Origin of the sequence: Buttiauxella warmboldiae (assembly GCF_003818135.1) — a bacterium.
Taxonomy (GTDB): Bacteria; Pseudomonadota; Gammaproteobacteria; order Enterobacterales; family Enterobacteriaceae; genus Buttiauxella; species Buttiauxella warmboldiae.
On the sequence record NZ_RPOH01000062.1, the window covers coordinates 1 to 57671 of the forward strand.

Below are 57671 nucleotides of genomic sequence, written 5' to 3' on the forward strand. Positions count from 1 at the left end.
AGGCGCAATTGCGCCTTTTTAAGCGGTTGTTGACTTACCAGACGTAAGTCAGCAGATTTTGCGAATCTGGCACCATAAAATCGATGGACATCATCACGCTTAAAGAGGTGATGGCGACGATAGAAAAGACGAACAGCTTGCGCGCCCAGACTTTATCGTCTTCCACCTTATAACCGCGTAATGCCATGCCTAACCACCAGACGCTGACTGCGGCGGCAACCACCAGATATTTGTATCCGGCGTAGCCACCGAGCGTCAGCATTAGCGTCGCCACGGCAAACGCAATGATATACAGCGTGATGTGGTTCTTGGCGACTGAAATCCCTTTCACTACCGGCAACACCGGAATGTTAGCCGCCTGGTAATCTTTAAAGCGGAAGATGGCAATCGCATAGGAGTGCGGCATCTGCCACAGGCTAAAGATAGCCAGCAGGATGAGCGCGCCGGTGTCGAACTCACCGGTCACCGCACAGTAGCCAATCACCGGCGGTGCGGCACCCGACAGGCTGCCAATCAGCGTGCCGTAAACGGATTTGCGCTTCATGTACAGGCTATAAACGCCGACATAAACCACAAAGCCCATCACGCCTAACCACATAGCCAGCGGGTTAGCACCAAACCACAGCAGCATAAAGCCAGCAATACCCAACAAGGTGGCGTATACCAGCGAGGTTTTCGGCGCAATCAGGCCTTTGACCAGAACCCTGTTTTTGGTTCGCTCCATCTTGCGGTCGATATCGCGGTCGATGTAGTTGTTATAAACACAACCCGACGCCACGACCAGCGACACCCCCACCAGCGTGGAGATAAACAGGGAATAATCAATACTGCCCTTTGAGGCCAGTAAAAATCCGCCAATGACAGAAATTAAATTGCCGAAAATAATTCCTGGTTTCGTTACTTGCAGGTATTGCTTAATCATACACGCCGCTCTTAGTGAACCATCATGTTCTGGTTGAGGTTCCACATAATCCAGATAGAGCCGACCACCAGAATGGCTATTATCAGCGCGGTAAAGGCAAAGGCCACCAGGTTCCAGCGCTCCTCAGAAGAGGTGTTCATGTGCAGGAAGCACACCAGGTGAACCAGAATCTGTACCACAGCACTTACCAGCACCACGCCAAGAATCACGGCGTGGGATGCCGTTCCCGACATCACCATCCAGAACGGGATTGCCGTCAGGATTATCGACAGGATAAAGCCGGTCAGGTAGGTTTTCACGCTACCGTGGTGGGCGCCTGCGTGTTCAGTTGAATGACTCATTACATCGCCCCCATCAGATAGACTACCGAGAATACGCAGATCCATACCACGTCGAGGAAGTGCCAGAACAGGCTAAGGCACATCAGACGAGTACGGTTAGCGCTGGTCAAACCGCGGCGAGAGACGTGAACCATCATCAGCGCCATCCATACCAGGCCTGAAGTGACGTGCAGACCGTGGGTGCCGACCAGGGCAAAGAAGCCTGACAGGAAGCCGCTACGATCCGGGCCGAAACCTTCAGCAATCAGGTGATGGAATTCATAGATTTCCATGCCGACGAAGCCCGCACCAAACAGGAAGGTCAGCGCCAGCCAGGACATAACCTGGCTTTTGTTGCCCTTGTTCATAGCGATAATCGCCATGCCGTAGGTGATGGAGCTGAACAGCAGCAGGGCAGTTTCAACCAGCACAAACGGCAGTTCGAAAATATCTTTCCCGGTCGGTCCACCGGCAGTGCCGTTCACCAGAACGGCATAGGTAGCAAACAAGCAACAGAACAGAATGCAGTCGCTCATCAGGTAGATCCAGAAACCAAAGACCTTATTGGTTCCCGCATCGTGATGCCCATGTTCTGCCACAGGCGCGGTTGCGTGCGTGAGAGTTTCAGTTGACATTTTTCAGCCCTGCTTTGGTAATTTCATCGAAGTGCTGGTTTTCCAGTTTTTCGACTGCCGCAACCGGAACGTAGTAATCCACATCTTCGTCGAAGCTTTTCACAATCCAGGTGATGATGATGCCGGCAAAGCCAACAATCGCCAGCCACCAGATGTGCCAGATCATCGCGAAACCAAACACGGTGGAGAAAGCGGCAATCACGATGCCTGCAGCGCTGTTACGCGGCATATGAATTTCTTCATAATGCCCAGGTTGCTTATACGCTTCGCCTTTCTCTTTCATTTCCCAGAATGCATCACGTTCATGAACGTGCGGCAGGTGAGCAAAGTTATAAAACGGAGGTGGGGAAGAGGTTGCCCACTCCAGCGTACGGCCGCCCCACGGGTCGCCGGTCAGGTCGCGGTTCTGCTCACGGTCACGAATAGAGACGTAGAACTGAATCAGCTGAGACAGGATACCCAGCGCAATCAGGCCGGCGCCGCATGCGGCGATAACCAGCAGGGTGTGGAACTGCGGATCGATCTGCTGGCTCAGGCGACGGGTCATCCCCATGAAGCCCAGCACGTACAGCGGCATAAAGGCTACGAAGAAGCCGATGATCCAGAACCAGAAGGCGCGTTTACCCCAGGTTTCGTTCAGCGTGAAGCCGAAGGCTTTTGGCCACCAGTAAGTCAGGCCAGCGAAGCAGCCGAATACCACACCACCGATAATCACGTTATGGAAGTGAGCAATCAGGAACAGACTGTTGTGCAGTACGAAGTCAGCCCCCGGCACCGCCAGCAGCACACCGGTCATGCCACCGATAGAGAAGGTGACAATAAAGCCAATGGTCCACAGCATCGCGGAGTTGAACTCGATGCGGCCCTGATACATGGTGAACAGCCAGTTGAAGATCTTCACCCCGGTCGGGATGGCGATAATCATGGTGGCGATGCCAAAGAAGGCGTTAACGTTCGCGCCGCTGCCCATGGTGAAGAAGTGGTGCAGCCAGACGATAAACGACAGCACGGTAATCGCGATGGTCGCCCACACCAGCGAGGTGTAACCGAACAGGCGTTTTTTTGAGAATGTCGCCACCACTTCGGAGAACACCCCAAACACCGGCAGCACCAGGATATAAACTTCCGGGTGGCCCCATGCCCAGATGAGGTTGATATACATCATCATGTTGCCACCCATATCATTGGTAAAGAAATGGGTGCCAAGGTAGCGGTCAAGGGTTAACAGCGCGACGGTCACGGTAAAGATTGGGAATGCCGCAATAATCAGGACGTTGGTGCACAGCGAAGCCCAGGTAAATACCGGCATTTTGAACATCGTCATGCCAGGCGTACGCATATTCAGGATAGTAACGAAGAAGTTAATACCCGTTAATGTCGTACCGATACCCGAGAGCTGTAGACTCCATATCCAGTAGTCGACGCCGACCCCCGGACTGTACTCAATGCCCGATAGCGGCGGATAAGCCACCCAGCCGGTCTGTGCGAACTCGCCAACCCCAAGAGACAGGTTAACCAGCACCACGCCGACCACCGTGAACCAGAAGCTCAGGTTGTTGAGGAAGGGGAAGGCAACGTCACGCGCGCCAATCTGCAACGGCACGACGATGTTCATCAGGCCGATAACAAAAGGCATCGCTACGAAGAAGATCATAATTACGCCGTGGGCGGTAAAGATCTGATCGTAGTGATGCGGCGGCAGGAAGCCTGCTTCCCCGGCGGAGGCCAGAACCTGCTGGCTACGCATCATGATGGCGTCAGCAAAGCCGCGCAGCAGCATGACGATGGCGACAATGATATACATTATGCCGAGGCGTTTGTGGTCAACCGAGGTGAACCACTCTTTCCATAAATATTCCCACTTACCGAAGTAAGTGAGAGCTGCAACTAGCGCCAGTCCCCCGACGATAATTGCGGCCACCGTAACCATGATAATCGGTTCATGGTATGGGACTGCATCCAGTGTAAGTTTTCCGAACATTTTATTCCTCGGCCCCTTAGTGAGAGGTTTCCGCGTGACTCATGTCCATGTTTTCCATCCCTTCATGCGCTGCATGCTCGCCTTCAGGTTGGGTCATGTTCATGCTCGAACCGTGTCCCATGAATTTGTTAATAACGTCTTTAAACAAATCGGGCTTAACGGCGGAGAAGTATTCGACTTTGTTGTATTCGCTAGGCGCGGCCAGCTTCTCGTAAGTCGCCATATCATTCATGACGTTCGGAGATTGTTTGGCTTTAGCAACCCATTGGTTAAAGGTGTCCATATCCGGGGTGGCGATAGCCTTAAACTTCATCCCGGAGAAACCTTTACCGCTGTAGTTAGACGAAATACCGTCGTAGGTGCCTGCAACATCGGCAATCAGGTGCAATTTAGTTTGCATACCTGCCATTGCGTAGATTTGGCTACCCAGCTGTGGAATAAAGAAGGAGTTCATCACCGAGTTCGAGGTGATTTTGAATTCCACCGGAGTGTTGGCCGGGAAGGCGATTTCATTAACCGTAGCAATGCCCTGCTCCGGATAAATGAAGAACCATTTCCAGTCCATGGCGATCACTTCGATAGTTACCGGCTTCGCATCGTGAACCAGCGGTTTGCTTGGCTCAAGAGAGTGCGTGGTTTTCCAGGTCAGCACCGCGAGGAAGATGATGATAAGGATGGGGATCGTCCAGACAACAGCTTCAACTTTGTTGGAGTGGGACCAGTTGGGGCTGTATTTGGCGTCTTTGTTTGAAGCCCGATACTTCCAGGCAAAACCGATAGCCATGACGATTGCTGGGATAACGACAATCAACATCAGCCCGAGAGCGGTCAGTATCAATGAACGTTGTTCCAGCCCAATTTGTCCTTTGGGATCCAGAAGTGCTGAATCACAGCCACTGAGTAAAAACGTGCCTGCAATTAATGACAACCATCCCAAACTTTTATTGTATTTCCTGAGTCTCATTTAACGACCTCAATTCCAGGGAGCTCTATTGTCGTTTAAAGTGTGAAGGCATTTTACGGGAAGGTTACATTACTGTAAACATGAATGGCATGGTGTCAGTGTGGTGTTACCGGGTTCTGCCGTCAATGTCACACGGAATGCAACAATCTGTAAAATATCGGGATAGGTTGCCGGTGCGCTGGGTTATAACGAAAAGCAGGATTGAGATAAATAGCACGGGGTAATTGGTATAACCACTGCGTTGCCAGAACATAAATTTAACAATTTGGCATCAACTGATGAACGAAGCGTGGTACCCATTTAATAATTAACAAGCTGAATCGGTTAAAGGCAGGATAAAAAGAATTTCCCGGCTAATAATTTAAAAAAAGAGCGTTGATTACGGGAAATAATTGGTTCAATCACTATCTGCGTATTAATTGAACAATGTAATCACGCTCCGCAACTTATTATTGCTATTTATCCTGCGGTTTTAGGCTAACGCCGTTTTCCGCAACGCCAGATAATCCAGTATGGCACCGAACACGATTCCCCCAATGGCAAACAGCGCGCCCCATTCGAGGAATTGAATGTTGAAGGCCCAGTTTGTCAGGCCGATGGCGTTGGCGATCAGCACCACCAGCCACACGCCGAGAAGTGCACAACCCACCATTAATGCCCGCAGAGCAAGCCGATAGGCGGATGCAAACTGGCTGCGTGGAATAAAACTGTCGGTATCCTGGGTATATTCCAGCGTGCTTTTACACACCAGCAGCAGCAGTATTCCCGGCACCGCCGCAACAACGGAGAATAAGTAAAACGTAGACCAGCCCTGCGCTTCAACAAACCAACCGGCAATAGGCCCAACGTAAACCCGGCCTACCGCTGAGAGCGCAGAAAGCAAAGCAAACTGCGTGGCGGAAAATGATTTATTACACAGCGTCATCAACAGCGCGACGAATGCGGCCGTTCCCATTCCTCCGCAAAGATTTTCGAAGAAAACCGCAGTCGCCATGCTCATCATATTTTTATCGCTAACCGCGAGTATCCAGTAACCCGCGTTGGATACCGCCTGCAAAATGCCAAAGATAAGCAGCGCGCGGAACAGTGACAGGCGCTGCATCAGGATGCCGCCGTAGAGCGCGCCGGCAATGGTGGCAACCAACCCCAGCGTTTTATTCACTACGCCGACTTCACCGGCATCAAAACCGACGCCGCGAATTAAAAAGGTGGTCGTCAGGCTCATGGCAAACGCATCGCCAAGCTTGTACAACACAATCAGCAGCAGAATAAGCCACGCATTGTTACGGCCAAAGAAATCACGCAGCGGTGCGACAACCGCTTGTTCGAGGCTTTTTGGCACCGGAATGGCATCTGTTGGCTCAGGGGCAAGTATTGTGGCGATAATACAGGGCAGCATTAATGCGGCCATCAGCCAGTACATTCCTTGCCAACCGAGATATCTATCTGCCAGCCACAGCGCTAAACCGCCGGAAACCAGCATGGCCAGGCGATAGCCCAGCACGCTAATCGCCGCGCCGGTGCCGCGTTCTTCTGCCGGGAGAATATCGGTTTTCCAGGCGTCAAAAACGATATCTTGCGAAGCCGAGCAGAATGCAATCACAACCGCCAGCGCGGCCATCCAGCGCAGCTGTGAGCCGGGTTCAAGAAACCCCATACCCGCAATAGCTAACAGCAGCAGGACCTGAGTCATCAGCAGCCAACCGCGACGACGCCCGAGCAGCGGTGGCGTATACCTGTCCATTATCGGCGACCACAGAAACTTAAACACGTAGGCCTGCCCGACGAGCGAGAAGAAACCAATGGTTTTAAGATCGATATTCTCAACCGTCATCCATGCCTGGAGCGTGCCGGAGGTAAGGGCGAGAGGGAGACCGGAGGCAAAGCCTAAAATCAAAAGGATGGCTGATTTAGGCTGCTGGAAGAGACGCAGATAGTGATTGGGCATACTTTGCTCTACAGCCAGCCCGCATGACGCGGGCTGGTGGGGTATTGATTAACGAGCGTTCTGCTTAATAAAGTCGTGAACGCTGGTGTCCTGAGCCATATCCGCAATGGTATCGGTCAATACGGAGTTCACCGCATTGGCAATATTCTTGTTGGTGGCCTGGAACGCCCCTTCTACGTTGTAGCTGGAACGGTAGTTTTTGGTCATCTTGCTGCCATTTTTTGCCGTCGCAATAATCACGATGTCAGCTTTAGTGGCAATGTTGTAACGCACGCTGCCCTGGGACACGTCGGCATACAGCTGATTGACGATGATTTGCAGATCGACCGGGCTGTTCGGCCCAATCATATAACCACGTGCGGTCATCTGTTTTTCCAGCACTTCTTGCAGCAAGAAGCGCAGGTCACGGGATGGCGTCAGCGTCACCAGCTGGTTATCACGAGAGACTTTGGCCAGCGCCTGGTCTTTACGTTGGTCCGCACCGTTGATACTAACCGTCACTCCCATCAGGCTTGGATCCTGCTGAGGCAAGCTGATAGTGGGGGAGACATCAATGGTGGTCGGTGGTGTTGCACAGCTGGCCAGCATAAATACGGCGACCAACGGGAATAATAATTTTTTTAACATGTTTGCTATCTCAATGTACTCAAGGGGCAGGCAGAGAAAAAATCACGTCATCATAACACCGCGCCTGCCCAGGGGAAGTAGTTAACGCACGCAATTTCATCGCGTTGCGCTTTTTCTGAGCAGTTGCAAAGCTTTCTGACCATTTTGCCCGCGATTAGTGCCGTAACGCGATTAAACTAGCGGGAGTTGATGAACAAAATAAAACGAAAGCTAAATAATTGTTGTAATTCCGTTATTAAAACGGCTAAAAGCGGCTAACATTTAAAGGGATGAGTGGCATCTCTACGTAGTCTGAGGAGAAAGTTCATGATGATGCGCGAGCAAATAGAATCAAAATTAAGGGCTGCGTTTGAACCCGTGTTCCTGGAAGTCGTGGATGAAAGCTATCGTCACAATGTCCCGGCGGGTTCAGAGAGCCATTTTAAAGTTGTGCTGGTCAGCGACCGTTTTGCCGGGGAGCGTTTCTTAAATCGTCACCGTATGATTTATGGGACGTTAAGTGCTGAGCTCTCTACCAGCGTACATGCGCTGGCCCTGCACACCTACACCATTAAGGAATGGGAAGGGTTGCAGGATACGATTTTCGCCTCTCCACCCTGTCGTGGAGCCGGCTCAATCGCCTGAAGTTAATCTTCAGGCTTGCAACTGAGGGAACTTTTCCTTTATGTTGCGGTATATGAATCGTGTTTTACACAACGGCCTGCGGGCCGTTTTGTTTTGTCTGAAATCGCCCTCATTGTTGCGGGGCCAGGCAATAAATCCAAAAAAACTGTGAAAAGGGCCGCAGCAACACCGTGTTGCCGTTCTCGACTCACCTTGGTGATGCCGCTATAATGCTGCGTCTTATTTTTCGGAATGCCTTCGGGACGATTCTGACGACAGGGAATGTGATTCTGATTCAGAAGGCATCCCGGTTCTGCGGAGCGCAAATGCGCGCTTCCAGAGTTGACCGAGCACTGTGATTTTTTGAGGTAACAAGATGCAAGTTTCAGTTGAAACCACTCAGGGCCTTGGCCGCCGTCTCACGATTACTATCGCTGCAGACAGCATCGAAACCGCTGTAAAAAGCGAGCTGGTCAACGTGGCAAAGAAAGCCCGTATCGACGGTTTCCGTAAAGGAAAAGTACCGATGACTGTTATCGCACAACGCTATGGCGCATCCGTTCGCCAGGACGTGTTGGGCGAGCTGATGAGCCGCAACTTCGTTGATGCGATCATCAAAGAAAAAATCAACCCGGCCGGCGCACCAAACTACGTTCCAGGGGAATACAAACTGGGCGAAGACTTCACCTACGCGGTGGAATTTGAAGTGTACCCGGAAGTTGAGCTGCAAGGTCTGGAAGCAATCGAAGTTGAAAAACCGGTTGTTGACGTGACTGACGAAGACGTTGATGCCATGCTGGACACCCTGCGTAAGCAGCAGGCGACCTGGAAAGAGACTGACGCGGCTGCTGCGGCTGAAGATCGCGTCACTATCGACTTCACCGGCTCTGTAGACGGCGAAGTGTTCGAAGGCGGCAAAGCGTCTGACTTCGTACTGGCGATGGGCCAGGGTCGTATGATCCCGGGCTTCGAAGACGGCCTGGTGGGTCACAAAGCTGGCGAAGAGTTCACTATCGAAGTGACCTTCCCGGAAGATTACCACGCTGAAAACCTGAAAGATAAAGCGGCTAAGTTCGAGATCGTTCTGAAGAAAGTTGAAGAGCGTGAGCTGCCAGAATTTACTGAAGAATTCATCAAACGTTTCGGCGTGGAAGATGGTTCTGTTGCGGGTCTGCGCACCGAAGTTCGTAAAAACATGGATCGCGAGCTGAAAGGCGCGGTGCGTAACCGCATCAAATCTCAGGCAATCGACGGTCTGGTTAACGCGAATAACATCGACGTTCCAGCAGCGCTTATCGACAGCGAAATCGACGTTCTGCGTCGCCAGGCTGCACAGCGTTTTGGTGGCAACGAGAAACAAGCGCTGGAACTGCCGCGTGAACTGTTCGAAGAACAGGCTAAACGCCGCGTTGTTGTTGGCCTGCTGCTGGGTGAAGTGATTCGCACCCACGAGCTGAAAGCGGACGAAGAGCGCGTAAAAGGTCTGATCGAAGAAATGGCTTCTGCCTACGAAGATCCGGCTGAAGTTGTTGAGTTCTATGGCAAAAACAAAGAACTGATGGACAACATGCGTAATGTTGCGCTGGAAGAACAAGCCGTTGAAGCCGTACTGTCTAAAGCGAAAGTGTCTGAAAAAGCCACTACCTTTAGCGAACTGATGAACCAGCAAGCGTAAGCATCATTTTGGTATCATCGCCAGAAGAGTGCTGCATCAAGCCCGTCACCTCATAGTGGCGGGTTTTTTTTATCAGCAACGCCCCGAAAAACCATCAATAAAACGCAGTTTCAGGGTTAGCGTAACAACAAAAGGTTGTTATGCTTGAAACAGGGCAAGCTCACCCCCATACCTACGGGTAGGACACGACACAGAAACCCTGGTTGATAATCCGTCCAGATAAGGTTGCGAGACGCAAGGAGCATAGTCTTCTTATATCGTCTCAAGTAGAATCAGTGCAGTAGGTATCGAAGGCTTAATTATTCCAGGAGACGGAAATGTCATACAGTGGCGAAAGAGATCAATTTGCACCCCATATGGCCCTGGTGCCGATGGTTGTTGAACAGACATCGCGTGGCGAGCGTTCATACGATATCTATTCCCGTCTGCTCAAGGAACGTGTCATCTTCCTGACGGGCCAGGTTGAAGACCACATGGCTAACCTGATCGTAGCGCAGATGCTGTTCCTGGAAGCAGAAAACCCAGAAAAAGACATCTATCTCTACATCAACTCACCGGGTGGCGTGATTACCGCCGGGATGTCTATTTACGATACGATGCAATTTATTAAACCTGACGTCAGCACCATCTGTATGGGCCAGGCCTGTTCTATGGGCGCTTTCCTGCTGACTGCTGGCGCTAAAGGCAAGCGTTTCTGCTTGCCAAACTCACGAGTGATGATTCACCAGCCGCTGGGTGGCTATCAGGGACAGGCAACGGATATTGAAATCCATGCGCGTGAAATCCTGAAAGTGAAAGCTCGCATGAATGAACTCATGGCGCAACATACGGGCAAATCTCTTGAAGAAATAGAGAGAGACACCGAACGCGATCGTTTCCTCGCTGCAGGTGAAGCGGTAGAGTACGGCTTAGTTGATTCAATCCTGACTCACCGTAGCTAACGCCCAAAAATAGTGGACCGTATACTATAGTTGCAGTAGCGGCTCATAGCGCGCTTACGATTGGCTGCGCCGTAGAATGGCACTTGCGCCGTCCCTGATGGCGCAAAGAAACAGAAAAGAGGTTTTACTGATGACAGATAAGCGCAAAGACGGTTCAGGCAAACTGCTGTACTGCTCTTTTTGCGGCAAAAGCCAGCATGAAGTGCGTAAACTGATTGCCGGGCCGTCAGTGTATATCTGCGATGAGTGTGTCGACTTATGTAACGACATTATTCGCGAAGAGATCAAAGAAGTCGCCCCGCATCGCGAGCGTAGTGCGCTGCCAACGCCGCATGAAATCCGCCACCATCTCGATGACTATGTCATCGGCCAGGAACAGGCTAAAAAAGTCCTGGCGGTTGCGGTTTACAACCACTACAAGCGTCTGCGTAATGGCGACAGCACCAACGGTATCGAACTGGGCAAAAGTAACATTCTGCTTATCGGGCCGACGGGAAGCGGGAAAACCCTGCTGGCTGAAACCCTGGCGCGTTTGCTGGATGTTCCCTTCACCATGGCTGATGCCACAACGTTGACCGAAGCGGGTTACGTGGGTGAAGACGTTGAAAACATCATCCAGAAACTGCTGCAGAAGTGCGATTACGATGTGCAAAAAGCACAGCGCGGTATCGTGTATATCGATGAGATTGACAAAATCTCCCGCAAATCTGATAACCCGTCCATCACCCGTGATGTGTCTGGTGAAGGCGTGCAGCAGGCGTTGCTGAAACTTATCGAAGGTACCGTTGCCGCGGTTCCACCGCAGGGTGGCCGTAAGCATCCGCAGCAGGAATTCTTGCAGGTTGATACCTCCAAGATTCTGTTTATCTGTGGTGGTGCATTCGCAGGCCTCGACAAAGTTATCGCTAACCGCGTCGAAACAGGTTCAGGCATTGGCTTTGGCGCCACGGTAAAAGGCAAATCTCAGAAAGCGACCGAAGGGCAGCTGTTGGGCCAGGTCGAGCCAGAGGATTTGATCAAGTTTGGTCTGATCCCTGAGTTCATCGGCCGTCTGCCGGTGGTGGCGACGCTGACCGAACTGAGTGAAGAAGCGCTGATTCAAATCCTGAAAGAGCCGAAAAATGCCCTGACTAAGCAGTACCAGGCGCTGTTCAATCTGGAAGGTGTGGATCTGGAATTCCGCGACGAAGCGCTGGATGCCATTGCGAAGAAAGCCATGGCGCGTAAAACCGGCGCTCGTGGTCTGCGTTCCATCGTTGAAGGCGCGCTGCTCGATACCATGTATGACCTTCCTTCGATGGAAGACGTCGAGAAAGTGGTGATTGACGAGTCCGTCATCGACGGTCAAAGCAAACCATTGTTAATTTATGGTAAGCCGGAAGCGCAGCAGGCATCCGGTGAATAATTCGCCAAAATAACCAGTCAGTTAGTATAAAAAGGGGGATTTATATCCCCCTTTTGCTTTTCCTTCATTCCTGCCATTGAATGTGCGTGAAACATCCCAATATACTGACTTACTTGTTGGTGGTGCCACGAGAGCGGAGGCATCGCCCCATCACCAGGCGGACCTTAACTAAGAGAGAGCTCTATGAATCCTGAGCGTTCTGAACGCATTGAAATCCCCGTATTGCCGTTGCGCGATGTGGTGGTTTATCCGCACATGGTAATTCCACTGTTTGTCGGGCGAGAAAAATCTATTCGTTGCCTGGAAGCGGCCATGGATCATGATAAAAAAATCATGCTGGTGGCGCAGAAAGAAGCCTCGACAGATGAGCCAGGCGTTAATGACCTGTTCTCAGTGGGAACCGTCGCATCAATCCTGCAAATGCTGAAACTGCCAGACGGCACGGTAAAAGTACTGGTTGAAGGATTGCAGCGTGCGCGTATTACCACGCTTTCTGACAACGGTGACCATTTCTCAGCCCAGGCTGAGTACCTGAATTCGCCAGCTATCGAAGAGCGCGAACAGGAAGTGCTGGTACGCACCGCGATTGGTCAGTTTGAAGGCTATATCAAACTGAACAAAAAAATCCCGCCAGAAGTGCTGACTTCACTGAACAGCATTGACGATCCTGCTCGTCTGGCCGATACCATCGCAGCGCACATGCCGTTGAAACTGGCTGATAAACAGTCAGTGCTTGAGATGTCTGATATTAATGAACGTCTCGAATATCTGATGGCGATGATGGAGTCGGAAATCGATCTGCTGCAGGTTGAGAAACGCATTCGCAACCGCGTTAAAAAGCAGATGGAAAAAAGCCAGCGCGAGTACTATCTGAATGAGCAAATGAAAGCGATTCAGAAAGAGCTCGGCGAAATGGACGACACGCCAGATGAAAACGAAGCGCTGAAACGCAAAATCGACGCGGCTAAAATGCCGAAAGAGGCGCGTGAGAAAACCGAAGCGGAACTGCAAAAACTGAAAATGATGTCGCCGATGTCTGCGGAAGCAACCGTAGTGCGCGGCTACATCGACTGGATGGTGCAGGTGCCGTGGAATGCGCGCAGCAAAGTGAAAAAAGATCTGCGTCAGGCGCAGGAAGTTCTGGATACCGATCACTACGGCCTTGAGCGCGTCAAAGATCGTATCCTGGAATACCTCGCAGTCCAGAGCCGCGTTAACAAGCTCAAGGGGCCGATTCTGTGCCTGGTTGGGCCTCCAGGTGTGGGTAAAACCTCTCTGGGTCAGTCCATCGCGCGGGCGACCGGGCGTAAATATGTGCGTATGGCGCTGGGCGGCGTGCGTGATGAAGCGGAAATTCGCGGTCACCGTCGTACTTACATCGGTTCCATGCCGGGCAAACTGATTCAGAAAATGGCCAAAGTGGGGGTTAAAAACCCACTATTCCTGCTGGATGAAATCGACAAAATGTCTTCGGATATGCGTGGCGACCCGGCATCGGCTTTACTGGAAGTGCTTGATCCAGAACAGAACGTGGCATTCAACGACCACTATCTGGAAGTGGATTACGATCTCAGCGACGTGATGTTTGTAGCTACCTCTAACTCGATGAATATTCCGGCACCGCTGCTGGATCGTATGGAGGTTATCCGTCTTTCCGGTTACACCGAAGACGAGAAGCTGAACATTGCCAAACAGCATCTGCTGACCAAGCAAATTGAACGTAACGCACTGAAGAAAGGCGAAATCACGGTACAGGATAGCGCGATTATCGGCATCATTCGTTACTACACCCGTGAAGCGGGCGTGCGTAGTCTGGAACGTGAAATTTCCAAACTGTGCCGTAAAGCGGTGAAACAGCTGCTGCTGGATAAGTCGCTTAAACACATCGAAATCGACGGTGACAACCTGAAAGATTTCCTTGGCGTGCAGCGCTTTGACTATGGCCGTGCGGACAGCGAAAACCGCGTAGGCCAGGTAACCGGTCTGGCGTGGACCGAAGTGGGCGGCGACCTGCTGACTATCGAAACCGCCTGCGTTCCGGGTAAAGGCAAGCTGACCTACACCGGCTCGTTGGGTGAAGTGATGCAGGAATCTATCCAGGCTGCGTTAACCGTGGTGCGCGCGCGCGCCGAGAAATTGGGCATCAACGCTGATTTCTATGAAAAACGCGACATCCACGTTCACGTGCCGGAAGGCGCGACGCCGAAGGATGGCCCAAGTGCCGGTATTGCGATGTGTACTGCGCTGGTTTCTTGTCTGACCGGTAACCCTGTGCGTGCCGATGTGGCGATGACCGGTGAAATCACCCTGCGTGGTCAGGTTCTGCCAATCGGCGGTTTGAAAGAGAAACTGCTGGCGGCACACCGTGGCGGCATTAAAACGGTTCTGATTCCGGACGAAAATAAACGCGACCTGGAAGAGATCCCGGACAACGTTATCGCCGATTTGGTTATCCATCCGGTGAAGCGCATCGAGGAAGTTTTGGTACTGGCATTGCAGAATGAGCCTTACGGCATGCAGGTTGTTAACGCAAAATAGTGACCTGACGCATATACGGTAAATAAAATCAGAGCTGGCGGGTGAATTGTCACTTGCCAGCTTTTTTTTGTCTCGCTACTTTAGAACGCCGGTTAGGTATTTCATTAACAACGGGTGTTGTAAGGGCATGACAGGCCTGATATAACTGCTGCGCGGTCGCCCTGTGAAGGATGCTGGTGCGATATAAATTATAAAGAGAGGAAGAGAAGAGTGAATAAATCTCAACTGATAGACAAAATTGCCGCAGGTGCTGATATTTCTAAAGCCGCGGCTGGACGTGCATTAGATGCTGTGATCGCTTCTGTTACCGAATCTCTGCAATCCGGGGAAGAGGTGGCGCTGGTTGGCTTTGGAACTTTTGCCGTTAAAGAGCGTGCTGCCCGTACAGGCCGTAACCCTCAGACCGGTAAAGAAATCACCATTGCTGCTGCAAAAGTACCTGGTTTCCGTGCGGGTAAAGCGCTGAAAGAAGCGGTTAACTAATTTATCGTCCGGTTTTCAGGGCAAGGCAAGTAAAGTTAGGTCAGGGCGCATCAATAGATGTGCCTTTTTTATGCCTGATGGCTAATTTTGCGCATCTTTGATGATTTGAGCCGCTTTTCTTGTCACAATACCGGCCTGCACGCAGCGGCACAGCAGTACGCATATTCAGGGATGCCCATTTAGCGACTGCGCTGGGTTTACCATTCACACTACAGTGGAGTGTTGTTACACCATGATGGACAATTTACGTACGGCGGCCAACAGCCTCGTAATCAAGATAATTTTCGGGATCATTATCGTGTCATTCATTTTGACTGGCGTGAGTGGCTACCTGATTGGCGGAAGTGCTAACTACGCCGCAAAAGTGAATGGCCAGGAAATTAGCCGTGGTCAGTTTGAAAACGCCGTTGCCAGCGAGCGTAATCGCCAACAGCAGCAGCTTGGCGAGCAGTTCTCGGTGCTGGCCGGTAACGAAGGCTACATCAAGCAGATGCGCCAGCAGGTGCTGTCGCGCATGATTGATGAAGCGTTAATGGATCAATACGCCAGAAACCTCGGCCTTGGCATTAGCGACGAACAGATCAAACAGGCGATCTTCAAAGAACCGGCATTCCAGAACAACGGTAAATTTGATAACGCCCGTTATACCGCCATCATTAACAACATGGGGATGACGGCTGACCAATACGCACAGGCGCTGCGTAACCAGCTGACGACTCAACAACTGATTAATGCCGTTGTGGGTACGGATTTCATGCTGGCGGGTGAAACTGACGAACTGGCCGCCCTGGTGTCTCAACAGCGTGTGGTGCGCGAAGCCACGATTGACGTCAATGCCCGGGCCGCGAAGCAGGAAGTTTCCGAGCAGGAAATCAACGCCAGCTATGAGCAGAATAAGAACAGCTACCTTGCCCCTGAACAGTTTAAAGTCAGCTACATCCTGCTTGATGCGGCTTCTCAGCAGGTTGAAGTGGCAGATGCCGATATCCAGTCCTGGTACGATCGGCATCAGGATGAGTTCACCCAGCCCCAGCGTAACCGCTATAGCGTCATTCAGACGAAAACCGAAGCCGAAGCGAAAGCAGTGTTGGATGAGCTGAATAAAGGCGGTGACTTTGCGACGCTGGCAAAAGAAAAATCAGCTGACATCATCTCTGCCCGCAACGGTGGCGATATGGGCTGGCTGGAGCCTGGCACCACGCCAGACGAGCTGAAAAATGCCGCTCTGAAAGACAAAGGGCAGCTTTCCGGCGTGATTAAATCTTCCGTTGGTTTCCTGGTGGTGCGTCTTGATGACATCCAGCCTGCGCAGACTAAACCGCTGGCTGAAGTGAAAGATGAGATTGCGGCAAAAGTGAAGCAAGAGAAAGCGGTTGATGCATTCTATGCTCTGCAGCAGAAAGTCAGCGATGCGGCAAGCAACGATAACGAATCACTGGCGAGCGCGGAAAAAGCAGCAGGGGTTAAAGCCGTTGAAACGGGCTGGTTCGGCCACGACAGCTTACCCGCAGAGCTGAACTTCAAACCGGTTTCCGATGCCATTTTCAATGGCGCTCTGGTTGGGACGAATGGCGCACCGGGTATGAACTCCGACATCATTACCGTTGAAGGTGACCGCGCGTTCGTGGTGCGTATCGCCGATCATAAAGCTGAGGCTATCAAGCCGTTAGCAGAAGTCCGTGACCAGGTTAGCGCGAAGGTTAAATACCAGAAAGCGGAGCAACAGGCGAAGCTGGATGCTGACAAGCTGCTCAACGCACTGAAGCAGGGTAAAGGCGATGAAGCGATGAAAGCCGCAGGCCTGAGCTTTGGTGAGGCGAAAACGCTGACCCGTACCGGCCAGGACCCTATCAGCCAGGCAGCCTTCACTCTGCCATTACCCGCCAAAGACAAACCCGCTTATGGCGTGGCGAACGATATGCAGGGTAACCTGGTGCTGTTAGCGCTGGACGCCGTCAAACCTGGCGACATGCCAGCAGAGCAGAAGAAAGCGATGGTGCAGGGAATTACCCAGAATAATGCCCAGATTACTTTCGAAGCGCTGATGACCAGCCTGCGCAAAGAAGCGAAAATTAAGATGGGCGACAGCATCGAACAGCAATAATTAACCCCGATATTTCTCGCAGTTAACTGCAACCATCTGCAACATTCAAAGGCCGCTTACGCGGCCTTTTCCACATTTAGAGATTGTCATTTGTCGCTGTTTTTTTTCCTCGCTAAGGTGACTTCCGCTGTCAACACACCAGGAGGAACAGCATGAAAAGAGCAATCAAAAGCGCGCTAAAAGTATTGTGCATTGCCGTGGCATTGACAGGCGCCGGCGCCCTGACACCGGCGACGGCGGCACCTGCTGCAGTCAAAAATGACACGGTTCAACAGCAGGGAGTGAAAACCCCTGCCTCTCCCGTAACCGCGGCGAAAAGCAGTGGCACCAACGATGGCGCAGTGAGTATTAATACCGCAAGCGCGGAAGCCCTGGCGCAGGCAATGAACGGCGTTGGCCTGAAAAAAGCGCAGTCGATTGTCAGCTACCGTGAAGAAAATGGCCCGTTCAAAGAGCTGGAACAGCTGCAGGAGGTGCCAGGAATTGGCAGCGCGTTGGTGGAACGCAATCGCTCTCACATTAAGCTTTAACACCCGGTGCTTATGGCTCGCGTAGTTTAGAAAGTTTGCTATGCTAAATCACAGGTCATACCAGTTTGGTGTGGCCTGTTACCTCTCCTGACGATGAAAACTAAAAATAGGGTTTTAGCGCTATGCAAACACATATCAAAGTTCGGGGTTACCATCTGGATTTCTATCAGCATGTTAACAACGCCCGCTACCTTGAGTTTCTGGAAGAGGCCCGTTGGGAAGGGCTGGAGAACGCGGCGGGTTTCCAGTGGATGACGGGCCACAATATCGCGTTTATCGTCGTCAATATTAATATCAACTACCGCCGCCCGGCGGTGCTCGGCGATCTTCTGCGCATTGAAAGCACGCTGCAGCAGCTTAACGGCAAAAGCGGGGTGTTGAGTCAGGTGGTTAAGCTTGAGCCGGAAGGGGAAATCGTGGCGGATGCACTGCTAACCTTCGTTTGTATCGATCTGAAAACTCAGAAGTCGGTACCGCTGGAAGGGGAACTGCACGAGAAGCTGGTGCAAATGATGGAGTAGTAAAAGGGGCGTGGCTGTTAGCGTACCACGCCCGCTAAGCTACTTCAGGCCGGTTTTCTTCTTCATTGTTGCCATCACCGCAGCTTTATCTGCCAGGTAATGGTTTAGCCCGTTAGCGCGTAAATTGCAGGCTGCACACTCGCCGCAACCGTCACCCTGGATCCCGTTGTAGCAGGTCAGCGTTTCTTTGCGCACCCGATCCAGTTGCTGCCAGTAATCCGCCAGCGCCCAGGTTTCGGCTTTATCGAGCCACATCAGCGGCGTTTCGAAACGAATATCGCGAGCCATTCCGAGGCTGACGGCGTGATTCAACGCTTTGACAAACTCATCGCGGCAGTCCGGGTAGCCGGAGAAATCGGTTTCACAAACTCCTGTGATCACCGCTTCAGCCTCAACCTGATAGGCATAAATTGCGCTCAGGGTCAGGAACAAAATATTGCGCCCCGGAACGAAAGTGCTCGGAACGCCTTTTTCTTCTGGATCGTATCCCGGCACCGGAATGCTATCGCGCGTCAGGCTGCTGACGGCCAGTTCGTTGAGCAAAGTGACATCCAGAACTTTATGCGCGCGCGCGCCCAATTTCAGCGCCAGTTCACGGGCAACGTCAATCTCAGCGCGATGGCGTTGGCCGTAATCAAAGGTCACACAGTGAACTTCATCATACTGCTGTAATGCCTGAATCAGGCAGGTGGTGGAATCCTGCCCACCGCTAAAGACGACAACTGCACGTTTCATGAGTAATCCTGTCATACACCGAAAGAGATATGGTAACGCTTAGGCCACCCGGCTGCCCAGCTTCTTCACGCCATTGTTGGCGGCGGTAGCCACGCCTGGGTGAAATCGAACCAGCCCCAGGCATTCAGCTCAATGCCATTAACGCCGGGCGGCGCGCTGATTTGGTAGCGGTAATTAAACAGCGGCGAGACGATCGCATCGCGCATCAGCGCATGAAACACCTCCTGCATACCGCTGTTGCGGGTATGCTCATCCGGGTGGATTTGCACCCCATCGAGAGTCGCCTGCAAATGGGCGTACTGGCGTTCACTCAGTACCGCAGGCCACAGCTCATCGCTGCGTAACCACTGCTCCAGCGTGTAGACCGGCGCTTCGCCAATCAGGCGGTCACCCATTATCAAATCGGCTTCCGCTAACGCTGTGCATTGCGTCCAGTTTTTCGCATTGTGAAATACCAGCCTTAATTCACAGCCCAGGTCTGCCAGATGTTTTTTAAGCTGTTGCGCCATAACGTGTAGCTCAACCGGCAAATGATAAACCAGCGTCAGCCGCGCTGGCAGTACTACTGCTCTGGACATTGGCCATTCCGGGAGCTTCCAGCCGGGGATCATCTCGCGGCTTGGAGTAATAAGGGACTCGTCCACCGGCAGGCTGGCGATCAACTGCTGCTGCTGAATGATCTGCAGCAGATAGCGCGCCTGCTCTGGCGTTAAATTGCCGTGCTGTTTGATGGCCAGATAGCAAAACCCGAGGCTAATGCTGTTGCCGACGGGGCGCAGATGGACTAATTCGTTTTGCTGCCCGATAGCGATTTGCACCGGATGGCGGCAGCTGGTGCCCAGCTCAGTGTCGAAAAGCTGCGGGGTGATCCAGTATTCCACCGCTTTAAGCAGCGGGTGGCTGAGATGATAAGAGTCAAAGCTTTCAATGCGCACCAGGGTTTCTTTAAAGCTGCTGATGCGAAAAGGGCCGCAGCCGAGCTGGGTATCTTCAGGGTGCGCGAGGCGGCTGCAGTAGCTTGCCAGACGGTGCGCCAGCCAGTAATCAGGCGTATGTAAGACAAAGCGGATGCAATGGCTGTGGGCAAGCTCAATGCTTTTTACACTGATAAACAAGCGGCGCATGGCAGGGAGTGTTAGCAACATTATTAACCGCTGCTGGAGCTGCGCGGTTTCCACCGGCTCACCGTTATGCCAGTGCAGCGTGGAGCGGATGAAAAAGTCCCAGCTCAGACCATCTTCACAGACGTGCCAGTGGTGAGCAATATCAGGTTGGGGGGCCGTATTACTGGAAGCAAAACGGGTAAGCCCGGCGAAAATCTGCCCGGCCAGATGTTGTTCCGCTCTTCCCGCCAGAAAACCCGGTTGCAACGGCTCAAGAGGGCGATAGTAAGGAATACGCAGAGTGGGGGTATCGTTTTGCCATTGCCCGCCGAGAAAGGGTTGTAGCAGCTGACGCAGCTGCTCCGGGGCGATTTGTGCCAGCTCCAGCGCGTTCTGATGCTGACCTTTATGCAGCACCTGCTCCATCATGCCGGAGCGCACGCTTTCCGGGGTGACCAGAAAAGCGAGCGTGCCGCGCTTTCCTCGCCCGGACTGCGCATGCCAGTTCAGCCACCCCGCCTCCTGAAGCTGATTAAGCAGCGTCCTGACATGGCGCTCGCTGCAAAAACAGCGCGCGGCCAGCTCCGCCACGGTGACTTGCTGAGTTTCTCCTGCCGACGGCTGCCACAGGCGCTGAAATTGATTGAGTCGGTTTAGCAGGCGCATTGGTATAAACCCGGAACAATTTTATAAAAGTATTCACTATTAGTTCCGTATATGCCAGGCGATACTGCCAGCACTGTTTTGGTCGTCACAAACTGGAGTGAATATGGCTCGCCTGGCTGCTTTTGATATGGATGGTACGCTGTTAATGCCCAACCACCATTTGGGTGAGGAAACGCTGCATACCCTCAAACGCCTGCGTGATGAACGCCAGATGACGCTTGCCTTTGCCACCGGTCGCCACGTGCTGGAAATGCGCCATGTGTTGAGCAAACTCTCACTGGAAGCGTTTTTGATTACCGGCAACGGCACGCGTATTCACTCGACGGAAGGCGAGCTGCTGCACCGCCAGGATCTTGCACCAGAGGCGGCGGAGAGGGTGATCCACGGGCAGTGGGATACCCAGGCGAGTATGCATGTGTTTAACGACACCGGATGGTTGACCCAGTATGAGGTTGGGGAGCTACTTAATGCTCACGTTTATAGCGGTTTTAGCCCGAAAATCGTTGATATTAAACGGCTCCCGTCCGATGAGGTCACTAAGATCTGCTTCTGTGGCCCGCACGACGATCTGCAACGTCTGCAGGTTCAACTGGCTGAAGCTCTGGACGGGCGGGCATGCTTATGTTTCTCGGCAGTTGATTGCCTTGAAGTGTTGCCGGTTGGCTGCAACAAAGGCTCGGCGCTTAGCGTTTTAAGCCAGCACCTCGGCCTGTCGATGCAAGACTGTATGGCATTTGGCGACGCGATGAACGACCGCGAAATGCTCTCAAGCGTGGGTCATGGTTTAATCATGGGTAACGCGATGGCGCAACTGAAAGCTGATTTACCGCATTTACCTGTTATTGGTCATTGTCATCAACAGGCTGTTTCTCATTATTTGACGCACTGGCTGGATACACCAAATCTCACTTATTCCCCCGAATGACGAGACCTTGCAGCAGGCCGGGCATTTAGCCCGGCTAATTTTTTTACTTAATCAAATCCTGAAGTTCCGTACGCCACGGTGCGACATCACCAATGTTCTCCTTCACCCATTGCGCGTTGTAATAGGTTTCCAGATAACGCTCGCCGCTATCGCAAAGCAGCGTCACAATCGACCCGCTACGGCCTTCTGCGCGCATTCTTGCTGCCAGCTGCAATACGCCCCACATATTGGTGCCGGTTGAAGCGCCCACTTTGCGGCCCAGCATCGTTTCCAGCCACTGCATGGTGGCGATACTTGCCGCATCCGGGACGCGCATCATCTCGTCAATCACATCCGGAATAAACGACGGCTCGCAGCGCGGGCGGCCAATCCCCTCAATTTTGCTGCCTACCGCGCTGCGCAAGCTGCAATCGCGCTGCTGCCAGTAATCCAGGAATACGGAGTTTTGTGGATCAACAACGCTCAATTTTGTTGGGTGGCCCTGGTAGCGCAAATAACGCCCGATGGTGGCGGAAGTACCGCCAGTCCCCGCGCTCATCACAATGTAATCCGGCACCGGATGGGGTTCATGCTCCATCTGGCGGAAAATGCTGTCGGCAATATTGTTATTACCGCGCCAGTCGGTGGCACGTTCAGCGTAGGTGAACTGATCCATATAATGGCCGTTCAATTCACGCGCCAGCATTTCCGATGCGGCGTAGATTTCACCCGCGCTCTCCACGAAATGGCAGCGGCCCCCGTAAAACTCAATTTGTTCGACTTTACGTTTGGCGGTGCAGGCTGGCATCACGGCAATAAACGGCAGCCCCAGCAGGCGGGCAAAGTAGGCTTCGGATACGGCAGTTGAGCCGGAAGAGGCTTCAACGATCGTCGTACCTTCTTTAATCCAGCCGTTACACAGCCCGTATAAAAACAGCGAGCGCGCAAGGCGGTGTTTCAGGCTGCCGGTCGGGTGGGTACTTTCATCTTTCAGATACAACTGAATACCGGGAAAGCCAGGCAGCGCCAGGCGAATCAAATGCGTGTCGGCAGAGCGTTGGTAATCGGCGTTAATTTCGCTAATGGCGTGGTTTACCCAGCTGCTGGTCATGGTGTCGTCCGTCTGAATTGTCGTTTGTCTATTTGTGCCCAGAATAATGCAAAAGGAAGATAAAAAAGTTGCTTTTTAACCTGTCAGGAGGATTCAATGGAGAAAATATTTCTCCCGGGTGCCGCCATGTTAGATAAAATTGACCGTAAGCTGCTATCCTTGCTGCAAAACGACTGCACCCTCTCTTTGCAGGCTCTGGCGGATGCCGTTAATCTGACCACCACACCCTGCTGGAAACGTCTGAAGCGCCTTGAGGACGAGGGGGTGATTCGGGCGAAAGTGGCCCTGCTAGATCCGGAAAAACTCGGTCTTGGGCTAACGGCTTTTGTGCTTATCAAAACCCAGCAGCACAGCAGCGAGTGGTACTGCAAATTCGTCTCGGTGGTGGCGGAAATGCCGGAAGTGCTCGGTTTCTGGCGCATGGCAGGGGAGTACGACTACCTGATGCGGGTGCAGGTAGAAGATATGAAGCGGTACGATGATTTTTACAAACGGCTGGTGAACGGCATTCCAGGCTTAAGCGATGTGACGTCGAGTTTTGCCATGGAACAGATAAAATACACCACGGCCTTGCCCTTAGAGCGCTGATTTGCACGCGCTCCCGGCCTTCAGTAGCATTTCATTTTTTTCTGCCTGACAGCGGCAGACAGGACTTCAGGAATCTGACTGCGTGCGATTATTTGCTCAATTAAGCTGGTACTTCACCCGCGAATGGCGACGCTACCTCGGGGCGGTTGCCCTACTGATACTCATTGCTATCCTGCAGCTTGTGCCGCCTAAACTTGTGGGCGTGATTGTTGATGGCGTGATGCAGCAGACTCTTTCAGGCCGCGGGGTGCTGATGTGGATTGGCGTGATGCTGGCCATCGCGGTTGTGGTCTATATGCTGCGCTACGTCTGGCGCGTGCTGCTGTTTGGGGCAAGCTATCAGCTCGCCGTGGAGCTGCGTGAAGATTATTACCGCCAGCTAAGCCGCCAGCATCCTGAATTTTACCTGCGTCACCGTACCGGCGATTTAATGGCGCGCGCGACAAACGATGTTGACCGCGTGGTGTTTGCCGCAGGCGAGGGGGTGCTGACGCTGGTGGATTCCCTGGTGATGGGCTGCGCGGTGCTGATTGTGATGTCGACGCAAATCAGCTGGGAATTGACGCTGCTGGCGCTGCTGCCGATGCCGATTATGGCGCTGGCGATCAAACGCTACGGCGACCAGCTGCATCAGCGTTTCAAACTGGCTCAGGCCGCATTCTCCACGCTTAACGACCGCACGCAGGAAAGTTTATCCAGCATCCGCATGATCAAAGCGTTCGGGCTGGAAGACAGACAATCCGCGCTGTTTGCCGCCGAAGCCAAAGATGCCGGAGAGAAAAATATGAGGGTGGCGCGCATCGATGCGCGTTTTGACCCGACGATTTATATCACCATCGGTACGGCAAACCTGCTGGCCATCGGCGGCGGCAGCTGGATGGTGATTCAGGGCTCGCTGACACTGGGGCAGTTGACCAGCTTTGTGATGTATCTCGGGCTGATGATCTGGCCGATGCTGGCGCTAGCGTGGATGTTCAACATTGTTGAGCGCGGTAGCGCGGCGTACGGCCGTATCCGCAGCATGTTAGCCGAAGCGCCGTCGGTGGCTGATGGCGAACAACAAGCTCCTGCCGGGCGCGGTACGATAGAGGCGAATATTCAGCGCTTCCACTACCCGCAAACCGAGCGCCCGACGCTGGAAAATGTTTCATTTACCCTGAAACCTGGCGCAATGCTGGGGCTGTGCGGGCCAACCGGCGCCGGGAAAAGTACCGTGCTTTCGCTTCTTCAGCGCCATTTTGATATCGACCAGGGCGAGATTTGCTTTCACGGTATCCCGCTGGCGCAGATGCAGCTCGACGCCTGGCGCAGCCGCTTAGCGGTAGTTAATCAGACTCCATTCCTGTTTTCCGACACCGTTGCCAGCAATATTGCGCTGGGCAAACCGGGCGCCACTCAGCAAGAGATCGAACAGGCCGCAAGGCTTGCCAGCGTGCATGACGATATTTTGCGTCTGCCGCAGGGTTACGAAACGCAGGTCGGTGAGCGCGGCGTTATGCTTTCCGGCGGTCAGAAACAGCGCCTTTCGATTGCGCGCGCGCTGTTGCTTGATGCGGAAATCCTGATCCTTGATGACGCGCTTTCCGCAGTCGATGGGCGCACCGAGCACCAGATTCTGCACAATTTGCGCCAGTGGGGCGAAAACCGCACGGTGATTATCAGCGCGCACCGCCTGTCGGCGTTGACCGAAGCCGACGAAATCCTGGTGATGCAGCATGGCCATGTGGTGCAGCGTGGCCATCACGACGTGCTGGCGGGCATGCCAGGCTGGTATCGCGACATGTACCGCTATCAACAACTGGAAGCGGCGCTTGATGATGTGCCAGCAATAGCCGCAGATGAGGAGCCCGCCAATGCGTAAATCAATACAGCAGTGGCCCACCATCAGGCGCCTGCTGGCTTACGGCTCCCCGTGGCGTAAACCGCTGGCGGGCGCGGTTGTCATGCTGTGGATTGCCGCCGCGGCCGAAGTGACAGGCCCGATTCTGGTGAGTTACTTCATTAATAACATGGTGTCTGAGCATCGCCTGCCGGTTGCGGCCGTAGCCGGACTGGCTAGCGCCTATCTGCTGCTGTCGATTTCGGCGGCGCTGCTGCATTACTGGCAGGCGCTGCTATTTAACCACGCGGCCGTTGGGGTGGTGCAAAAATTACGTACCGATGTCATGGATGCTGCGCTGCGCCAGCCGCTAAGTACCTTTGACACCCAGCCGGTAGGGCAGCTTATTTCACGCGTAACCAACGATACCGAGGTGATCCGCGATTTGTACGTCACCGTGGTGGCTACGGTTCTGCGCAGCACCGCGCTGATTGGTGCCATGCTGGTGGCGATGTTCACTCTCGACTGGCGCATGGCGCTGGTAGCCATCACTATTTTCCCGGCGGTGATTATCGTGATGTTTATTTACCAGCGTTACAGCACGCCGATTGTGCGTCGGGTACGTGGATATCTTGCGGACATCAACGATGGTTTTAACGAAGTGATCAACGGCATGAGCGTTATCCAGCAGTTCCGCCAGCAGGCTCGTTTTGGCGAACGCATGAATGCCGCCAGCCGTTCACACTATCTGGCGCGTATGCAAACGCTGCGTCTGGATGGTTTTTTATTGCGCCCGCTGCTGAGTCTGTTCTCCGCTATGGTGCTTTGCGGCCTGCTGATGCTGTTCGGATTTACCTCGGTCGGGACTATTGAGGTCGGCGTGCTGTATGCGTTTATCAACTATCTCGGGCGTCTTAATGAGCCGCTTATCGAACTCACTACCCAACAATCTATGCTGCAGCAGGCGGTGGTGGCCGGTGAGCGCGTTTTTGAACTGATGGACGGCAAACGTCAGGATTATGGCAACGACCATCGCCCGCTGGAAAGCGGACAGATTGAAGTCGATAACGTGTCGTTTGCCTATCGGGGCGATCGCCTGGTATTGCAGGAGATCAATCTGGATGTGCCCGCGCGTAGCTTTGTCGCCCTGGTGGGGCATACCGGCAGCGGAAAAAGTACGCTCGCTAACTTGCTGATGGGTTATTACCCATTAACCCACGGCGAGATTCGTCTTGACGGTCGCCCGCTCGATGCTTTAAGCCACAGCGCATTGCGCCAGGGCGTTGCGATGGTGCAGCAAGACCCGGTAGTTTTAGCAGATTCATTTTTTGCCAACGTCACGCTGGGGCGCGATATCAGCGAGGATGCCGTCTGGCAGGCGCTGGAAACGGTGCAGCTGGCCGATCTGGCTCGAACCCTGAGCGCAGGCATTCATACGCGGCTGGGGGAGCAGGGCAATAATTTGTCCGTCGGGCAGAAGCAGTTGCTGGCGCTGGCGCGCGTGCTGGTAGACGCGCCGCAGATCCTGATCCTTGATGAAGCCACGGCTAATATCGATTCCGGCACCGAGCAGGCCATTCAGCGGGCGCTGTCAGTGGTGCGTGAGCATACGACTCTGGTCGTTATCGCCCACCGCCTGTCGACCATTACCGATGCCGACACGATACTGGTTTTGCATCGTGGGCAGGCTGTCGAACGCGGAACCCATAGCGAACTGCTGGCCGCGCAAGGGCGTTACTGGCAGATGTACCAACTGCAGCTGGCTGGTGAAGAGCTAGCCGCCGCAACGCGCGAAGAACCCGCCACCGCGTGATGCACCAAAATCACGCATGAAACCAATGGTTATCGCCATTGGTGCATAAGCGAAACGCACCATGCACTGAAATGGTGCGTTTTTCTTATCTAAGAAATTTCTTAATCCCTGTCATCATTATTCCACTCCCTCGAATCCTGATTCGGCGCGGCTTAACGCGCTGAAAAACCCTCTATTTCATTTTTGGCACGTCCTTTGCTTTATCTAAATCGTGTTGCAGAGGCAATTACCCAATTCTGACTGGAGGGGATCTATGAAGCTGGTTACCGTGGTAATCAAACCGTTCAAACTCGAAGACGTACGCGAAGCGCTGTCTTCTATCGGTATTCAGGGGCTGACCGTCACCGAAGTGAAAGGCTTTGGTCGCCAGAAAGGTCACGCAGAGTTGTACCGCGGTGCTGAGTACAGCGTCAATTTCCTGCCGAAAGTGAAAATTGATGTGGCCATTGCCGATGACCAACTTGATGAAGTGATAGATGTGATTAGCAAAGCTGCCTACACCGGAAAAATTGGCGATGGCAAAATTTTCGTTGCCGAGCTGCAACGCGTCATCCGCATTCGTACCGGCGAAGCCGACGAAGCTGCACTGTAAGCGTCTTAGCCACTCGTGAAAGGGATGGAAAAAATGAAGAAATTAGCCTCTGTTTTAGGCGTTGTAGCCCTGGCAATTGCGCCATCAATTGCTCTGGCAGCACCGGCCGTGGCCGATAAAGCAGACAACGCCTTTATGATGATTAGCACCGCATTGGTGCTGTTTATGACAATTCCCGGGCTGGCGCTGTTTTACGGCGGCCTGATTCGTTCCAAAAACGTCCTGTCGATGCTGACTCAAATTACGGTCACCTTTGCGCTGGTTTGCGTGCTGTGGGTGGTTTACGGTTACTCGTTAACCTTCGGTGCCGGTGGCAACTTCTTCGGTAACTTCGACTGGGTGATGCTTAAAAATATCCCGCTCACCGCGCTGACGGGCTCTTTCTACCAGTATATTCACGTTGCCTTCCAGGGCTCTTTCGCCTGTATCACCGTGGGGCTGATTGTGGGGGCGCTGGCGGAACGTATTCGTTTCTCTGCGGTACTGATCTTTGTGGTGATTTGGCTGACGCTTTCTTATCTGCCCATCGCCCATATGGTGTGGGGCGGCGGTCTGCTGGCAACGCATGGTGCGATGGACTTTGCTGGCGGTACAGTGGTTCACATCAACGCTGCGGTGGCGGGCCTGGTGGGCGCTTATCTGATTGGCAAGCGTGTGGGGTATGGTAAAGAAGCGTTCAAACCGCACAACCTGCCGATGGTGTTTACCGGTACTGCCATCCTCTATTTCGGCTGGTTCGGTTTCAACGCCGGTTCCGCAAGTGCGGCTAACGAAATCGCGGCGCTGGCATTCGTTAACACGGTGGTGGCAACAGCGGCGGCGGTGCTTGGCTGGGTGTTCGGCGAGTGGGCATTGCGTGGCAAACCTTCTCTGCTCGGCGCGTGTTCCGGTGCGATTGCGGGCCTGGTCGCTATCACTCCAGCGTGTGGCTATGTTGGCGTGGGTGGTGCATTGATTATCGGTATCGTAGCGGGTCTTGCGGGCTTGTGGGGCGTGACGCTGTTGAAGAAATGGCTGCGTGTGGATGACCCTTGCGATGTGTTCGGCGTTCACGGCGTGTGCGGTATCTTAGGCTGCATCATGACCGGTATCTTCGCCTCACCTTCCCTTGGCGGCGTAGGTTACGCAGAAGGCGTGACCATGGGCCATCAGGTGCTGGTGCAGTTAGAAAGTATCGGCGTCACACTGCTTTGGTCCGCGGTAGTCGCCTTTATCGGCTTCAAAGTTGCCGACCTGACCGTGGGGCTGCGCGTACCAGAAGAGCATGAGCGCGAAGGTCTGGACGTTAACAGCCACGGCGAGAATGCTTATAACGCGTAGTTTGTTGTTTCCCTCACCTTAATCCTCAGGCTCAGCGATAGGGGATTGCCCGGTCTTCTCCCGTGGGAGAGGGCCGGGGTGAGGGATAATCTCATTCAACCCCGCTTACGCATTACCCCTTCCTGAACAGTCGACGCCACCAAAACCCCTTCGCGCGAATAGAACTCCCCACGCACAAAGCCACGTGCGCTTGAGGCTGAAGTGCTTTCTACGCTATACAGCAGCCAGTCATTCATATCAAACGGGCGGTGGAACCACATTGAGTGATCGATAGTGGCGACCTGCATTCCCGGCTCAAGAAAACCGACGCCGTGGGGCTGAAGGGCAACCGGCAGGAAGTTAAAATCAGAGGCGTAACCCAGCAAATACTGATGCACGCGTAAATCAGCTGGCATCTGGCCATTGGCCCGCATCCACACCTGGCGCACCGGCTCATCCACATGGCCCTGCATGGGGTTGTGGAATACTACCGGGCGAATCTCCAGCGGTTTTTCACAGAGAAATTTCTCTTTGAGCGTCTGTGGCAGCAGCTTTTCAAACGCCATGGCAATTTCAGTCTCTGATTTCAGATTTTCCGGGGCAGGGGCTGCAGGCATCGTTTTCTGGTGCTCAAAACCCGGCTCTGGCGCCTGGAAAGAGGCGGTCATATAAAAAATCGGTTTGCCATTCTGAATGGCGGCCACGCGGCGGGCGCTGAAGCTGTTGCCGTCGCGCAGGGTTTCGACATCATAGACAATCGGTTTTTGGCTATCGCCCGGGCGCAAAAAATAGCTGTGGAATGAGTGAACCAGACGCTCAGCCGGTACGGTTTCCTTCGCGGCATACAGTGCCTGGCCCACGACCTGGCCTCCGAATACCTGACGTAAACCTAAGTCCTCGCTCTGGCCACGAAAAATGCCTTCTTCAATCTTTTCCAGATTAAGTAATGCCAACAAATTGCTGAGCGCCTGACTCATAAAAGGTCCTCAATAAAAAAATAGAATCGTGCAATTGGGCTGATTATAACAGGTTTCCAACATTCTCCATCCAGTGGCCCGACCTGTCGTTCGGTTTCGCTTTTGGGCAGAAATCAGTGATATGTGCCACACTTAGCCTGTTAAGCATGTTTAACCACTCATTACTCGTGGGCCTACGGCCTGCTGGGGCATTGATAATAAGGAGAACAAATCAATGAAACTTGTGCACACGCTAAGTGGTTTGGCCATTGCCGTAGCGATGGTGGGATGCGCGCAAAAAAGTGCCGATATCCCAACGCCTGCACCCGCTGCAACGACTTCATCAGCGACCACGACGGCGCAATCCGATATTAAACAGCCTAATGTTTCCGGTACGGTGTGGATTCGTCAGAAAATAGCCCTGCCGCCGGATGCGGTACTCACGGTGACGCTGTCGGATGCCTCTTTGGCGGATGTTCCGTCAAGAGTCCTGGCGCAGAAAGCGGTGCGTACCGAAGGGAAACAGTCGCCGTTCAGCTTTGTGCTGCCGTATAACCCGGCAGAGGTTCAGCCTGGCGCACGCATCATTCTGAGTGCGGCGATTACCGTAAATAACCAGCTGATGTTTATCACTGATACCATCCAGCCGGTGATTAACGGCGGCGGCACGAAAGCGGATCTGACGCTGGTGCCGGTGCAGCAAACGGCTGTTCCAGTGCAGGCGGGCGGTGGCGCGGTCACCACTGTTCCCTCGACATCACCGACTCAGGTGAACCCTTCTTCAGCGATTCCTGCACCAACGCAGTATTGATCATCAGTGTTGAAGATAAGCGCCTCGTTTGAGGCGTTTTTTAATAATTCCAGCGATAACGCCGCATCTCAATTTTCCCCTCGCCTGAAACCATAATGCCTTCTGCTAGCAGGGCCTGGCGCTGGCGCTGCAAATCCGGGCCGGTCAGGGAAATGTGGCCGTGACGATTGACCACCCGATGCCACGGCAGCTTGCTGCCTTCGGGTAGCCGTTTCAGCACGCCGCCCACCTGTCGAGCGGCGCGTGGCGAACCAGCCAGGCGCGCCACATCGCCGTAGGTGGTGACGCAACCTTCAGGAATCGCAGCAATAATCTGAAAAACCCTCTGCGGGAATGAGTCAAAGTTATCCATAGCTATCTCCGGCACGGTCTGGGGTTGAGAATAATCGCCGCAGCGTAAACAAGGAAGAAAAACCGGGGCTGCGCAAGAAAGCAACATCTGACCGCGGCCAGCTTGCAATTGCACAGGGCAACATGGATAATGCGCCAGCGCGTCAGGAAACTGGTGCTCTCAATGGGGGCTCTGTTGGTTCTCCCGCAACACTAATTTGTGAATTCGGTCAGGTCCGGAAGGAAGCAGCCGCAGCAGATGACGTGTGTGCCGGGATGTAGCTGGCAGGGCCCCCACCCAATTCTGTTCCCGCTAAATTACGCTTTTCTGCCATATTCACTTCCCGTTTGCGCCAAATTTTCCCATAGTGGTTTTAATCGTTCCTGCGCGGCACGCATTTTGCTGGCTCAGGAGTGAACGGTAACCGCAAATAGCGCTTCAGTGCCACAGAGGACGAACCCGTTCTGCGCTGTGTCATAGCAATCCTCTTTATGATAACGGGCCTTCATACAGGGCCCATTTTTGATAATAGTAAAAGCTATAAAAGATCTCTGAGGTGAAGATAATGATCGCTCGTCGCTTGCTGCAACTTTATATCGGCCTGGTATTGTACGGTGTTTCCACCGCAATGTTTGTGCGGGCCAATTTAGGTGCCGACCCCTGGAATGTATTTCACCTCGGCGTGGCGCGGATCTTCTCCCTTGATATTGGCATAGTGATGATCGCCGTCGGGGTCTTAGTGCTGCTGCTGTGGATCCCGCTGCGCCAGAAACCGGGCCTGGGAACGATAAGCAACGTGATTGTAATAGGGCTGGCGGCTGATGCAGCGTTGGGATTAATGCCGCCGGTAGAGCCGCTGGTGGCGCGCAGCCTGTTACTTTTGGCCGCCATTTTAGTGAATGCCATTGCTACCGGGATGTATATCGGGGCAGGGTTTGGTTCAGGCCCGCGTGACGGGTTAATGACCGGAATTAACGCCCGTACCGGTTGGTCGGTGCGCAGCGTGCGTACCGCGATTGAGCTGACGGTGCTGCTGGCCGGCTGGCTGATGGGAGGCACATTTGGCGTGGGTACGGTGCTGTATGCGCTGGCCATTGGCCCGCTGATCCAGCTCTGTTTACCGTGGTTTCACATCGGTGTGCAGCAGAAGAAAAGCCTGGTGGAACCGACGGTAGCGCCCTGAGTCTCTATATGAGACACCGCTCAAATTATAATCAGGTTGTATTCCTCATTAGCGACTAAACTTATCAATCGTAATCATCACGGGTGGAAATTATCTGCCCGTCCGATGTTCAGTACTTCCCACACCGTGGAGGTTCACAATGAATTACGTTGATGGTTTTGTTGTTGCTGTTCCCGCCGCAAATAAAGATGCGTATAAGCAGATGGCCGCGAAAGCGGCTCCTTTATTTAAGGAGTTTGGCGCCCTACGCATTGTGGAATGCTGGGCTGACGATGTGCCCGACGGCAAACTCACCGATTTTCGCATGGCGGTGAAAGCCGAAGAGAATGAAGAGGTGGTGTTTAGCTGGATTGAATATCCGTCGAAAGAAGCGCGTGATGAAGCCAACGCGAAGATGATGTCCGATCCGAGGATGAAGGAATTTGGCGAATCGATGCCATTTGATGGCAAGCGAATGATTTATGGTGGTTTTTCCCCTATTCTCGACCAATAGAGGCAGGCGGGTGGCGCGCATGTTTACCCGCCTTACGGTCGGGGTTTGCGTCACCCACCAGCAAAATCACCCCTTTAGTTCCCGCAGCAAACCAAACGCCAGCTTCATATGGGCTTCACTGACGATAAACGCCCGCAATTGCTGCGCTTCATCAAAGCCTTTGGCTATCAAACCTTGTGGCTCGGCTAAAATTTGCCAGCTCAAATCCGCACGCTGGGTTTCGCCCGCCAGATGCAACGGCAGCTCCGGCGTTTTGACTTTTACCAGCATCGCGGGAAGCATCAGACCATCGGTTGCGCCCAGCAGATTTTTGGCAAGCGTCATAGCGCTAAACTGAATCGGTTGCAGGAACGGTAGCACTTTACCGTCAATTTCCGCACAATCGCCCAGCGCGTAAATATTGGCATCCGATGTCTGCAGCTGGCGGTTAACCTGAATGCCACGGTTCACCGCAAGCCCGGCCTGTTGTGCCAGGCTAAGATTGGGGCGCAGCCCAATCGCCGACACCACCGCATCCACTTCGACGACTCGTCCATGACTCAAGGTGGCATCAATTCCCTGCGCTGTTTGCGCCAGGGATTGCAGGCGTTGATTAAATAACATTTCGACGCCCATCTGGTTCAGGCGCAGCTGGAGGCGGCTGCTCACTTCAGCGGGCATTAGCGACGCAAGCAGGCTGGAAGCATTATCGACCAGAACCACCTGTTTACCGGCGCGGCAAAAATCCATCGCCAGTTCCGTACCTATCAGCCCGCCGCCTAAAATCATCACCCGCTGCGCATCACGCAGTGAGGACTCACAGGCGAGATACTCCTGCTGACTGTTGAGCGTCAGCATCAGCTCTTTGCCGGCAATCGGCGGCAGCAGAGCGCTTGAGCCTGTCGCCAGCACCAGTTTGTCGTATGACCATTGCTGGTCGCCGCATTTTACCAGGCGCGCTTGTGGGTCGATGCCTGACACCCAACTGTTGGCGTTTAGCGTCAGGTTAAACTGCTCGGCAAACTCTCCGGCACGTTGCCGGGTGAGGTCATCGGCCCGCTGGTTAAGGCTGATAACATGGCTGAGATCGGGCTTGTTGTACTCATCCATGCTGTCGGCGGCGATGATGCGCACCGGCACCTGCGCATCATGTTTACGGATGTTTTTTACCAGCTGGCGGGCGGCAAAGCCCGATCCAACTATTACAATGCCATGCTTCATTTTGCCTCCGTAGCCAGCACGTCAAACACATCTTTCCCGAGTGAACACTCCGGGCACAGGAAGCTGTCTGGCACCTCGCTCCACGGGGTCCCTGGCGCGACGTCCTGCATCGGTTCGCCGGTTTCAGGGTCGTAAATCCACTGGCAAACGCTGCACTGCATTTGCGGGCCTAAGTCTGCACAGCTTTTCACGGCGGCAACGCTTGCTTGTGGCGCGGCGATAGGGGATGCAACCAGCGGCGTTTGCGCCCACTGGCGGGCAATTTCGCGCCCGTGTGCGCGGCAGTTTTCCAGAGCGTCGATATCCGGGCGCCATTTCGCTTTCAGGCTGAGCGACATTTCGAAACCGGCATCCTGCAGGCGGGTAGAGAGTCGGTCGACCGCGCCGCCGCTCCAGCCGTGCGAGCCGAATGCGCTGGCGCGTTTATTACGAAAACGCAGCCCGGTCATCTCCTCCACTAAGCCCGCGATTTTCGGCATCATCACGTTATTCATTGTGGATGTTCCTGCCAGCACCCCTTTGGAGCGGAACACGTTAGTCAGAATTTCGTTTTTGTCATGGCGGGCAACGTTGAAAATTTTCACCGCCACGCGTGGATCGACTTCGTTGATCCCCTGGGCAATAGCATCCGCCATCATGCGGGTGTTGTTGGACATGGTGTCGTAGAAAATCGTGATACGATCTTCCTGATAATCCGCCGCCCATTTAAGGTACAGCTCAACGATTTGCGTTGGGTTATCGCGCCACACCACGCCGTGCGAGGTGGCAATCATATCCACCGGTAGATTAAAGCTGAGGATTTCGGTGATTTTTGGCGTTACCAGGCGGCTAAACGGCGTCAAAATGTTGGCGTAGTAGCGCTGGCATTGCTCGAACAGTTCAGCCTGATCCACCTCATCGTTAAACAGATGCTCATCGCAATAGTGCTGACCAAAGGCGTCGTTACTGAACAGCACCGCGTCGCCGGTCATATAAGTCATCATGCTGTCAGGCCAGTGCAGCATTGGCGTTTCAACGAAGATCAGCTGCTTGCCGTTGCCAATATCCAGGCTGTCGCCGGTTTTCACCACCCTGAAATTCCACTCCGGGTGGTGGTGGTGGCCGTTGATCGAATCCACGCCGTTGGCGGTGCAGTAAATTGGCGTATGGGGAATACGCGACATCAGCTCAGTCAGCGCGCCGGCATGGTCCTCTTCCGCATGGTTGATAATGATGTAATCGAGCGTGTTCAGGTCGATTTCGGCTGCCAGGTTTTGCACAAATTCACGGCTGAATTTATGATCAACGGTGTCGATCAGCACGGTTTTCTCTTCACGGATCAGGTAGCTGTTATAGCTGCTGCCTTTCAGCGTCTTATATTCGGTGCCGTGAAAATCGCGTACTTCCCAGTCACGTTGACCTACCCACTGAATGTTGTTTTTAACCTGAATAGCCATTTATCAGTACCTCAAAAATGTTGAAAAAATAATGCTCGTATTTGAGTTATTACAAATAGCGTGCCAATTTTTTATCTTGTTGATTTTTATTGTTATTTTAATTTTTAAATAATTGACATGGGTTAAAATGACAATGGTAAAACTTGTCTTTATGACAATTGTTTTGTCTTTTTGACTACGGGAAGGTAAGTTAGTTAAATCGCTATCAGGAGCCGATTTATGAGCCTTTCCATTACCTCTCTTGCCAACATTGCTATTGAGCTGCAAAACGGCATTTCTCATCAGGATCGCTTTGCCCGTTTGATCCGTACCCTGCGCCAGCTTTTAGGGGGGGATGCGACGGCATTGCTGCGTTATGAAGCGCGGCAGTTTCGCCCGCTGGCAATTGATGGCCTTGCAGAGGATGTGCTTGGGCGGCGTTTTGCTCTGGATGCCCACCCACGGCTGGAAGCAATAGCGCGGGCGGGGGACGTGGTGCGTTTCCCGGCGGATAGCGAACTACCCGATCCCTATGATGGGCTGATCCCCGACCACACGGATTTAAAAGTCCATGCCTGCCTCGGCCTGCCGCTGTTTGCCGATCAAAATTTGATCGGCGCGTTGACGGTGGATGGCATGGATCCCCTGCAGTTCGATCATTTCAGCGATGAAGAGTTACGGTTAATCAGCGTGCTGGCGGCGGGAGCGCTGAATAACGCCCTGCTGATGGAGCAGCTGGAAAACCAGACGCCAGCCGTCGCCGCCGTACCGGGTGCGACCAGGAGCAGCAGTGAGATGGTGGGGCTGTCTACCGGAATCATGCAGCTCAAAAAAGAGATCGAAATCGTTGCCGGTTCCGATCTGAATGTGCTGATCACCGGCGAGACGGGCGTTGGGAAAGAGCTGGTGGCGCGAGCGATACACCGTGGATCGGCTCGCGCGGCAAACCCGCTGGTCTATCTCAACTGCGCAGCATTGCCGGAAAGCGTGGCAGAGAGTGAACTGTTCGGGCATATAAAAGGAGCCTTCACCGGCGCTATTCACCATCGTATCGGCAAATTTGAAATGGCAGATAACGGCACGCTGTTTCTGGATGAAATAGGGGAGCTGCCCCTGACGCTGCAGGCAAAACTGCTGCGGGTTCTACAGTACGGCGATATTCAGCGCGTGGGCGATGACAGCAGCCAGCGGGTGAATGTGCGGGTACTGGCGGCCACCAACCGCGATCTTAAACAACATGTGCTGGCGGGGGAATTCAGAGCCGATCTCTTCCATCGCCTGAGCGTCTTCCCGCTGCATGTCCCCCCGCTGCGCGAACGTGGCGACGACATCACCTTACTGGCGGGGTTTTTCTGCGAACAAAGCCGGGTAAAAATGGGGCTCAGGCAGGTGACATTAACGGATGGAGCGCGCGAGTTGCTGCGCCGTTATGACTGGCCGGGCAATATCCGCGAACTTGAACATGCGCTGTATCGTGCCGCTGTACTGGCGCGTGCGGGCAAAGCGGATGGTGAAATCTGGCTGCAGCCGCAGCATTTCCAGTTAGATACGGATGCCGGAGTTAAGCCTGCAAGCGTCGCGAGCGCTCACCACATACCGGCAGTGAATAATTTACGTACCGCGACGGATGATTTCCAGCGCCGGGCGATTAGCAACGCTCTGGATGCTAACGCCGGAAACTGGGCGGCGAGCGCCCGCCAGCTGCAGTTGGATGTTGCCAATCTTCACCGCCTGGCAAAACGCCTCGGGGTGAAGTAGGTTAAGGGTTTTGCCTGTTCCGCGCGCAATAGTTTGTAACCCACCCGATAAACTCCTCTTTCGCCAGGGCCTTACTGAAAAGCCAGCCCTGGCCGTACTGCACGCCCTGTTGGCGCAGCCATGCTGCCTGACAGGGCGTTTCAATTCCTTCGGCCGCCATTAAAATATCCAGCGCTTTTGCCATTTCAATAATATGCGGGGTGACGTTTTTATATTCGAGCGCATCAACAAAAGTCTTATCGATTTTAAGAATATCGACATCGAGATCCTGTAAATAACTAATGACATGGGGTCAATCAGGGCCAGATGGGGCGGTTTGCCGATATAGATCATTTTGCGCTGAAAACCCATACCTGGTAAGGGGGAATGAAAAAATATCCCGCAGACTTGCATTTTATGCATTCATCTTTTACCTTGTTGTTATGTTATAACATACGAAGAGATAGGCAATGAAACCGGATATCCATCCTTTCTACCGCACGGTAGTGTTCCATGACACCACGGCCAATGAGTTCTTTAAAGTAGGCTCAACGATAAAAACGGAGCGGGAAATTGAGCTTGAAGGCGTGACGTATCCGTACATCACCATTGAGGTGTCATCCGCTTCGCACCCGTATTACACCGGCAAGCAGAAAACCTTTACCAGTGAAGGTAGCCCTGCTCGGTTCCAGCAGCGCTTTGGTCGATTTTTTGGAAAAGGGGAGTAAACAATGCAGGTTCTGAATTCATTACGTAGTGCAAAACAGCGTCATCCTGATTGCCAGATTGTCAAACGCAAAGGGCGGCTGTATGTGATTTGCAAAAGCAACCCGCGTTTTAAAGCGGTGCAGGGCGGGAAGAAGCGGCGTTAAGATTCGGGGCCCAGGCCCCTTGTCTTGCAAGTCGTCAAGGTTATAAACGCCCGAGTGAAAATATATCGTAAAAGGACAGCTCGCCCTTTGTCGCAACCATCTTATGCAGCAGCGATTTTTGTTGTTCGTCAACGCCCGGGGAATGCAGAATTTTATCAATTAAGGTGGGGGGAACGTTACGCGTGTTGTACCACTCACCGTTATAGCAAACCCGTAAATCCAGTACATCAATATCGTCGTAGCGATAGCGTGGATGAATATCAAAAAAGAAAAAACCGTTCAGCAGCGCAAATAACACCACTAAAAGCCAGACTGAACCTGCCAGGGTATCCGACTCCAGCATCACCCAAAGTGTGGCAAACCAGCCAATCCACATGCCGATAAATAGCCCCGGATGTTTGCGAATAAAGCTGATGCTAAAGCGCGGGCGGTTATCGCGTTTTTCTTCCGCATTGAGTTGTTCGATGGTATCGGTAAGCAGACGCTGAATTTCAGTCATGATGGGCCTTTTAAACGAAACGCTACAGGCAGAGAACTGTTATTTTAGGAAGCCCGGCTCAAGCAAAAAAGTAACAGTTCAGCCTTAAAAAAACATAACAGTTAGCGAGCGCTGCCGGTCACCGTCTTAATCACCCGGGCGGGGTTTCCTGCAACCACCGTATTGGCTGGAACATTTTTGGTGACCACCGATCCTGCACCCACCACCACGTTATCACCGATTGTCACGCCCGGGTTAATCACCGCGCGTCCGCCAATCCAGACATTATTGCCAATGGTGACAGGTTTGCCAAATTCTACGCCGCTGTTGCGTGTTTCTGCATCTAACGGGTGTGTGGCGGTATAAATATGAACGCCCGGAGCCAGCATGCAGTTCTCACCGATATGAACCGGGCACACGTCAAGGATCACGCAGTCAAAATTGGCGTAGAAATTGGTGCCGAGGAAAATATTGTAGCCGTAATCGCACCGAAAAGGCGGTTCAATATAAGCATTAAGGCTTTGGCCTAACAGTTGTTCGAGTAACTCGCCACGAATCGCCTGTTCATCTGGTGCCGTGTGGTTAAAGCGATGTATCAAATGACGCGCATTGACGCGCTCATCGCGCAGTCGCTGGTCCGCAGGGCGATAGAGTTCGCCGTTAATCATTTTCTTTTTTTCTTCACTCATGGTAATGCCTTTTATCAAAGCCTGCACCGCGTTACCCTAAGTGATTCGCTAGTGAGCGATGTCGTTTTGATGGTTTATTTGTGATGGTAATCACATAGTTAAATAGCGCTCCACAATCAAAAATTTAACCACGTGGCAGACAGAAGGCCATAAGAACCGGAAAGAATATAGATTCGATTCCGAATGGCTACTACAGTATTGCATTCTGAAACTAAACAAATTAAGAACGCTTATTCGTTATTAGCGGATAAATGTCCATACCGTTGGTGGTATTTTATCGTAAAGCTTATTCATCGTAAGTTCAGCTAATCGGTGGTCGGCTGCTGAATAAAATACAGCCAATTCATTATCTGATAATTCGTATTTATTTTTTTCGATGACACGTTCCAGGGTATCAATCGTTTGGCAGCGTCGCAGACGCATCAAATAATCGGTCTTGGTTAGTGGTTTTGTCGTCATGAAACACCTTATACATTTTGTAATATTTTTAAAAGGAGAGGCTTACAGGATTAGCGTGGCTCTCTGTGACGAAACAGCGGAATAATCTATTGCCGGAGCGGCGCCATTTCTGTAAATCTTGCGTATTGATGCCGTAGTTACTGAAAAGCATAAATGTATCGTCTAAATATTCATCAATTTGTTCAATCAGCTTACTCTCATCATCATACTTAATTTTGTAATTAAGGGCGAAAGCGGCGATATGCTCAATCAATTCGTTCAACTGCAGGTTAATGGCCGAAGTCGGATCGTTAACCCAGCCATGATTACTCTCGCCAAGGTTGGTCAGGCAGTCATGATACAGGTTTTCGCACAAAAATTTAAGCTGCGCGATATCATGCCGTTTTGGTGAGTATTCGTCCATAATGCAGCCCCTTTTTATCGAAGAAAATTTGATAAACGTAACGAGTTGGGGTGGACACTCCTGGATGAGGTGGAGATCTTCAATGATTATTCCATATGCTTTTACTATAAATCAATCCTCAGCAGAATTCCTTTCACGATGACGAAAAATTACATTTGCAGCTAAGCGATTTATCCTAAGGTAATGTTTATTAAGATTTTAACTAATTTTAAAAGCTCTGTCTGATAAATTAACCAATGTAAAATTTTCGCAAAGCACTTTAACTTCAATAGGTTAACATTCTGTTGCTGGAATGAATCTGATACGCAATGTAAATAAACAATTTGTTTAAGAATGCTCCTAATAAATATGTATGAAAATACCTACAAGGTTCATCAGCGAACGTTTGAAATATCTTGTCATAATATTCCTGCCAATGTCGGCCGGCAGGGCGTTTTTTTCAACTGGCTGGCGCCAAAGGCTGTGGCTGATTTTATCGTTAAATATAGCTAAGCGCATTGGGAGATATAAAAAGGGCCGCTATTACGCAATAGCGGCCCTTCCATTGCACTGTTAAGCCTTACTTATGGTGCTCAACGGCATGCGCGTGTTCAACATCTTCAGACTTACGGCTGAAGCGACGACGAACCACCACGAAGAATACCGGTACGAAGAAGATAGCCAGCACGGTTGCCGTCACCATCCCACCCATTACCCCGGTACCTACGGCATTTTGTGCGCCGCTGCCCGCACCGGAACTGATAACCAGTGGCATAACCCCAAGGATAAACGCCAGTGAAGTCATCAGTATCGGACGCAGACGCATACGCACGGCTTCCAGAGTGGCCTCAATCAGGCCTTTACCTTCTTTATCCATCAGATCTTTGGCGAATTCGACGATAAGTATCGCGTTCTTCGCCGACAGACCAATGGTTGTCAGCAGGCCGACCTGGAAGTACACATCGTTGGTTAGCCCACGGAATGTCGCGGCGACTAATGCGCCAACAACCCCGAGAGGAACAACCAGCATCACCGAGAAGGGAATCGACCAGCTTTCGTACAGGGCTGCCAGACACAGGAATACCACGATCAGGGAGATGGCATACAGGGCAGGGGCCTGGTTACCAGACAGACGTTCCTGATAGGACATCCCCGTCCAGTCGTAGCCAATACCGGTCGGGAGTTTGCTGGCCAGCTGTTGCATCAGATCCATCGCTTCACCGGTACTCTTACCCGGTGCTGCCTGACCAAGGATTTCCATGGACGGCAAGCCGTTGTAGCGTTCCAGACGCGGTGAACCATATTCCCAGTGCGCTGAAGAGAACGCTGAGAAGGGCACCATCTGCCCGCCAGAGCCGCGTACATACCAGTTATTGATGTCGCCTGGCAGCATACGGAATGGCGCATCCGCCATCAGGTAAACTTTCTTCACGCGACCACGGTCGATGAAGTCGTTGACGTAGCTTCCGCCCCATGCAGCACCCAGCGTGGTGTTGATGTCGCTGATAGAAACGCCCAGCGCCTGGGCTTTTTCCTGATCGATATCGATTTTGAACTGCGGCGTATCTTCCAGGCCGTTTGGACGCACGCCCACTAACAGGTCTGGATGTTTAGCCACTTCGCCAAGCAGCTGGTTACGCGCCTGAGTCAGTTTTTCGTGCCCAAGATTCGCCTGGTCAATCAGCTGGAAGTCGAAGCCCGTAGCGGTACCCAGCTCAACGATAGCCGGCAGGTTAAAGGCGAAGACGATAGCATCTTTGATTTTCGAGAATTCGGCGCTGGCGCGGCCAGCAATCGCTGGAACCTTGTTCTCTTCACCAGGACGTTCGCCCCAGTCTTTCAGCGAGACGAATGCCAGACCGGTGTTCTGCCCCTGGCCGGAGAAACCAAAGCCGTTAACGGTAAACACCGAATTAACGTTGGCTTTCTCTTTTTCGAGGTAGTACTTAGTCACGTCATCAAGCACGGCTTGAGTTCGCTCCTGTGTCGCACCGGCAGGCAGCTGCGCCATGGTCAGGAATACCCCCTGGTCTTCATCAGGCAGGAAGGAGCTTGGCAGACGAATAAACAGGAAGGCCATACCCACCACAATCAGCAGGTACAACAGCAAATAACGACCGGTGCTACGCAGGATGTTACCGACGCTGTCGGTATAGTGATGCGTGCTCTTGTCGAACATGTTGTTAAACCAGCCGAAGAAGCCTTTCTTCTCGTGGTGCTCACCTTTGGCAATCGGCTTGAGCATGGTGGCGCAAAGCGCTGGCGTCAGGATCATCGCCACCAGAACAGAGAGCACCATTGCCGATACGATGGTAATAGAGAACTGACGATAGATAGCCCCTGTGGAACCGCCAAAGAACGCCATGGGGATAAATACCGCCGACAGAACCATTGCGATACCAACCAGCGCGCCCTGAATCTGCTCCATAGATTTGCGAGTCGCTTCCTTCGGCGGCAGGCCTTCCTCCACCATCACGCGCTCAACGTTCTCTACCACCACGATGGCGTCATCCACCAACAGGCCTATCGCAAGCACCATGCCGAACATCGTCAGGGTGTTTATCGAATAGCCAAAGACGGCAAGGATAGCGAAGGTTCCCAGCAGTACCACCGGCACGGCAATCGTTGGAATCAGCGTGGCGCGGAAGTTCTGCAGGAACAGATACATAACCAGGAACACCAGCACGATGGCTTCAACCAGGGTTTTCACCACCTCTTTGATGGAGATCTTAACGAACGGCGTGGTGTCGTATGGATAAACCACTTTCAGGCCGGCCGGGAAGAACGGTTGCAGTTTCTCAACCGTTTCACGTACCGCATCGGCAGTATCCAGGGCGTTAGCGCCGGTTGCCAGTTTGATACCTAAACCAGACGCGGGTTTGCCGTTGAAACGCGCGACAACGCTGTAGTTCTCGCCGCCCAGCTCAACTTTTGCCACATCTTTAAGCAGAACGCGCGAGCCATCCTGATTCACTTTCAGCAAAATTTTGCTGAATTCATCGGCAGATTTCAAACGAGTCTGAGCAATGATAGAGGCGTTAAGCTGCTGGCCTTTAACCGGCGGCGTGCCGCCTAATTGCCCCGCGGCTACCTGGGCGTTCTGCGCTTTGATAGCGTTAATAATATCAACCGGCGTGAGCTGGTAGTTGTTCAGCTTGTTCGGGTCCATCCAGATACGCATCGCGTACTGGGCGCCAAACAGCTGAACATCCCCCACGCCACGAGTACGGCTGATAGGATCTTTCATGGTTGCGCCAACGTAGTCCGAAATATCTTCCTGCGTCATGGAACCATCGGTATTGATCATACCGAGAACCATCAGGAAGCTACTGGAGGACTTCTCAACGCTAACCCCTTGCTGCTGGACTTCCTGCGGCAGCAAGGGCATTGCCAGCTGCAGCTTGTTCTGTACCTGTACCTGGGCGATATCGGCATCGGTGCCGGAATCGAAGGTGATGGTGATGGTGACAGAACCTGAGGAATCACTGGAAGAGGACATATACAACAGGTTATCGATACCGTTCATGTTCTGTTCGATAACCTGTGTCACGGTATCCTGTACCGTTTTCGCATCAGCCCCTGGATAGTTTGCTGAGATCGAAATTGCCGGTGGCGCAATGGTGGGATATTGCGCAATCGGTAATTTCATGATCGCAAGCCCACCCGCCAGCATAATAATGATGGCGATAACCCAGGCAAAAATAGGGCGATCGATAAAAAACTTAGCCATGTCTTAACGGCTCCTGTTTAAGTTAAGACTTCGTTTGTTCAGAGGGTGCGCCAGCGGCTGCTTGATCCTGGCCTTTATTTTCTGCCGCCACTTCCTGCGCTTTCACCTGAACACCGGGTTTCACTTTTTGCAAACCGGTCACAATAACGCGATCGCCGTCGCTCAATCCTGCGGTGACCAGCCATTTATCGCCGATAGCCTGCGTCGCCGTGATATTGCGGACTTCTACTTTGTCATCTTTGCCAATAACCATGGCGGAAGCGTCACCACGCGGTGTGCGAGTCACCCCCTGTTGTGGCACCAGCAGGGCGTTTGGATTGATCCCTTCTTCAAGCTTCGCCCGCACAAACATGCCTGGAAGCAAGGTGTTATCCGGATTCGGGAAGATAGCGCGCAAGGTAATAGAGCCGGTGGTCTGGTCAACGGTCACGTCAGAAAACTCTAACGAACCTTCCTGTGAGAAGGCCATACCGTCATTGGTGACTAACTTCACTTTGGCTTTACCGTTTTCCTGTTTCAGTTTGCCGTCGGCCAGCTCTTGCTTCAGGCGCAAGAAATCGTTGCTGGACTGGGTAACATCCACATAGATAGGATCGAGCTGTTGAACGGTTGCCAGCGCAGTGGCTTGCCCGCTCGTCACCAGCGCCCCTTCAGTAACCGAAGACTTGCCAATGCGGCCGCTAATCGGCGAAGTGACTTTGGTGTAGGCCAGGTTAATGCGCGCAGATTCAACGGCGGCTTTAGCAGCAACCACAGAAGCATTTGCCTGTTGAGAATCGGCAAGGGCGGTGTCGTAGTCTTGTTGGCTGATGTATTTGGTACCCAACAGTTTCTGGTAACGTTTCAGCGTCAGCTGAGCAATATTGGCACTTGCCTGAGCTTTTGCGAGGTCACCTTTAGCGCTGTCATAGGCGGCCTGGTATGTTGCAGGATCGATCTGATAGAGCGAAACGCCCGCCTTAATTTCACTGCCTTCTTCAAAATTGCGTTTCAGAATAATGCCGCTGACCTGCGGACGAACTTCTGCAATACGGTAAGCGCTGGTACGGCCAGGAAGTTCGGTGGTTATCTGCAAAGGGGCACTTTTTAAAGTTACCACACCCACTTCCGGGGTATGCGGCGCACTCTGTTGTGTCTCTTTGTCATTACATCCTGTAAGCACTAAGCTGCCTGAGAGCATCAGAACGGCCGCCAGAGGCGTAAACCCTCTGTTTTTGTTCATATGTAAACCTCGAGATTCCGATTTCAAAGTTGTTCAATGGGTCGTACCCACACCCCATTGCTGCGTTTATATTATTGTCGTGCTATGGTACATACATTCACAAATGTATGTAAATCTAACTACCATTATTTCACCCACTTATGGCACGAAAAACCAAACAACAGGCGCTGGAAACCCGCCAACACCTTTTAGACGTTGCCATCCGCTTGTTTTCCCAGCATGGAGTCGCGGCAACGTCGCTTGCGGATATCGCAAAGGCGGCCGGGGTTACCCGTGGCGCAATCTATTGGCATTTCAAAAATAAGTCGGATTTATTTAATGAAATCTGGGCGCTAACGGAGTCCAGTATTGGTGACTTAGAAATTGAGTATTGGGCAAAATTTCCAGACGATCCACTTTCTGTCGTCAGAGAGTTGTTAATTTACATATTGCGAGCAACCGTGACGGATGAACGTCGCCGCCTGATGACGGAAATCATCTTCCACAAATGTGAATTTGTGGGGGAACTTGCGGTGCTACAGCAGGCCAGACGTGAACTCTATCTGGAAGGCAATGAAAGAATCGAGAGCAGCTTACAGCGTTGCATTGATGCTGAAGTGTTACCCAAAAATCTGCGCCTCTCCCTAGCGGTAACCCTTCTGCGTAGCTACATCACCGGGCTGATTGAAAACTGGTTAGTCGCCCCCGACAGCTTCGATCTTGATGGCCAGGCGGAAGACTACGTGGCTATTTTATTAGAAATGTTCCAGAACTGCCCAACCCTGCGTGCCAGCCCACATTAAAAATATGCTTATTAGGCGTATTCCTGACAGAGTGACTAAGGTTTTTCCGAACGGACGTGTTAATCTTGCGGCTCGTAATTCGTCTTTAACTCGCCATCCTTTCGGCCTGTTCTCAAATATTGTCAAACTATGCCGCAACTATTGTGTTCACTTTATTCGCCTCGTGCCTGTGCACGGTTCTTGCTTATCGCCTTCGTTACGCTGTGCTGCGTGCTGGCACAACCCGCCCGGGCGCAAAAAAATGGTAGCGACCTCCCGAGCCGCGAGGAAATGCAAAACCAGCTCTCAGCGCTGAATAAGCAAAAGACGCTGTCGCCAAACGACAAGCTCACGCAGCAAGATCTTAATGAAACTCTGGAAGTTTTGGACAAAATTGACCGGGTTAAAGATGAGGCGGCAAAACTCCATCAGCAGATAACAGAAGCGCCGAAAGTGCTGCGTAAAGCCACCGAAGCGCTCAACGAGATTAAAAAACAGCAGGTTAATTCAGCCGGTGAAGAAGCTGAGATCGAAGCGCTGAGCCTGCGTCAGCTTGAGTCGCGCCTGAACGATCTGATGACGGAATTACAAAACGCCCAAAGCGATCTGGCCACCTGGAACAGCCAGCTGATTTCCCTGCAAACCCAGCCTGAACGGGTGCAGAACGCCATGATGGCGCTCTCGACCCAGCTGGAAGAGATTCGCAATCGCCTGAATGGCGTCACGCCTGGCGCTGCGGATTTGCGCCCGGGCCAGCAAACGTTACTGTTAGCCCAACAGGCGTTGCTTAATGCGCAGCTAGAACAGCAGCGCGATAGCCTGAAAGGCAACACCGTCCTGCAGGATGCGTTACAAAAACAGCGTGACTACACTAACGCCCATATCAACCAAATGGAGATAACGCTGCAGCTGTTGCAAAAAGCCGTCAGCAGCAAGCGTTTAACCCTGACGCAGCAGACTGCGCAGGATGCTATCGACTCCGAAGACACCGTTAAAATTCAGCAAAACCCGCTGGTAAAACAGGAGCTGGATATTAACCACCAGCTAAGCCAGCGCCTGATTAATGCTACCCAGCACGCCAATGAAATGGTGCCGCCGGGCATCCGTATCAAAAATACGCTGGATCGTGCCCTGCAGTCGGAACGTAATCTGAAAGAGCAGATCGCCGTGCTGAAAGGCAGCTTATTGCTATCGCGTATTCTCTATCAGCAGCAGCAGCAAAACCTGCCGTCTGCGGAAGATACCGAAGACCTCACCAACCGTATTGCGGATATTCGCCTCGAACAGTTTGATATCAACCAGCAGCGCGACGCGCTTTTCCAGCCAGAAGAGCTGGTGGCGAAAATTGAAGACGGGCATAAAGGCGATGTCACGCCGGAAGTTCACAATGCGTTATTGCAGGTTCTGGAAACGCGCCGGGAGCTGCTCGACCAGCTCAATAAGCAGCTCGGTATGCAGTTAATGCTGGCCATCAACCTACAGAACAACCAGCAGCAGTTGCAAAACGTCACTAAATCGCTCAACCAAATTCTGACCGAGCAAATCTTCTGGGTCACCAGCAATAAGCCGATGGACTGGGACTGGTTGAAATCGCTGCCCTCTTCACTGCGCGATCAGTTTAAAAATGCGCGAATCAATTTTAACGGGCCGGAAAGCTCGCTAAAAATTCTCGCCATTCTGTTGCTGATGATCCCGGCGCTGCTGCTGGCGGGGGTAATACGCTGGCGCTTTAAAACCATTGACCGCTATCTGGAAAAACAGGCGAACCGGGTAGGGCAGCTGCGTAACGATAGCCAAATGCTGACGCCGAAAGCCATTGCTCTGACGCTGGTTAAAGTACTGCCCGGCGCGCTTCTCATCTACTCCATCGGGCTGGTGTTTGCCGGCATGCAGATGAACATCAGCGAATCGATGCTGGCGTTTTGCAAACAGCTTTCGCTGTTCTGGTTAGTCTTTGGCTTAACTTACCAGGTGCTCTCTGGCAACGGCGTGGCCGTTAGCCACTTTAATATGCCGCCGCAGCTGTGCAGCCACTACCGCCGCCAGCTGGTGCGTATTGGTTGCGCGCTCCTGCCGCTGCTATTCTGGTCGGTATTGGGTGAACGTTCGCCGCTGCACCTGGTGGAAGATGCGCTGGGGCAGTTGATCATCTTCTTCAACTTATTGCTGATCGCCGCTCTGGTGTGGCCGATGTGCCGCGAAAACTGGCACAACAAAAACAACCATACCATGCAGCTGTTTATCGTTACGCTAATGGGCGTCGTGCCGGCGGTGTTAATCGTGCTGACGGCAATGGGGTATTTTTATACCACACTGCGTCTGGCGGGCCGCTGGATTGAAACTATCTATCTGATCCTTATCTGGAACCTGGTTTATCAGACCGTGCTTCGTGGGCTGAGCGTGGCGGCGCGTCGTATGGCCTATCGCCGCGCGCTGCTGCGCCGTGAAAATCTGGTCAAAGAGGGCGCAGAAGGGGGAGAGCCGGTAGAAGAGCCGCCGCTGGCGCTGGATCAAATCAACCAGCAAACCATGCGCCTGGCGATTATTGCGCTGTTCGCCCTGTTTGCCCTGGTGTTCTACACCATCTGGTCAGATTTGTTTGGGGTCTTCGGCTATCTGGACAGCATTCAGCTCTGGAGCTATAGCAGCTCCGAAGCCGGCGTGGCGATGGTGAAAAACGTCACCATGGGCAGCCTGTTATTTGCGGCTATCGCTCTTGCCATCGCATGGGTGCTGATCCGCAACTTACCGGGCCTGCTTGAAGTGCTGGTGCTATCACGTCTGCACATGCGCCAGGGCGCGTCCTATGCGATTACCACCATTCTGAACTATGCCATTACGGCCGTAGGGGCGATGGTTATCTTTAGTTCGCTCGGGGTATCGTGGGATAAGCTGCAATGGCTGGCGGCGGCGCTGTCGGTTGGTCTGGGCTTTGGTTTGCAGGAGATATTCGGTAACTTTGTCTCCGGCCTGATTATCCTCTTCGAACGCCCGGTGCGTATCGGCGATACGGTGACCATCGGCACCTATTCCGGCAGCGTCAGCAAGATCCGTATTCGTGCTACCACCATCACCGACTTTGACCGTAAAGAGGTGATCATCCCGAACAAAGCCTTTGTGACGGAACGCCTGATCAACTGGTCGCTGACTGATACCATTACCCGCGTGGTGATTCGCCTTGGCGTGGCGTATGGCTCCGATCTGGATAAGGTGCGCGAAATGTTACTCAAAGCGGCGCATGACCATCCGAAAGTGATGCACGATCCTGAGCCAACGGTATTCTTCACCACCTTTGGCGCCAGCACCCTGGATCACGAACTGCGCCTGTATGTGCGGGAACTGCGGGACCGCAGCTACACCGTCGATGAGCTGAACCGGACTATCGATCGCCTGTGTCGTGAAAATGGAATTAATATCGCCTTCAACCAGCTGGAAGTCCATCTGCATAATGCCAAAGGCGATGAGCTGACAGAGGTGAAACGCGATAATAATGGCAGATTACACGACGGTGATATTATTCCTGCGCCCTAAACATTAGCGGGAAGCGTCAACTTCCCGCTTACGCAAAAAATCCTGACGGACGATCTCCAGCGCGGCAAGCGCGGTTTCCGTCGGGATTTGATGCTGTTCCAGCAGCATGATTAAATCAACGGCCAGTTTGACTTCTTCCGGTGCGTTATCCAGCGACATATCGTTAATCTCGTTAATCTGTATTTTGGATATTAGCTTAGCCCACGTTCCCGACGCTCAATAGCGCGCTCAATGCGCACCAAAGCCTGGCGGCAACGCTGCAGGCGGCCTTCAAGGGCGGCCAGCTCTTGCTGAAGTTTTTGTTGCCCGGCGAGCGTGGTTTGTAGCGAAAGCTGGCTTTCACGATCGCTAATCATAATCTGGATGCGGCGTTCGTAATCCTGATGGGTGGCGAGTTTTTCATACAAATTCTCGGCAACCACCGGCTGCGGATCGTTTTTGCGCATTTTCACGGTTGCCAGCTCGCGCTGCAAAGCCGCAATTTGCGCCACCAGCTTTTCGGCAATATAGGCAACCTGCTCCGTTCGGCCCACTTTCACGCTAAGCTGTAACTGCGCGAGATTGGCCTGAACTTCGGCCAGATAATCTTTGAGTTGCGTACTGTGAGTGGAAAACAGTTTACCATCGAAGCGTGCCTGCGAGGCGCGTTGTAACGAGAGGGGCGCAATGAGCTGCGCGAGTTCCGCGACGCGAGTATCCAAAGCTTGTAATAGCGAAGCGGTTTTCACAACATGGCTCTCCAGTATTGCACCTAGTTAAGTGCCTGATTATTTACGGAACAGGAATGAAACGGACCATTTTAATCATCATTGGCTGGCTGGCGGTAGTCCTTGCGACGCTGGGTGTGGTCTTGCCTTTACTGCCCACCACCCCGTTTTTACTGCTGGCCGCCTGGTGTTTCGCCCGCTCTTCGCCGCGTTTTCACCACTGGCTATTGTACCGCTCATGGTTTGGCAGCTATATCCGCCACTGGCAGCAGCATCGCGCGCTGCCCGCAGGCGCCAAACCCAGGGCGTTAATTTTCATCGTGTTAACTTTTGCGCTATCCCTTTATCTGGTCAATATACTTTGGGTCAGGCTACTCTTATTGCTGATGATGTGCGCGCTGCTGTTCTTTATGTGGCGCATGCCGGTGATTGACGAAAAGCAACAAAAGCCGTAAACCGCAGTGGCAGTGGTTGCAATTGTTGATGCCAGCCAGTAAATTCGACCGTTTTCGGGCACGGTATGACTGATTAATAAGCAGTCTCGTGCTTTGTTAGCACCATGTTTTTAGCAGGCATTAATTATGACCGCGACCGCGCAGCAGCTTGAATATCTGAAAAACAGCATCAAAAGCATTCCAGACTACCCAAAGCCTGGGATCTTATTCCGTGACGTTACCAGCTTGCTTGAAGATCCGAAAGCCTACGCCACCAGCATTGCATTATTAGTCTCACGCTTTAAAGATGCGGGTATCACCAAAGTGGTGGGGACCGAAGCGCGTGGCTTCCTGTTTGGTGCGCCGGTGGCGCTGGAATTAGGCGTTGGCTTCGTGCCGGTGCGCAAGCCAGGTAAACTGCCACGCGCAACCCTTGCTGAGAACTACGAGCTGGAATACGGCACCGACCAGCTGGAAATCCACGTTGATGCCATCCATCCCGGCGATAAAGTTCTGGTGGTGGACGATCTGCTGGCAACCGGCGGCACCATCGAAGCGACCGTGAAGCTGATTCGCCGTCTGGGTGGGGAAGTGACTGATGCGGCATTTATCATCAATCTGTTTGATATTGGCGGCGAGCAGCGCCTGGAAAAAATGGGCGTAAATAGTTACAGCCTGGTACTTTTCCCCGGCCACTGAGTTCAGCCTCCTCATGAGAAGCCTCGCCCAGCGGGTGGGGCTTATGTTAGCATTACCTCCTCAATTCACACCCGCGATGTAGAGCCTATCTCGTATGAGCTACCAGGTCTTAGCCCGTAAATGGCGGCCACAAACTTTTGCTGATGTTGTCGGCCAGCAACACGTTCTGACTGCGCTGGCTAATGGCTTATCCATGGGCCGAATCCACCACGCCTATCTCTTTTCCGGGACGCGCGGCGTGGGGAAAACATCCATCGCTCGCCTGCTGGCGAAAGGGTTAAATTGCGAAACCGGCATTACCGCCACCCCTTGCGGCGTGTGCGATAACTGCCGTGAAATCGAACAGGGTCGTTTTGTTGACCTGATTGAAATCGATGCCGCCTCGCGCACCAAAGTAGAAGACACCCGTGATTTACTGGACAACGTTCAGTACGCCCCGGCGCGTGGCCGCTTCAAAGTCTATCTTATCGATGAAGTACACATGCTCTCCCGTCACAGCTTCAACGCCTTGTTGAAGACCCTGGAGGAGCCGCCGTCGCACGTGAAATTCCTGCTGGCGACCACCGATCCGCAAAAGCTGCCGGTCACCATTCTCTCTCGCTGCCTGCAATTCCACCTCAAGGCGCTGGATGTCGAACAAATTCGCCATCAGCTGGAGCACATTCTGGGCGCAGAAAAAATCCCCAGCGAAACTCGCGCCTTGCAGCTGCTGGCCCGTGCCGCAGATGGCAGCCTGCGCGATGCGCTAAGCCTGGCCGATCAGGCGATTGCCAGCGGGGATGGGCATGTCACCAGCGTGGCGGTCAGCGCTATGCTTGGCACGCTCGACGACGACCAGGCGCTTTCACTGATTGAAGCGATGGTTCAGGCAGACGGCGAACGAGTGATGAGCCTGCTTAACGACGCCGCCGGGCGCGGCGTTGAATGGGAGGCACTGCTGGTGGAGATGCTCAGCCTGCTGCATCGCGTAGCCATGGTTCAGCTTTCACCCGCCGCGCTAGGTGCTGATATGGCCGCCATCGAACAACGTATGCGCGAGCTGGCGCGCGTAGTGCCGCCAGCCGAAGTGCAGCTTTACTATCAAACCCTGCTGATTGGGCGCAAAGAATTGTCCTGGGCGCCTGACCGCCGCATGGGCATTGAAATGACTCTGCTGCGCGCGCTGGCGTTCCATCCGCGTAAGCCGTTACCCGAACCGGAACAGCCACGGCAGGCCGCGACGCTGCCGGTGGTTAATCCTGTTCCGGTGCGTCAACAAATGGCCCCGCCGCCACGGCAAAGTGAAACGCCGCTGCCCGACACTACAAGCCAGGTGTTGCAGGCGCGAACCCAGCTGATGCGCCAGCAGGGAGCCAACAAAGCAAAAAAGAGTGAGCCGGCAGCGCCAGATATAGCGCGGCCGGCAAAGAACACCGCGCTGGAACGTTTAGCCTCGGTTACCGAACGCATCCAGTCCCGGCCCGCAGCGGCAACGGAAGAAAAACCAGCCGAAAAGCCGGAGGCGTATCGCTGGAAGTCGCAAATCGTTGCTGATGTGGTCGAAGAGCCGGTTGCGACGCCAAAAGCCTTAAAGCGCGCGCTTGAGCATGAGAAAACCCCAGAGCTTGCGCAGAAGCTGGCGCTGGAAGCCATGGAACGCGATGGCTGGGCGGCTGAAATTAGCCAGCTGGCGTTGCCGAAATTAGTACAACAGCTGGCGCTCAACGCCTGGAAAGAGCAGGATGGCAGCCGCGTTTGCCTGCACCTGCGCCCGGCGTTGCGCCATCTCAATTCGCCGTCTGCGCAGAAAACGCTGGCTGATGCGATGAGCGTTTTTAGTGGCGAAACTGTTGAGCTGACTATTATTGAAGATGATAATCTCGCGCAACGCACCCCGCTGGAGTGGCGTCAGGCTATCTACGAAGAGAAGCTGGCGCAGGCGCGGGAATCGATAACCACGGATAACAACATCCAGACGCTGCGTCGTTTCTTTGACGCTGAACTGGATGAAGAGAGTATTCGACCTATTTGACAGATCGGCCAGGCTGATTTGTTGTAAACCCTGATAGCCGTTAATCGCCGCGTGCGATTAGTCGGCCTGAGCAAAAGAGAGAAGACTATGTTTGGAAAAGGCGGTCTGGGCAACATCATGAAGCAAGCCCAGCAGATGCAGGAAAAAATGGCCCAGGTTCAGGAAGAAATCGCCAACATGGAAGTCACCGGCGAATCAGGCGCAGGCCTGGTCAAAGTGACCATCAACGGCGCTCACAACTGCCGTCGCGTGGAGATCGATCCAAGCCTGATGGAAGACGACAAAGAGATGGTTGAAGACCTGGTTGCTGCGGCTTTCAACGATGCGGCTCGTCGTATTGGCGAAGCGCAGAAAGAGAAAATGGCTGGCGTTTCCAGCGGGATGCAGTTGCCACCAGGCTTCAAAATGCCATTCTAATTTTGTCTTTCTCCCTCTCCTGTGGGAGAGGGCTGGGGTGAGGGCGTTTCTCGTTCTCACTCCTCCTCAAACCCCGCGTAACTCTCCACCAGAAAATCAATTAGCGCTCTGACCGCCGGTAACTGACCGCGCCGGGATGGAAACACCACGTGAATCACCTCTCGCCTTGCTCGCCACTCCGGTAACAGTCGCACCAGGCTGCCGTCGGCAAGCTGTTGGTTAAGCATTAACATTGGCAACTGGACAATTCCTACCCCCGCCAGCGCCGCCGCTCGCAGCGCAATCATATCGGTGGTGACAAAGCGCGGTTTATGATGCAGCGTCACTTCCTGATTATCTGGGCCAAACAGGCACCAGCGGTAAACTTGCTGGGGTTTTGACAGCGCCAGGCTCGGCCAGTGCTGAAGATCGGCAGGGGACTGAGGTTTTGAAAAACGCGCCACCAGTTCAGGGCTGGCAACCAGACACATCCCGCGATCCGCCAGCTTTCGCATCACCAGTTCGCTATCTTCCAGCGGCAAGGGGCGCACCCGCACCGCTAAATCAACGTTTTCATTGAGCACATCAACCTGGCGATTTGTCGCTTCAAGCTGCACGGTGACCTGCGGATAGCGCGTCATAAATCGCGCCAGCATCTCGCCGATATGCACATGCAGCAGCGTAATAGGGCAGGTAAGGCGAATTAAACCGCGAGGTTCGGCGCGCAGCGTATTAATCGCCTCCTGCGCGGCTTCGGCTTCAATGATCATCGCTTTGCAATGGCGATAAAAAATCTGCCCGGCCTCCGTTACCGTAAAACTGCGCGTGGAACGCTGAATCAGGCGCGTTTCCAGGCTTTCTTCGAGCAGGGCGATTCGTCGACTCAGGCGGGATTTAGGGATCCCCGTCACCCGGCTTGCCGGAGAAAACCCTCCGTTATCCACCACTTGCGCGAAGTACCACAAATCGTTGAGATCCTGCACGACTATTGTCCTGTATATGGAACGCTGAGTTTATTTTCCGAGTCTACCGCGCCTTTCGTCTTATGAGTAAGCTTTATCTCAACGGCAGTCGAGACTTAAAGGAGATAACGATGAAATCAATTCTTGGCGTTTATTCAGCGCCACAGCCCCACTGGGTCGGTGATGGTTTCCCGGTTCGCTCACTGTTTTCTTACTCAAAATTTGAAAAGCAGCTCAGCCCCTTCCTGCTGCTGGACTACGCAGGGCCGGCTGATTTTAAACCGAGCAACAAAGTCCAGCGTGGCGTAGATGTGCATCCGCATCGCGGTTTTGAAACCGTCACCATCGTCTACAAAGGTGAAGTGGCGCACCGCGATTCCACCGGCAGCGGCGGTGTGATTGGCCCGGGCGACGTGCAATGGATGACCGCCGGCAGCGGCATTTTGCACGAAGAGTTCCACTCGCCGGCTTTCAGCGAGAAGGGCGGTACGCTTGAAATGGTCCAGCTATGGGTCAATTTGCCGGCGAAAGACAAATCAACGCCGCCAAATTACCAGTCGATTACCGACGCCGATATTCCGGTGGTCACACTGCCGGATAACGCAGGCCGGGTGCGGGTCATCGCTGGTGAAATGGAGGGCAAAAAAGGCCCAGCGCGCACGTTTTCCCCGCTGCGTGTGCTGGATATGCGTCTGAACGCGCAAAGCGTGACGCAATTAACGCTGCCGGACGGCTGGAACACCGCACTGGTGGTGCTCAAAGGCACCGTGCTGGTTAACGGCCAGGAAGTGGCGCGTGAGGCGCAATTAGTCGTGCTGGATGCCAAAGGCGAAACCGTTACGCTTGAAGCCAATAACGACGCGGCTGTGCTGGTGTTGAGCGGTGAGCCGCTCAACGAGCCAGTGGTGGGGTACGGGCCGTTTGTGATGAACACCCGTGAAGAAATTAAACAAGCGATAGACGATTTTGACCAGGGGAAATTTGGTCAAAAAGTCTGACTCGCTCAGACGGCTACCGTTCTGGTAGCCGTTATTTCCCGTAACTAAAGAGGATAGAAAAATGTCACCTGCAAACTTTAACGGACAACTTCCTACTATTGATGCCAGCGATGCGGTCATGTTGCTTATCGACCATCAGAGCGGCTTATTCCAGCTGGTGCACGATATGCCGATGCCCACTTTGCGCACTCATGCCACCGTGCTTGCTAAAATCGCCACGCTTGCCAATATTCCGCTCATCACCACCGCTTCTGTGCCGCAAGGTCCGAACGGCCCGCTGATCCCTGAGATTCACCAGTACGCGCCCCATGCGCAATATGTACCGCGTAAAGGTGAAATCAACGCCTGGGACAACCCTGATTTCGTGGCAGCAGTGAAAGCCACAGGGCGCAAAACTTTGATTATTGCTGGCACCGTAACCAGCGTGTGCATGGCGTTCCCGGCGATTAGCGCGGTGGCTGAAGGTTATAAAGTCTTTGCGGTTATTGATGCTTCAGGCACCTATTCCAAAATGGCGCAGGAAGTGACGCTGGCTCGTGTGGTGCAGGCAGGCGTAGTACCGATGGACACCGCCGCAGTCGTGGCTGAAATTCAGCACACCTGGAATCGCGAAGATGCGATGGAGTGGGCAAATCTGTGGGGCGGGGTGTTTATTGAGTACGGTTTGCTGATGGAAAGCTACCAGAAAGCGCAAGATGTGGTGACCAATCAAGAGCTGCTGGATTCGCAACGCGCGTAAACTCTTTCCCCCTTTGCGAAACGCCGCACAGGGGGAATATTTTTTCCTATGCCGCCGCGCGGGGCTAATGTTAGCCTATGGTCCACTCTTTTTTCAGAAGTCTGAGCGATGCAAACCAGTCCTTTACTTACCACCCTGATGGAATCCCTGCGCTGCCTGCCGGGTGTTGGCCCAAAATCTGCCCAACGTATGGCGTTCGCGCTTCTGCAACGTGACCGCAGTGGTGGCATGCGCCTGGCTCAGGCATTAACCCGTGCGATGTCCGAAATTGGTCACTGTGCTGACTGCCGCACCTTCACCGAACAGGAAGTTTGCGCCATTTGCGCCAACCCTCGCCGCCAGGAAAATGGCCAAATTTGCGTGGTAGAAACCCCTGCCGATATTCACGCCATCGAAGCGACGGGGCAATTTTCCGGGCGCTATTTTGTGCTGATGGGGCACCTTTCGCCGCTTGACGGTATTGGCCCGCAGGATATCGGCCTTGACCGCCTCGAACAGCGCCTGGAAAGTGAAACCATTAAAGAGCTGATTCTTGCCACCAACCCGACGGTTGAAGGTGAAGCGACGGCGAACTACATTGCGGAACTGTGCGGGCAATATGGCGTGGATGCCAGCCGTATCGCGCACGGCGTGCCGGTTGGCGGCGAGCTGGAAATGGTCGATGGCACGACTTTGTCGCACTCGCTGGCTGGCCGTCATAAGATTAATTTTTAATCACTTGCGGGGAGGTTTTTAATCCTCCCGCTTGAAAATCCTCTTTTCTATCCTCATATCACCCTCAGCGTTTTCAAACCCCCTGCGTATTTTGATTTTGTTGAGGTATCAATGACCATGAAAGGACAAGAGACTCGTGGCTTCCAGTCTGAAGTGAAACAACTTCTGCACCTGATGATCCACTCCCTCTATTCAAACAAAGAAATTTTCCTGCGTGAGCTGATCTCCAACGCCTCTGATGCGGCAGACAAACTGCGCTTCCGCGCGCTGTCTCAGGCAGATCTGTACGAAGGTGATGGTGAACTGCGCGTGCGCGTCTCTTTTGATAAAGAAAAACGCACCCTGACCATCGCCGATAACGGCATCGGTATGACGCGCGACGAAGCGATCGATCATCTGGGCACCATTGCGAAATCTGGTACCAAAGCCTTCCTTGAGTCCATGGGCTCAGACCAGGCAAAAGACAGCCAGCTTATCGGCCAGTTCGGCGTGGGCTTCTACTCTGCCTTCATCGTGGCGGATAAAGTCACCGTGCGCACTCGCGCCGCGGGCGTTCCAGCAGACCAGGCGGTATTCTGGGAATCGGAAGGCGCGGGCGAATACACCGTTGCGGATATCACTAAAGCGGATCGCGGGACTGAAATTACCCTGCACTTGCGCGAAGGCGAAGATGAGTTCTTAGACGACTGGCGTGTGCGTTCGACCATCAGTAAATATTCCGACCACATCGCGCTGCCGGTTGAAATCGAAACCCGCGAAGAGAAAGATGGCGAAACCATCCTCGGCTGGGAAAAAATCAACAAAGCGCAGGCTTTGTGGACGCGCAGCAAGTCTGAAATCAAAGACGAAGAGTATAACGAGTTCTACAAGCATGTGGCGCATGACTTCACCGACCCGCTGACTTACAGCCATAACCGCGTGGAAGGCAAGCAGG

54 protein-coding genes, 1 other RNA gene, 1 pseudogene and 1 other annotated feature (1 of these 57 running past the window's edge) are annotated in these 57671 nt (G+C 53.1%); of the genes and pseudogenes, 32 read left to right on the top strand and 24 right to left on the bottom strand.

Annotated elements, in window-relative coordinates; all coding sequences use genetic code 11:
- Window positions 1–34: 34 nt before the first annotated feature.
- From cyoE to EHN07_RS14245, 7 genes are all read right to left on the bottom strand, one after another.
- Window positions 35–922 (bottom strand): heme o synthase, encoded by an 888-nt coding sequence (gene cyoE / locus EHN07_RS14215; RefSeq protein ID WP_124024753.1) that lies wholly within the window; start codon window positions 920–922, stop codon window positions 35–37.
- An 11-nt stretch (window positions 923–933) separates the two neighbouring features.
- Window positions 934–1263, bottom strand: a complete 330-nt coding sequence (locus EHN07_RS14220; protein ID WP_124024754.1) for a cytochrome o ubiquinol oxidase subunit IV — start codon at window positions 1261–1263, stop codon at window positions 934–936.
- Window positions 1263–1877, bottom strand: a complete 615-nt coding sequence (locus EHN07_RS14225; protein WP_124024755.1) for a cytochrome o ubiquinol oxidase subunit III — start codon at window positions 1875–1877, stop codon at window positions 1263–1265. The genes EHN07_RS14220 and EHN07_RS14225 overlap by 1 nt, the downstream gene beginning before the upstream one ends.
- Window positions 1867–3858 (bottom strand): cytochrome o ubiquinol oxidase subunit I, encoded by a 1992-nt coding sequence (gene cyoB, locus EHN07_RS14230; RefSeq protein ID WP_124024756.1) that lies wholly within the window; start codon window positions 3856–3858, stop codon window positions 1867–1869. The genes EHN07_RS14225 and cyoB overlap by 11 nt, the downstream gene beginning before the upstream one ends.
- 16 nt (window positions 3859–3874) lie before the next feature.
- On the bottom strand, window positions 3875–4822 hold the full coding sequence (gene cyoA / locus EHN07_RS14235; protein ID WP_124024757.1) for a cytochrome o ubiquinol oxidase subunit II: 948 nt from the start codon (window positions 4820–4822) through the stop codon (window positions 3875–3877).
- A gap of 472 nt (window positions 4823–5294) precedes the next feature.
- Window positions 5295–6770, bottom strand: a complete 1476-nt coding sequence (ampG, locus tag EHN07_RS14240) for a muropeptide MFS transporter AmpG (protein ID WP_124024758.1) — start codon at window positions 6768–6770, stop codon at window positions 5295–5297.
- A 48-nt stretch (window positions 6771–6818) separates the two neighbouring features.
- Entirely contained in the window at window positions 6819–7397 is a 579-nt protein-coding gene (locus EHN07_RS14245) for a lipoprotein (RefSeq protein WP_124024759.1), read from the bottom strand.
- A 306-nt stretch (window positions 7398–7703) separates the two neighbouring features.
- Between EHN07_RS14245 and bolA the strand changes: the two genes are divergently transcribed.
- From bolA to EHN07_RS14290, 9 genes are all read left to right on the top strand, one after another.
- Window positions 7704–8021 (top strand): transcriptional regulator BolA, encoded by a 318-nt coding sequence (gene bolA / locus EHN07_RS14250; RefSeq protein WP_124024760.1) that lies wholly within the window; start codon window positions 7704–7706, stop codon window positions 8019–8021.
- A gap of 355 nt (window positions 8022–8376) precedes the next feature.
- A complete protein-coding gene (gene tig, locus EHN07_RS14255; protein ID WP_124024761.1) occupies window positions 8377–9675 on the top strand; it encodes a trigger factor in 1299 nt (432 codons plus the stop codon).
- A gap of 317 nt (window positions 9676–9992) precedes the next feature.
- A complete protein-coding gene (gene clpP, locus EHN07_RS14260; RefSeq protein WP_124024762.1) occupies window positions 9993–10616 on the top strand; it encodes an ATP-dependent Clp endopeptidase proteolytic subunit ClpP in 624 nt (207 codons plus the stop codon).
- Between the two features lie 130 nt (window positions 10617–10746).
- On the top strand, window positions 10747–12021 hold the full coding sequence (gene clpX, locus EHN07_RS14265) for an ATP-dependent protease ATP-binding subunit ClpX (RefSeq protein WP_034457994.1): 1275 nt from the start codon (window positions 10747–10749) through the stop codon (window positions 12019–12021).
- Window positions 12022–12204: 183 nt separating this feature from the next.
- Window positions 12205–14559, top strand: coding sequence for an endopeptidase La (gene lon, locus EHN07_RS14270; protein ID WP_124024763.1), 2355 nt, complete (start codon window positions 12205–12207; stop codon window positions 14557–14559).
- Between the two features lie 210 nt (window positions 14560–14769).
- Window positions 14770–15042 carry a nucleoid-associated protein HU-beta gene (hupB, locus tag EHN07_RS14275; protein ID WP_124024764.1) on the top strand — a complete coding sequence of 91 codons (273 nt, stop codon included), beginning with the start codon at window positions 14770–14772 and terminating at the stop codon, window positions 15040–15042.
- Window positions 15043–15274: 232 nt separating this feature from the next.
- Window positions 15275–17146 (top strand): peptidylprolyl isomerase, encoded by a 1872-nt coding sequence (gene ppiD, locus EHN07_RS14280; RefSeq protein ID WP_124024765.1) that lies wholly within the window; start codon window positions 15275–15277, stop codon window positions 17144–17146.
- 164 nt (window positions 17147–17310) lie between these two features.
- Complete coding sequence (locus EHN07_RS14285) at window positions 17311–17676, top strand: ComEA family DNA-binding protein (RefSeq protein ID WP_244202408.1); 366 nt, start codon at window positions 17311–17313, stop codon at window positions 17674–17676.
- Between the two features lie 122 nt (window positions 17677–17798).
- Window positions 17799–18197, top strand: coding sequence for a YbgC/FadM family acyl-CoA thioesterase (locus EHN07_RS14290; RefSeq protein ID WP_124024767.1), 399 nt, complete (start codon window positions 17799–17801; stop codon window positions 18195–18197).
- Between the two features lie 39 nt (window positions 18198–18236).
- On the opposite strand, the gene queC is transcribed toward EHN07_RS14290, so the two are convergent.
- Entirely contained in the window at window positions 18237–18932 is a 696-nt protein-coding gene (gene queC, locus EHN07_RS14295) for a 7-cyano-7-deazaguanine synthase QueC (RefSeq protein WP_124024768.1), read from the bottom strand.
- A gap of 65 nt (window positions 18933–18997) precedes the next feature.
- Complete coding sequence (locus EHN07_RS14300; protein ID WP_124024769.1) at window positions 18998–20701, bottom strand: SgrR family transcriptional regulator; 1704 nt, start codon at window positions 20699–20701, stop codon at window positions 18998–19000.
- A gap of 103 nt (window positions 20702–20804) precedes the next feature.
- Between EHN07_RS14300 and cof the strand changes: the two genes are divergently transcribed.
- A complete protein-coding gene (gene cof / locus EHN07_RS14305; RefSeq protein ID WP_124024770.1) occupies window positions 20805–21626 on the top strand; it encodes an HMP-PP phosphatase in 822 nt (273 codons plus the stop codon).
- Window positions 21627–21669: 43 nt separating this feature from the next.
- Here the strand turns inward: cof and EHN07_RS14310 are convergent, their stop codons facing one another.
- Window positions 21670–22716 carry a PLP-dependent cysteine synthase family protein gene (locus EHN07_RS14310; protein WP_124024771.1) on the bottom strand — a complete coding sequence of 349 codons (1047 nt, stop codon included), beginning with the start codon at window positions 22714–22716 and terminating at the stop codon, window positions 21670–21672.
- Window positions 22717–22842: 126 nt separating this feature from the next.
- On the opposite strand from EHN07_RS14310, the gene EHN07_RS14315 reads away from it, so the two are divergent.
- The 5 genes from EHN07_RS14315 to amtB all read left to right on the top strand — a co-directional run bounded on the left by EHN07_RS14315 (window position 22843) and on the right by amtB (window position 28848).
- Entirely contained in the window at window positions 22843–23304 is a 462-nt protein-coding gene (locus EHN07_RS14315) for an Lrp/AsnC family transcriptional regulator (RefSeq protein ID WP_124024809.1), read from the top strand.
- An 82-nt stretch (window positions 23305–23386) separates the two neighbouring features.
- Window positions 23387–25165, top strand: coding sequence for a SmdA family multidrug ABC transporter permease/ATP-binding protein (locus EHN07_RS14320; RefSeq protein ID WP_124024772.1), 1779 nt, complete (start codon window positions 23387–23389; stop codon window positions 25163–25165).
- Window positions 25158–26936: a SmdB family multidrug efflux ABC transporter permease/ATP-binding protein gene (locus EHN07_RS14325; protein WP_124024773.1), complete on the top strand. Its 1779-nt coding sequence runs from the start codon at window positions 25158–25160 to the stop codon at window positions 26934–26936. Before EHN07_RS14320 ends, EHN07_RS14325 begins: the two co-directional genes overlap by 8 nt.
- Window positions 26937–27189: 253 nt before the next feature.
- Window positions 27190–27528: a P-II family nitrogen regulator gene (gene glnK / locus EHN07_RS14330; protein WP_002891893.1), complete on the top strand. Its 339-nt coding sequence runs from the start codon at window positions 27190–27192 to the stop codon at window positions 27526–27528.
- Between the two features lie 33 nt (window positions 27529–27561).
- Entirely contained in the window at window positions 27562–28848 is a 1287-nt protein-coding gene (amtB, locus tag EHN07_RS14335; RefSeq protein ID WP_124024774.1) for an ammonium transporter AmtB, read from the top strand.
- Window positions 28849–28943: 95 nt separating this feature from the next.
- Here amtB and tesB read toward each other — a convergent pair whose 3' ends face one another.
- Window positions 28944–29804 carry an acyl-CoA thioesterase II gene (tesB, locus tag EHN07_RS14340; protein WP_124024775.1) on the bottom strand — a complete coding sequence of 287 codons (861 nt, stop codon included), beginning with the start codon at window positions 29802–29804 and terminating at the stop codon, window positions 28944–28946.
- A 214-nt stretch (window positions 29805–30018) separates the two neighbouring features.
- On the opposite strand from tesB, the gene EHN07_RS14345 reads away from it, so the two are divergent.
- Entirely contained in the window at window positions 30019–30594 is a 576-nt protein-coding gene (locus tag EHN07_RS14345) for a YbaY family lipoprotein (protein WP_124024776.1), read from the top strand.
- A 40-nt stretch (window positions 30595–30634) separates the two neighbouring features.
- Here the strand turns inward: EHN07_RS14345 and EHN07_RS14350 are convergent, their stop codons facing one another.
- Complete coding sequence (locus tag EHN07_RS14350; protein WP_124024777.1) at window positions 30635–30946, bottom strand: MGMT family protein; 312 nt, start codon at window positions 30944–30946, stop codon at window positions 30635–30637.
- A gap of 172 nt (window positions 30947–31118) precedes the next feature.
- Here EHN07_RS14350 and ffs point away from each other — a divergent pair.
- The 3 genes from ffs (at window position 31119) to EHN07_RS14365 (ending at window position 32601) form a co-directional block, all read left to right on the top strand.
- Window positions 31119–31215, top strand: an RNA gene (gene ffs, locus EHN07_RS14355) — signal recognition particle sRNA small type.
- 278 nt (window positions 31216–31493) lie between these two features.
- The gene (yczE, locus tag EHN07_RS14360; protein WP_124024810.1) at window positions 31494–32108 is read left to right on the top strand and encodes a membrane protein YczE; all 615 of its coding nucleotides are present in this window, start codon (window positions 31494–31496) and stop codon (window positions 32106–32108) included.
- Between the two features lie 139 nt (window positions 32109–32247).
- Window positions 32248–32601, top strand: coding sequence for a DUF1428 domain-containing protein (locus EHN07_RS14365; protein WP_124024778.1), 354 nt, complete (start codon window positions 32248–32250; stop codon window positions 32599–32601).
- A 66-nt stretch (window positions 32602–32667) separates the two neighbouring features.
- On the opposite strand, the gene norW is transcribed toward EHN07_RS14365, so the two are convergent.
- Both norW and norV read right to left on the bottom strand, forming a co-directional pair.
- Entirely contained in the window at window positions 32668–33801 is a 1134-nt protein-coding gene (gene norW / locus EHN07_RS14370) for an NADH:flavorubredoxin reductase NorW (protein ID WP_124024779.1), read from the bottom strand.
- Window positions 33798–35237, bottom strand: coding sequence for an anaerobic nitric oxide reductase flavorubredoxin (norV, locus tag EHN07_RS14375; RefSeq protein WP_124024780.1), 1440 nt, complete (start codon window positions 35235–35237; stop codon window positions 33798–33800). Before norV ends, norW begins: the two co-directional genes overlap by 4 nt.
- 219 nt (window positions 35238–35456) lie before the next feature.
- Here norV and norR point away from each other — a divergent pair, with 219 nt between their 5' ends.
- On the top strand, window positions 35457–36974 hold the full coding sequence (norR, locus tag EHN07_RS14380; protein WP_124024781.1) for a nitric oxide reductase transcriptional regulator NorR: 1518 nt from the start codon (window positions 35457–35459) through the stop codon (window positions 36972–36974).
- Window position 36975: 1 nt separating this feature from the next.
- On the opposite strand, the pseudogene EHN07_RS14385 reads toward norR, so the two are convergent.
- A pseudogene (locus tag EHN07_RS14385) lies at window positions 36976–37257 on the bottom strand (EAL domain-containing protein); the annotation flags it as partial.
- Window positions 37258–37423: 166 nt separating this feature from the next.
- Between EHN07_RS14385 and EHN07_RS14390 the strand changes: the two are divergent.
- Together EHN07_RS14390 and ykgO are read left to right on the top strand one after the other, a co-directional pair.
- Window positions 37424–37681, top strand: coding sequence for a type B 50S ribosomal protein L31 (locus EHN07_RS14390; RefSeq protein ID WP_124024783.1), 258 nt, complete (start codon window positions 37424–37426; stop codon window positions 37679–37681).
- 3 nt (window positions 37682–37684) lie between these two features.
- On the top strand, window positions 37685–37825 hold the full coding sequence (gene ykgO / locus EHN07_RS14395) for a type B 50S ribosomal protein L36 (protein WP_034458060.1): 141 nt from the start codon (window positions 37685–37687) through the stop codon (window positions 37823–37825).
- A 40-nt stretch (window positions 37826–37865) separates the two neighbouring features.
- On the opposite strand, the gene EHN07_RS14400 is transcribed toward ykgO, so the two are convergent.
- From EHN07_RS14400 to acrA, 6 genes are all read right to left on the bottom strand, one after another.
- A complete protein-coding gene (locus EHN07_RS14400) occupies window positions 37866–38324 on the bottom strand; it encodes a YlaC family protein (protein ID WP_124024784.1) in 459 nt (152 codons plus the stop codon).
- Between the two features lie 101 nt (window positions 38325–38425).
- Complete coding sequence (gene maa, locus EHN07_RS14405; protein ID WP_124024785.1) at window positions 38426–38992, bottom strand: maltose O-acetyltransferase; 567 nt, start codon at window positions 38990–38992, stop codon at window positions 38426–38428.
- A gap of 240 nt (window positions 38993–39232) precedes the next feature.
- The gene (locus EHN07_RS14410; RefSeq protein ID WP_124024786.1) at window positions 39233–39451 is read right to left on the bottom strand and encodes an HHA domain-containing protein; all 219 of its coding nucleotides are present in this window, start codon (window positions 39449–39451) and stop codon (window positions 39233–39235) included.
- A 28-nt stretch (window positions 39452–39479) separates the two neighbouring features.
- Window positions 39480–39854: an Hha toxicity modulator TomB gene (tomB, locus tag EHN07_RS14415; protein WP_124024787.1), complete on the bottom strand. Its 375-nt coding sequence runs from the start codon at window positions 39852–39854 to the stop codon at window positions 39480–39482.
- A gap of 559 nt (window positions 39855–40413) precedes the next feature.
- The gene (gene acrB / locus EHN07_RS14420) at window positions 40414–43563 is read right to left on the bottom strand and encodes a multidrug efflux RND transporter permease subunit AcrB (protein ID WP_124024788.1); all 3150 of its coding nucleotides are present in this window, start codon (window positions 43561–43563) and stop codon (window positions 40414–40416) included.
- A 22-nt stretch (window positions 43564–43585) separates the two neighbouring features.
- Window positions 43586–44785: a multidrug efflux RND transporter periplasmic adaptor subunit AcrA gene (acrA, locus tag EHN07_RS14425; RefSeq protein ID WP_124024789.1), complete on the bottom strand. Its 1200-nt coding sequence runs from the start codon at window positions 44783–44785 to the stop codon at window positions 43586–43588.
- A 140-nt stretch (window positions 44786–44925) separates the two neighbouring features.
- Here acrA and acrR point away from each other — a divergent pair, with 140 nt between their 5' ends.
- A complete protein-coding gene (acrR, locus tag EHN07_RS14430; RefSeq protein WP_124024790.1) occupies window positions 44926–45567 on the top strand; it encodes a multidrug efflux transporter transcriptional repressor AcrR in 642 nt (213 codons plus the stop codon).
- A gap of 129 nt (window positions 45568–45696) precedes the next feature.
- Window positions 45697–49077: a mechanosensitive channel MscK gene (gene mscK / locus EHN07_RS14435; RefSeq protein WP_124024791.1), complete on the top strand. Its 3381-nt coding sequence runs from the start codon at window positions 45697–45699 to the stop codon at window positions 49075–49077.
- 3 nt (window positions 49078–49080) lie between these two features.
- Here mscK and rsmS read toward each other — a convergent pair whose 3' ends face one another.
- Together rsmS and priC are read right to left on the bottom strand one after the other, a co-directional pair.
- Window positions 49081–49236, bottom strand: a complete 156-nt coding sequence (gene rsmS / locus EHN07_RS14440; protein WP_124024792.1) for a pleiotropic regulatory protein RsmS — start codon at window positions 49234–49236, stop codon at window positions 49081–49083.
- Between the two features lie 32 nt (window positions 49237–49268).
- The gene (gene priC, locus EHN07_RS14445; protein ID WP_124024793.1) at window positions 49269–49805 is read right to left on the bottom strand and encodes a primosomal replication protein PriC; all 537 of its coding nucleotides are present in this window, start codon (window positions 49803–49805) and stop codon (window positions 49269–49271) included.
- A gap of 56 nt (window positions 49806–49861) precedes the next feature.
- Between priC and EHN07_RS14450 the strand changes: the two genes are divergently transcribed.
- The 4 genes from EHN07_RS14450 to EHN07_RS14465 all read left to right on the top strand — a co-directional run bounded on the left by EHN07_RS14450 (window position 49862) and on the right by EHN07_RS14465 (window position 53345).
- Window positions 49862–50239, top strand: a complete 378-nt coding sequence (locus EHN07_RS14450) for a DUF454 family protein (protein WP_124024794.1) — start codon at window positions 49862–49864, stop codon at window positions 50237–50239.
- 126 nt (window positions 50240–50365) lie between these two features.
- Complete coding sequence (apt, locus tag EHN07_RS14455) at window positions 50366–50917, top strand: adenine phosphoribosyltransferase (RefSeq protein ID WP_124024795.1); 552 nt, start codon at window positions 50366–50368, stop codon at window positions 50915–50917.
- Window positions 50918–51011: 94 nt separating this feature from the next.
- On the top strand, window positions 51012–52928 hold the full coding sequence (gene dnaX / locus EHN07_RS14460) for a DNA polymerase III subunit gamma/tau (RefSeq protein WP_124024796.1): 1917 nt from the start codon (window positions 51012–51014) through the stop codon (window positions 52926–52928).
- Window positions 52261–52325 (top strand) — a sequence feature (DnaX frameshifting element). Its footprint overlaps the gene before it by 65 nt.
- An 87-nt stretch (window positions 52929–53015) precedes the next feature.
- Window positions 53016–53345, top strand: a complete 330-nt coding sequence (locus EHN07_RS14465) for a YbaB/EbfC family nucleoid-associated protein (protein ID WP_124024797.1) — start codon at window positions 53016–53018, stop codon at window positions 53343–53345.
- 56 nt (window positions 53346–53401) lie between these two features.
- Here the strand turns inward: EHN07_RS14465 and EHN07_RS14470 are convergent, their stop codons facing one another.
- On the bottom strand, window positions 53402–54307 hold the full coding sequence (locus EHN07_RS14470; protein ID WP_124024798.1) for a LysR family transcriptional regulator: 906 nt from the start codon (window positions 54305–54307) through the stop codon (window positions 53402–53404).
- 110 nt (window positions 54308–54417) lie between these two features.
- Here EHN07_RS14470 and EHN07_RS14475 point away from each other — a divergent pair, with 110 nt between their 5' ends.
- The 4 genes from EHN07_RS14475 to htpG form a co-directional block, all read left to right on the top strand.
- Window positions 54418–55284, top strand: a complete 867-nt coding sequence (locus EHN07_RS14475; protein WP_124024799.1) for a pirin family protein — start codon at window positions 54418–54420, stop codon at window positions 55282–55284.
- Between the two features lie 61 nt (window positions 55285–55345).
- On the top strand, window positions 55346–56023 hold the full coding sequence (locus EHN07_RS14480; protein ID WP_124024800.1) for an isochorismatase family protein: 678 nt from the start codon (window positions 55346–55348) through the stop codon (window positions 56021–56023).
- A gap of 108 nt (window positions 56024–56131) precedes the next feature.
- Window positions 56132–56737: a recombination mediator RecR gene (recR, locus tag EHN07_RS14485; RefSeq protein WP_124024801.1), complete on the top strand. Its 606-nt coding sequence runs from the start codon at window positions 56132–56134 to the stop codon at window positions 56735–56737.
- 117 nt (window positions 56738–56854) lie between these two features.
- Window positions 56855–57671 carry the start of a molecular chaperone HtpG gene (gene htpG / locus EHN07_RS14490; RefSeq protein ID WP_124024802.1) on the top strand. 1058 nt of this gene lie beyond the right edge of the window, so the window shows 817 of its 1875 coding nt (coding positions 1–817); it begins with the start codon at window positions 56855–56857; its stop codon lies off the right edge, out of view.

Excerpts from the sequence above, each read along its gene's own strand:
- norW (WP_124024779.1), bottom strand. The coding sequence starts at position 33,801 with ATGAAGCATGGCATTGTAATAGTTGGATCGGGCTTTGCCGCCCGCCAG.
- cyoE (WP_124024753.1), bottom strand. The coding sequence starts at position 922 with ATGATTAAGCAATACCTGCAAGTAACGAAACCAGGAATTATTTTCGGC.
- EHN07_RS14245 (WP_124024759.1), bottom strand. The coding sequence starts at position 7,397 with ATGTTAAAAAAATTATTATTCCCGTTGGTCGCCGTATTTATGCTGGCC.
- glnK (WP_002891893.1), top strand. The coding sequence starts at position 27,190 with ATGAAGCTGGTTACCGTGGTAATCAAACCGTTCAAACTCGAAGACGTA.
- cyoA (WP_124024757.1), bottom strand. The coding sequence starts at position 4,822 with ATGAGACTCAGGAAATACAATAAAAGTTTGGGATGGTTGTCATTAATT.
- EHN07_RS14410 (WP_124024786.1), bottom strand. The coding sequence starts at position 39,451 with ATGACGACAAAACCACTAACCAAGACCGATTATTTGATGCGTCTGCGA.
- ppiD (WP_124024765.1), top strand. The coding sequence starts at position 15,275 with ATGATGGACAATTTACGTACGGCGGCCAACAGCCTCGTAATCAAGATA.
- EHN07_RS14310 (WP_124024771.1), bottom strand. The coding sequence starts at position 22,716 with ATGACCAGCAGCTGGGTAAACCACGCCATTAGCGAAATTAACGCCGAT.
- EHN07_RS14325 (WP_124024773.1), top strand. The coding sequence starts at position 25,158 with ATGCGTAAATCAATACAGCAGTGGCCCACCATCAGGCGCCTGCTGGCT.
- EHN07_RS14450 (WP_124024794.1), top strand. The coding sequence starts at position 49,862 with ATGAAACGGACCATTTTAATCATCATTGGCTGGCTGGCGGTAGTCCTT.
- EHN07_RS14315 (WP_124024809.1), top strand. The coding sequence starts at position 22,843 with ATGTTAGATAAAATTGACCGTAAGCTGCTATCCTTGCTGCAAAACGAC.
- EHN07_RS14225 (WP_124024755.1), bottom strand. The coding sequence starts at position 1,877 with ATGTCAACTGAAACTCTCACGCACGCAACCGCGCCTGTGGCAGAACAT.
- clpX (WP_034457994.1), top strand. The coding sequence starts at position 10,747 with ATGACAGATAAGCGCAAAGACGGTTCAGGCAAACTGCTGTACTGCTCT.
- EHN07_RS14290 (WP_124024767.1), top strand. The coding sequence starts at position 17,799 with ATGCAAACACATATCAAAGTTCGGGGTTACCATCTGGATTTCTATCAG.
- cyoB (WP_124024756.1), bottom strand. The coding sequence starts at position 3,858 with ATGTTCGGAAAACTTACACTGGATGCAGTCCCATACCATGAACCGATT.
- lon (WP_124024763.1), top strand. The coding sequence starts at position 12,205 with ATGAATCCTGAGCGTTCTGAACGCATTGAAATCCCCGTATTGCCGTTG.
- maa (WP_124024785.1), bottom strand. The coding sequence starts at position 38,992 with ATGAGTGAAGAAAAAAAGAAAATGATTAACGGCGAACTCTATCGCCCT.
- bolA (WP_124024760.1), top strand. The coding sequence starts at position 7,704 with ATGATGATGCGCGAGCAAATAGAATCAAAATTAAGGGCTGCGTTTGAA.
- dnaX (WP_124024796.1), top strand. The coding sequence starts at position 51,012 with ATGAGCTACCAGGTCTTAGCCCGTAAATGGCGGCCACAAACTTTTGCT.
- tesB (WP_124024775.1), bottom strand. The coding sequence starts at position 29,804 with ATGAGTCAGGCGCTCAGCAATTTGTTGGCATTACTTAATCTGGAAAAG.
- cof (WP_124024770.1), top strand. The coding sequence starts at position 20,805 with ATGGCTCGCCTGGCTGCTTTTGATATGGATGGTACGCTGTTAATGCCC.
- acrB (WP_124024788.1), bottom strand. The coding sequence starts at position 43,563 with ATGGCTAAGTTTTTTATCGATCGCCCTATTTTTGCCTGGGTTATCGCC.
- rsmS (WP_124024792.1), bottom strand. The coding sequence starts at position 49,236 with ATGTCGCTGGATAACGCACCGGAAGAAGTCAAACTGGCCGTTGATTTA.
- EHN07_RS14475 (WP_124024799.1), top strand. The coding sequence starts at position 54,418 with ATGAAATCAATTCTTGGCGTTTATTCAGCGCCACAGCCCCACTGGGTC.
- EHN07_RS14400 (WP_124024784.1), bottom strand. The coding sequence starts at position 38,324 with ATGACTGAAATTCAGCGTCTGCTTACCGATACCATCGAACAACTCAAT.
- apt (WP_124024795.1), top strand. The coding sequence starts at position 50,366 with ATGACCGCGACCGCGCAGCAGCTTGAATATCTGAAAAACAGCATCAAA.
- ampG (WP_124024758.1), bottom strand. The coding sequence starts at position 6,770 with ATGCCCAATCACTATCTGCGTCTCTTCCAGCAGCCTAAATCAGCCATC.
- EHN07_RS14465 (WP_124024797.1), top strand. The coding sequence starts at position 53,016 with ATGTTTGGAAAAGGCGGTCTGGGCAACATCATGAAGCAAGCCCAGCAG.
- clpP (WP_124024762.1), top strand. The coding sequence starts at position 9,993 with ATGTCATACAGTGGCGAAAGAGATCAATTTGCACCCCATATGGCCCTG.
- norR (WP_124024781.1), top strand. The coding sequence starts at position 35,457 with ATGAGCCTTTCCATTACCTCTCTTGCCAACATTGCTATTGAGCTGCAA.
- EHN07_RS14365 (WP_124024778.1), top strand. The coding sequence starts at position 32,248 with ATGAATTACGTTGATGGTTTTGTTGTTGCTGTTCCCGCCGCAAATAAA.
- acrR (WP_124024790.1), top strand. The coding sequence starts at position 44,926 with ATGGCACGAAAAACCAAACAACAGGCGCTGGAAACCCGCCAACACCTT.
- EHN07_RS14480 (WP_124024800.1), top strand. The coding sequence starts at position 55,346 with ATGTCACCTGCAAACTTTAACGGACAACTTCCTACTATTGATGCCAGC.
- EHN07_RS14390 (WP_124024783.1), top strand. The coding sequence starts at position 37,424 with ATGAAACCGGATATCCATCCTTTCTACCGCACGGTAGTGTTCCATGAC.
- mscK (WP_124024791.1), top strand. The coding sequence starts at position 45,697 with ATGCCGCAACTATTGTGTTCACTTTATTCGCCTCGTGCCTGTGCACGG.
- recR (WP_124024801.1), top strand. The coding sequence starts at position 56,132 with ATGCAAACCAGTCCTTTACTTACCACCCTGATGGAATCCCTGCGCTGC.
- ykgO (WP_034458060.1), top strand. The coding sequence starts at position 37,685 with ATGCAGGTTCTGAATTCATTACGTAGTGCAAAACAGCGTCATCCTGAT.
- tomB (WP_124024787.1), bottom strand. The coding sequence starts at position 39,854 with ATGGACGAATACTCACCAAAACGGCATGATATCGCGCAGCTTAAATTT.
- queC (WP_124024768.1), bottom strand. The coding sequence starts at position 18,932 with ATGAAACGTGCAGTTGTCGTCTTTAGCGGTGGGCAGGATTCCACCACC.
- EHN07_RS14300 (WP_124024769.1), bottom strand. The coding sequence starts at position 20,701 with ATGCGCCTGCTAAACCGACTCAATCAATTTCAGCGCCTGTGGCAGCCG.
- EHN07_RS14220 (WP_124024754.1), bottom strand. The coding sequence starts at position 1,263 with ATGAGTCATTCAACTGAACACGCAGGCGCCCACCACGGTAGCGTGAAA.
- EHN07_RS14345 (WP_124024776.1), top strand. The coding sequence starts at position 30,019 with ATGAAACTTGTGCACACGCTAAGTGGTTTGGCCATTGCCGTAGCGATG.
- amtB (WP_124024774.1), top strand. The coding sequence starts at position 27,562 with ATGAAGAAATTAGCCTCTGTTTTAGGCGTTGTAGCCCTGGCAATTGCG.
- EHN07_RS14350 (WP_124024777.1), bottom strand. The coding sequence starts at position 30,946 with ATGGATAACTTTGACTCATTCCCGCAGAGGGTTTTTCAGATTATTGCT.
- acrA (WP_124024789.1), bottom strand. The coding sequence starts at position 44,785 with ATGAACAAAAACAGAGGGTTTACGCCTCTGGCGGCCGTTCTGATGCTC.
- norV (WP_124024780.1), bottom strand. The coding sequence starts at position 35,237 with ATGGCTATTCAGGTTAAAAACAACATTCAGTGGGTAGGTCAACGTGAC.
- tig (WP_124024761.1), top strand. The coding sequence starts at position 8,377 with ATGCAAGTTTCAGTTGAAACCACTCAGGGCCTTGGCCGCCGTCTCACG.